The organism is Sphingomonas sp. PP-F2F-G114-C0414 (assembly GCF_003688595.1).
GTDB lineage: Bacteria > Pseudomonadota > Alphaproteobacteria > Sphingomonadales > Sphingomonadaceae > Sphingomonas.
The window spans coordinates 57476-100350 of record NZ_RCWT01000017.1 but is presented as its reverse complement, the minus strand read 5'-3'; the positions used below and the strand labels follow the sequence as shown (position 1 = coordinate 100350).

Annotated in this window: 44 protein-coding genes, 1 tRNA gene and 2 pseudogenes (1 of these 47 cut by a window edge); 34 read left to right on the top strand and 13 right to left on the bottom strand. The window is 64.4% G+C overall.

Features of this window, described 5'->3' with window-relative positions; translation table 11 throughout:
- The first annotated feature begins 321 nt into the window (after nucleotides 1–321).
- Both C8J47_RS18765 and C8J47_RS18760 read left to right on the top strand, forming a co-directional pair.
- A complete protein-coding gene (locus C8J47_RS18765; RefSeq protein WP_121886965.1) occupies nucleotides 322–1674 on the top strand; it encodes a chloride channel protein in 1353 nt (450 codons plus the stop codon).
- Nucleotides 1675–1790: 116 nt separating this feature from the next.
- Nucleotides 1791–3152, top strand: coding sequence for a S1 family peptidase (locus tag C8J47_RS18760; RefSeq protein WP_259467663.1), 1362 nt, complete (start codon nucleotides 1791–1793; stop codon nucleotides 3150–3152).
- On the opposite strand, the gene C8J47_RS18755 is transcribed toward C8J47_RS18760, so the two are convergent.
- Nucleotides 3116–3613: a hypothetical protein gene (locus C8J47_RS18755; RefSeq protein WP_121886963.1), complete on the bottom strand. Its 498-nt coding sequence runs from the start codon at nucleotides 3611–3613 to the stop codon at nucleotides 3116–3118. The two genes, C8J47_RS18760 and C8J47_RS18755, sit on opposite strands and share 37 nt — an antisense overlap.
- Before the next feature lie 152 nt (nucleotides 3614–3765).
- Between C8J47_RS18755 and C8J47_RS18750 the strand changes: the two genes are divergently transcribed.
- The 22 genes from C8J47_RS18750 to C8J47_RS19295 all read left to right on the top strand — a co-directional run bounded on the left by C8J47_RS18750 (nucleotide 3766) and on the right by C8J47_RS19295 (nucleotide 23508).
- Nucleotides 3766–4641 carry a 3-hydroxyacyl-CoA dehydrogenase NAD-binding domain-containing protein gene (locus C8J47_RS18750; RefSeq protein ID WP_121886962.1) on the top strand — a complete coding sequence of 292 codons (876 nt, stop codon included), beginning with the start codon at nucleotides 3766–3768 and terminating at the stop codon, nucleotides 4639–4641.
- 201 nt (nucleotides 4642–4842) lie between these two features.
- Entirely contained in the window at nucleotides 4843–5601 is a 759-nt protein-coding gene (locus tag C8J47_RS18745; protein WP_147454378.1) for a class I SAM-dependent methyltransferase, read from the top strand.
- Nucleotides 5594–6403, top strand: coding sequence for an alpha-ketoglutarate-dependent dioxygenase AlkB (locus C8J47_RS18740; protein WP_121886960.1), 810 nt, complete (start codon nucleotides 5594–5596; stop codon nucleotides 6401–6403). Before C8J47_RS18745 ends, C8J47_RS18740 begins: the two co-directional genes overlap by 8 nt.
- A gap of 222 nt (nucleotides 6404–6625) precedes the next feature.
- Nucleotides 6626–7300, top strand: a complete 675-nt coding sequence (locus C8J47_RS18735) for a hypothetical protein (protein WP_147454377.1) — start codon at nucleotides 6626–6628, stop codon at nucleotides 7298–7300.
- 191 nt (nucleotides 7301–7491) lie between these two features.
- Nucleotides 7492–8772 carry a DNA-packaging protein gene (locus C8J47_RS18730; protein WP_121886984.1) on the top strand — a complete coding sequence of 427 codons (1281 nt, stop codon included), beginning with the start codon at nucleotides 7492–7494 and terminating at the stop codon, nucleotides 8770–8772.
- A 168-nt stretch (nucleotides 8773–8940) separates the two neighbouring features.
- Complete coding sequence (locus tag C8J47_RS18725; protein ID WP_121886958.1) at nucleotides 8941–10074, top strand: phage portal protein; 1134 nt, start codon at nucleotides 8941–8943, stop codon at nucleotides 10072–10074.
- Entirely contained in the window at nucleotides 10074–10379 is a 306-nt protein-coding gene (locus C8J47_RS18720; RefSeq protein ID WP_183129183.1) for a DUF6127 family protein, read from the top strand. The genes C8J47_RS18725 and C8J47_RS18720 overlap by 1 nt, the downstream gene beginning before the upstream one ends.
- Nucleotides 10283–10744 carry an HK97 family phage prohead protease gene (locus tag C8J47_RS18715; protein ID WP_310886147.1) on the top strand — a complete coding sequence of 154 codons (462 nt, stop codon included), beginning with the start codon at nucleotides 10283–10285 and terminating at the stop codon, nucleotides 10742–10744. Before C8J47_RS18720 ends, C8J47_RS18715 begins: the two co-directional genes overlap by 97 nt.
- Before the next feature lie 215 nt (nucleotides 10745–10959).
- Entirely contained in the window at nucleotides 10960–11961 is a 1002-nt protein-coding gene (locus C8J47_RS18710; RefSeq protein WP_056485257.1) for a phage major capsid protein, read from the top strand.
- Between the two features lie 168 nt (nucleotides 11962–12129).
- Nucleotides 12130–12678: a hypothetical protein gene (locus tag C8J47_RS18705; RefSeq protein WP_121886956.1), complete on the top strand. Its 549-nt coding sequence runs from the start codon at nucleotides 12130–12132 to the stop codon at nucleotides 12676–12678.
- Nucleotides 12675–13058 carry a DUF3168 domain-containing protein gene (locus tag C8J47_RS18700; RefSeq protein ID WP_183129182.1) on the top strand — a complete coding sequence of 128 codons (384 nt, stop codon included), beginning with the start codon at nucleotides 12675–12677 and terminating at the stop codon, nucleotides 13056–13058. Before C8J47_RS18705 ends, C8J47_RS18700 begins: the two co-directional genes overlap by 4 nt.
- Before the next feature lie 26 nt (nucleotides 13059–13084).
- Nucleotides 13085–13492 carry a phage major tail protein, TP901-1 family gene (locus tag C8J47_RS18695; RefSeq protein ID WP_121886983.1) on the top strand — a complete coding sequence of 136 codons (408 nt, stop codon included), beginning with the start codon at nucleotides 13085–13087 and terminating at the stop codon, nucleotides 13490–13492.
- Nucleotides 13493–13663: 171 nt separating this feature from the next.
- Nucleotides 13664–13978, top strand: a complete 315-nt coding sequence (locus tag C8J47_RS18690) for a gene transfer agent family protein (protein ID WP_121886954.1) — start codon at nucleotides 13664–13666, stop codon at nucleotides 13976–13978.
- On the top strand, nucleotides 13975–14166 hold the full coding sequence (locus C8J47_RS18685) for a phage tail assembly chaperone (protein WP_121886953.1): 192 nt from the start codon (nucleotides 13975–13977) through the stop codon (nucleotides 14164–14166). Before C8J47_RS18690 ends, C8J47_RS18685 begins: the two co-directional genes overlap by 4 nt.
- Nucleotides 14156–14707, top strand: a complete 552-nt coding sequence (locus tag C8J47_RS18680) for a tail tape measure protein (RefSeq protein WP_183129184.1) — start codon at nucleotides 14156–14158, stop codon at nucleotides 14705–14707. Before C8J47_RS18685 ends, C8J47_RS18680 begins: the two co-directional genes overlap by 11 nt.
- A 163-nt stretch (nucleotides 14708–14870) precedes the next feature.
- The gene (locus C8J47_RS18675; protein ID WP_121886951.1) at nucleotides 14871–17147 is read left to right on the top strand and encodes a DUF2460 domain-containing protein; all 2277 of its coding nucleotides are present in this window, start codon (nucleotides 14871–14873) and stop codon (nucleotides 17145–17147) included.
- A gap of 173 nt (nucleotides 17148–17320) precedes the next feature.
- Nucleotides 17321–18118: a DUF2163 domain-containing protein gene (locus C8J47_RS18670; RefSeq protein ID WP_121886950.1), complete on the top strand. Its 798-nt coding sequence runs from the start codon at nucleotides 17321–17323 to the stop codon at nucleotides 18116–18118.
- Entirely contained in the window at nucleotides 18115–18489 is a 375-nt protein-coding gene (locus C8J47_RS18665; protein ID WP_121886949.1) for a peptidoglycan endopeptidase, read from the top strand. Before C8J47_RS18670 ends, C8J47_RS18665 begins: the two co-directional genes overlap by 4 nt.
- A 1-nt stretch (nucleotide 18490) precedes the next feature.
- Entirely contained in the window at nucleotides 18491–20638 is a 2148-nt protein-coding gene (locus tag C8J47_RS18660) for a phage tail protein (protein ID WP_121886948.1), read from the top strand.
- 25 nt (nucleotides 20639–20663) lie between these two features.
- On the top strand, nucleotides 20664–21176 hold the full coding sequence (locus tag C8J47_RS18655) for a DUF2793 domain-containing protein (RefSeq protein ID WP_121886947.1): 513 nt from the start codon (nucleotides 20664–20666) through the stop codon (nucleotides 21174–21176).
- 120 nt (nucleotides 21177–21296) lie between these two features.
- Nucleotides 21297–22418 carry an OmpA family protein gene (locus tag C8J47_RS18650; protein WP_121886946.1) on the top strand — a complete coding sequence of 374 codons (1122 nt, stop codon included), beginning with the start codon at nucleotides 21297–21299 and terminating at the stop codon, nucleotides 22416–22418.
- 943 nt (nucleotides 22419–23361) lie between these two features.
- The gene (locus C8J47_RS19295) at nucleotides 23362–23508 is read left to right on the top strand and encodes a hypothetical protein (protein ID WP_183129181.1); all 147 of its coding nucleotides are present in this window, start codon (nucleotides 23362–23364) and stop codon (nucleotides 23506–23508) included.
- Between the two features lie 21 nt (nucleotides 23509–23529).
- Here the strand turns inward: C8J47_RS19295 and C8J47_RS18645 are convergent, their stop codons facing one another.
- Entirely contained in the window at nucleotides 23530–24264 is a 735-nt protein-coding gene (locus C8J47_RS18645) for a folate-binding protein YgfZ (RefSeq protein WP_259467662.1), read from the bottom strand.
- A 105-nt stretch (nucleotides 24265–24369) separates the two neighbouring features.
- On the opposite strand from C8J47_RS18645, the gene pyrC reads away from it, so the two are divergent.
- Complete coding sequence (pyrC, locus tag C8J47_RS18640; protein WP_121886945.1) at nucleotides 24370–25407, top strand: dihydroorotase; 1038 nt, start codon at nucleotides 24370–24372, stop codon at nucleotides 25405–25407.
- A gap of 334 nt (nucleotides 25408–25741) precedes the next feature.
- Here the strand turns inward: pyrC and C8J47_RS18635 are convergent, their stop codons facing one another.
- A complete protein-coding gene (locus C8J47_RS18635; RefSeq protein WP_121886944.1) occupies nucleotides 25742–26092 on the bottom strand; it encodes a hypothetical protein in 351 nt (116 codons plus the stop codon).
- A 202-nt stretch (nucleotides 26093–26294) separates the two neighbouring features.
- Entirely contained in the window at nucleotides 26295–27089 is a 795-nt protein-coding gene (locus tag C8J47_RS18630) for a DUF1134 domain-containing protein (RefSeq protein ID WP_121886943.1), read from the bottom strand.
- Between the two features lie 65 nt (nucleotides 27090–27154).
- Here C8J47_RS18630 and C8J47_RS19700 point away from each other — a divergent pair, with 65 nt between their 5' ends.
- From C8J47_RS19700 to C8J47_RS18610, 5 genes and pseudogenes are all read left to right on the top strand, one after another.
- On the top strand, nucleotides 27155–27280 hold the full coding sequence (locus C8J47_RS19700) for a hypothetical protein (protein WP_259467661.1): 126 nt from the start codon (nucleotides 27155–27157) through the stop codon (nucleotides 27278–27280).
- A gap of 79 nt (nucleotides 27281–27359) precedes the next feature.
- A tRNA-Ser gene (locus C8J47_RS18625) sits at nucleotides 27360–27452 on the top strand.
- A gap of 158 nt (nucleotides 27453–27610) precedes the next feature.
- Complete coding sequence (locus C8J47_RS18620; protein ID WP_121886942.1) at nucleotides 27611–28867, top strand: phage integrase central domain-containing protein; 1257 nt, start codon at nucleotides 27611–27613, stop codon at nucleotides 28865–28867.
- A 25-nt stretch (nucleotides 28868–28892) separates the two neighbouring features.
- A complete protein-coding gene (locus C8J47_RS18615; protein ID WP_121886941.1) occupies nucleotides 28893–29576 on the top strand; it encodes a helix-turn-helix domain-containing protein in 684 nt (227 codons plus the stop codon).
- 925 nt (nucleotides 29577–30501) lie between these two features.
- Nucleotides 30502–30977: pseudogene (locus tag C8J47_RS18610) on the top strand (IS5 family transposase); the annotation flags it as partial.
- 332 nt (nucleotides 30978–31309) lie between these two features.
- Here the strand turns inward: C8J47_RS18610 and C8J47_RS18605 are convergent.
- A complete protein-coding gene (locus C8J47_RS18605; protein ID WP_121886981.1) occupies nucleotides 31310–31810 on the bottom strand; it encodes a MucR family transcriptional regulator in 501 nt (166 codons plus the stop codon).
- Between the two features lie 265 nt (nucleotides 31811–32075).
- On the opposite strand from C8J47_RS18605, the gene C8J47_RS19035 reads away from it, so the two are divergent.
- The gene (locus C8J47_RS19035) at nucleotides 32076–33503 is read left to right on the top strand and encodes a hypothetical protein (protein WP_147454376.1); all 1428 of its coding nucleotides are present in this window, start codon (nucleotides 32076–32078) and stop codon (nucleotides 33501–33503) included.
- 152 nt (nucleotides 33504–33655) lie between these two features.
- Here C8J47_RS19035 and C8J47_RS19695 read toward each other — a convergent pair.
- A pseudogene (locus C8J47_RS19695) lies at nucleotides 33656–33820 on the bottom strand (IS3 family transposase); the annotation flags it as partial.
- Between the two features lie 92 nt (nucleotides 33821–33912).
- Nucleotides 33913–34089, bottom strand: a complete 177-nt coding sequence (locus tag C8J47_RS18595) for a hypothetical protein (RefSeq protein ID WP_404969297.1) — start codon at nucleotides 34087–34089, stop codon at nucleotides 33913–33915.
- Between the two features lie 174 nt (nucleotides 34090–34263).
- Between C8J47_RS18595 and C8J47_RS19690 the strand changes: the two genes are divergently transcribed.
- On the top strand, nucleotides 34264–34386 hold the full coding sequence (locus C8J47_RS19690; protein ID WP_259467658.1) for a hypothetical protein: 123 nt from the start codon (nucleotides 34264–34266) through the stop codon (nucleotides 34384–34386).
- 77 nt (nucleotides 34387–34463) lie between these two features.
- The gene (locus tag C8J47_RS18590; RefSeq protein ID WP_121886939.1) at nucleotides 34464–34832 is read left to right on the top strand and encodes a hypothetical protein; all 369 of its coding nucleotides are present in this window, start codon (nucleotides 34464–34466) and stop codon (nucleotides 34830–34832) included.
- Nucleotides 34833–35951: 1119 nt separating this feature from the next.
- Here C8J47_RS18590 and C8J47_RS18585 read toward each other — a convergent pair.
- From C8J47_RS18585 to C8J47_RS18565, 5 genes are all read right to left on the bottom strand, one after another.
- Nucleotides 35952–36278 (bottom strand): helix-turn-helix domain-containing protein, encoded by a 327-nt coding sequence (locus C8J47_RS18585; protein ID WP_259467657.1) that lies wholly within the window; start codon nucleotides 36276–36278, stop codon nucleotides 35952–35954.
- Nucleotides 36275–36637, bottom strand: coding sequence for a type II toxin-antitoxin system RelE/ParE family toxin (locus tag C8J47_RS18580; RefSeq protein ID WP_121886938.1), 363 nt, complete (start codon nucleotides 36635–36637; stop codon nucleotides 36275–36277). Before C8J47_RS18580 ends, C8J47_RS18585 begins: the two co-directional genes overlap by 4 nt.
- A 50-nt stretch (nucleotides 36638–36687) precedes the next feature.
- Nucleotides 36688–37305: a tyrosine-type recombinase/integrase gene (locus tag C8J47_RS18575; RefSeq protein WP_147454375.1), complete on the bottom strand. Its 618-nt coding sequence runs from the start codon at nucleotides 37303–37305 to the stop codon at nucleotides 36688–36690.
- Between the two features lie 2 nt (nucleotides 37306–37307).
- On the bottom strand, nucleotides 37308–37652 hold the full coding sequence (locus C8J47_RS18570; RefSeq protein ID WP_121886936.1) for a hypothetical protein: 345 nt from the start codon (nucleotides 37650–37652) through the stop codon (nucleotides 37308–37310).
- Between the two features lie 62 nt (nucleotides 37653–37714).
- On the bottom strand, nucleotides 37715–38059 hold the full coding sequence (locus C8J47_RS18565) for a hypothetical protein (protein ID WP_121886935.1): 345 nt from the start codon (nucleotides 38057–38059) through the stop codon (nucleotides 37715–37717).
- A gap of 25 nt (nucleotides 38060–38084) precedes the next feature.
- On the opposite strand from C8J47_RS18565, the gene C8J47_RS18560 reads away from it, so the two are divergent.
- Complete coding sequence (locus C8J47_RS18560) at nucleotides 38085–39347, top strand: ATP-dependent RecD-like DNA helicase (RefSeq protein ID WP_183129180.1); 1263 nt, start codon at nucleotides 38085–38087, stop codon at nucleotides 39345–39347.
- Nucleotides 39348–39648: 301 nt separating this feature from the next.
- On the opposite strand, the gene C8J47_RS18555 is transcribed toward C8J47_RS18560, so the two are convergent.
- Nucleotides 39649–42875, bottom strand: partial view of an RHS repeat domain-containing protein gene (locus C8J47_RS18555; protein ID WP_183129179.1) — the 3' portion only. The gene runs 124 nt beyond the window's last position; only the last 3227 of its 3351 coding nucleotides appear in the window; its start codon lies off the right edge, out of view — the gene reads right to left on this strand; its stop codon occupies nucleotides 39649–39651.

Genomic DNA, 42875 nt, shown 5'->3' with positions numbered 1-42875 from the left:
ACACCCAGAAAAATCCTCCCTTTCGAGATCGCGCTTAACGAATGGCCGTTATTGGGCGCCCGGATCGCCAGCCTGAACGTCCGGATGTGGGCGAAAGCGACATGGATATCCTCATCGTGCGGTCGCTCCGAGCGTTGCTGCTTGCGGCAATCGGGTCGGCGTGTCGTTTCGGATCGTAAGGGTGACGTGCTGGATTATGCGGGGCATAAGCCGCCGCATGACCAGTATGATCGCCGTCGATAGCCCGGTTCCCGCGCCTGCTCCCGCGTCAGTCGCAACGTCGGTCACCGAGTTCGGCGCGGAATCGGTGAGGGCCCGGCCATGGCACGCATGACCAAAACGCGCGTGCGGATCCTGTTGCAGCGGCATGCGCCGAGTGCGCTCGTCTGGCGGCGGCGCGTTGCGATCCTCGGCGGGGCGATCATGATCGGTATCGTCGCGCTCGGGTTCGCGGCGGCAGCGGATCGTGCGGGCGAGGCGTTCACCGACATCGTCGCGCGCTGGTGGTGGGCGCCGCTGCTGATGACGCCCGTGGGCTATGCAGCGATCGCGTGGATCACGCTGCGGGTCGCCCCGGCGGCGCGCGGATCGGGCATCCCGCAGGTCATGGCGGCGACGCGCGATCCCGATCATGCGATGACCGGGCTGGTCTCCGCGAAGACGGTCATCGTCAAGCTGGTGCTGACGATCGGGACGCTGTTCGTCGGCGCCTCGACCGGGCGCGAGGGGCCGACGGTGCAGGTCGCCGCGTCGATCATGGGTTACGCACACCGCGTGATGGCGATCCCATTGCGTGCGTCGGTGTTCATCGCCGGTGGCGCGGCGGGCGTCGCCGCGGCGTTCAACACGCCACTCGCCGGGGTCGCCTTCGCGATCGAGGAACTGGCCGCCGCGTACGAACAGCGGATGACGCTGCTGGTGATGACCGCGGTGCTGATCGCGGGAATGGTCAGTCTCGGGCTGTCGGGGGACTATGTGTATTTCGGGGTGATGCGGCAGACGCTGAACGTCCGCGAGACGCTGCTCGCGGCGCCGGTCGCGGGTATATTGGGGGGCCTGGCGGGGGCGCTGTTCTCGCGGTCGGTGATCGCGACCGGGCGGACGCGGCTGGCGCCGGTGGCGTGGCTGCGCGCGCATCCGACGCTGTTCGCCGGCGGGCTCGGGCTGATCGTGGCGATTATCGGCGTCGCGAGCGGGCTGACCTGGGGCACCGGATACGGCGCGGCGCGCGGAATCATTACTGGTGGCGACGTGCCGCACTGGTTCGGCGCGGCGAAGTTCGTCACGACGCTGGCGACCGCGGTGTCGGGCATGCCGGGCGGGATCTTCGCGCCGTCGCTGTCGGTCGGGGCCGGGATCGGCGACATGCTCCGCAGCATCTTCCCCGATTATCCGCCCGGCGCGATCGTGCTGCTGGGGATGGTCGCGTATTTCACCGGCGTGGTCCGCGCACCGCTGACCGCGGTGATCATCATCTCCGAGACGACCGCGAGCCGCGGGCTGATGATGCCGCTGGTCGCTTCCGCGCTGATCGCCGATTTCGTCGCGCAGGCGGTGTCGAAGGAGCGGCTGTATCATGTACTGTCGGCAGGATTTTTGCGCAAGGACGGGGTTGCAGTGGCGGTTGCAGGGCATGAAGGTCCGACTGCCGACCCCGACGATCGCGGGCGCTGAGCGCCGCGCCGTCGGGGACCGACAGCGCCGGTTCAGACCGCACGGTCTAGGCGCGCATCCGAAGCTCGAAATCTGGAATCACGTCGCGCATGGTCAGGAGTTGGATAGGGCAGGTGGTGGCCTGCGCGGCGCTTTCGCTGATCGGGACGCCCGCGGCGGCTGAACAGGCCGCGGCGCCGTCTACGCAGGCCGCCGCGCCAGTTGTGCAAGGCGCACCGGTCACGCCAGCCGCGCCGGGCGTGCAATTGCCGGTCGACGCGGCGATGCAGGACGCGGCGGTCTATGCGCAGCGGTTCGGCGTGCCGCTCGATACCGCGATGCACCGGTTGCGCGCGCAGGCGGAGAGCGTGGCGACGACCGATGCGCTGCGGACGGCGTTCGCGGATCGCTGGGCGGGCGTCGCGATCGAGCACCAGCCGGACTATCGGATCGTCGTGCTGCTGACCGGCACCGATCCCGTGTCCGATCGCATGATCGCGGCGGGCGGGATCGTCGTGCCGATCGTCTTCCGTACCGGCGCGGGCGCGACGCGGGTGGCACTGCTCGCTGCGCTGTCCAAATATCAGGCGACGATCCGCCAGTCGCTGCCGCATCCGCCCGGCATGGGTGTCGACCAGCGGACGGGCGAGCTGGTCGTGGTGATCTCGTCGGGCGATGCCGATCTGGACCGCGGCGGCACGCTGCGCGCGCGGATCGCGGCGCTGACCGGGGTGCCCATCCGGATCGAGGTGCTCGACCAGCAGGCAACGACGATGGCCGAGCAGATCGGCGGTCCTGCGCCTTTGCCCGACTCGACCGTTGGCGCGATCGCGAGCGAACCGATCCGGGGTGGCGCGCGCGTCATCGGCAAGGTGGATGGCAAGCGTTACGCGTGCACGACCGGGTTCACCGTGACCGATGGCACGCGCTACGGCGTGGTGACCGCGGCGCATTGTCCGGACACGCTCGCCTATGTCGATGCGGAACGGCACGAATGGCCGCTCGACTATGTCGGGCAATGGGGGTGGGGCTATCAGGACGTGCAGGTGAACGTCGCGCGCGGTCCGCTCGGGCCGTTATTCTATGCCGATACCGCCAAGACGCTGGCGCGCCCGGTCGTCACTTGGCGCTATCGTACTAGCACGCGCGCGGGCGACTTCGTCTGTCATCGCGGCGAGCGAACCGGCTATAGTTGCGCGCTGATCGCGATGGTCGATTTCGCCCCCGCGGGCGACCTGTGCGGCGGCGCGTGCCTGCCGACCTGGGTGGCGGTGGAGGGGCCGACTTGCCGGGGGGGAGACAGCGGCGCGCCGGTGTTCGAGGGGACGACCGCGCTCGGGATCGTCAAGGGCGGGACGTATGCCAAGAACGGGACGTGCCTGTTCTATTATTACATGTCGATCGACTACCTGCCGCCGGGGTGGACGCTGGTCCATCAGCCCGCGGCGGCGCCTCTCATGGTTCAGCCTTTGCCCACGGTCGCCGACACCGCGCGCTGATCGGCGGGGAGCAGCGCGCGCGCGGTCTTGTAGCAATCCTCGACATGCGCATTGCCGATCAGCTTCATCGCGCCGAAGCTGATCGTCGCGGCGACCGCCGAGCCCGCGAACGGCACGAACTTGGCGATCGAGCCGGCGGCGACACGCGTCGCGATCCGGCGCAGCAAGGAGGCGACGATCCGTTTCGTCACCATCCGGCCGATCATCGTGTTGCCGAGACTCGACGCCATCACCAGCGCCTGCTGCGCGAGATGCGGCTCGAGTTTCTGCACCTGATCGTGATCGAGCCCGAAGCGGTTGCTGATCTGCGGCAGCAGCTTGGTCAGCAGGCCGATATCCGCGACCAGATCGGCGCCGGGGATCGGCACCACCGCGGCGCCCGCCGAGAGCATCGAGCGCGTCGTGACGAGGCGTTTGCAGTCGTCGCGGACGCGGTCGAGTTCGGCGATGGTAGCGATCATGATGGTATGTTCCTGACAATAGTGGCCCGACAACGCACCGCACCCGTGCTGGTGCCATCGGGGGGCATCAGAGGGCGATCGGGACTGGTGGTGCGCGCAAAAGCCGGTAGGACCGGCGCAAACAACGGCACAAACGAACGGTGGAGACGGATATGGCTGGGCAGACAATAGGCGTGATCGGCGCGGGGCAGATGGGTGCGGGGATCGCGCAGGTGTCGGCACAGGCGGGATACCGCGTGCTGCTGGCCGACGTGTCGCTGGACGCGGCCGGGAAGGGCAAGGCGGGGATTGCCAAGGCGCTCGGCCGGCTGGTCGAGAAGGAGAAGATCGCGGACGAGGCGCGCGATGCGACGCTCGCGCTGATCGAACCGGTCGCGAGCGTGGCGGACATGGGCGACTGTGCGATCGTGGTCGAGGCGGCGACCGAGCGCGAGGGCGTCAAGCGCGCGATCTTCGCCGAGGTCGGCAAGGTGCTCGGCCCGGACGCGATCCTGGCATCGAACACGTCGTCGATCCCGATCACACGCCTCGCACAGGCAGCGCCCAATCCGGCGCGGTTCATGGGGGTGCATTTCTTCAATCCCGTGCCGGTGATGCGGCCAATCGAGCTGATCCGCGGCCTCGCGACGTCGGACGCGACGGTGGCGGCGGTCGAGTCATTTGCGGAAAAGCTCGGCAAGCAGGTGGTGCATGCCAACGACGCGCCGGGCTTCATCGTCAACCGCGTGCTGATGCCGATGATCAACGAGGCGTGCTTCGCGCTCGGCGAAGGCGTGGCGAGCGTGCGCGATATCGATCTGGCGTGCCAGCTCGGGCTGAACCATCCGATGGGGCCGCTGACGCTGGCCGATTTCATCGGGCTGGATACGTGCCTGGAAATCACGCGCGTGCTGTTCGAGGGGACGGGCGATCCGAAGTTCCGACCGGCGCCGGTGCTGGTGAAATATGTCGAGGCCGGGTGGTTCGGGCGGAAGACGAAGCGCGGGTTTTATGATTATTCGGGCGCGGAGCCCGTGCCTACGCGGTGAGGGGGGAGCGCTGCGCTAGCTGGTGTCTGGGCCGTGAAGTTTCCAGACAGGTCTCCGTCGATCGGAAATGGACCCAGTAGGCGTTCACATTCTGCATTTCTTCCCTGAGACCGGTGCTTGCCCGACCAGTGTCTTTGCCAACCACGATGTGTTGGCGAAGATTGTGCGGGGGTGAGTAATGGTCAAAATTCAGGGGCGGATATGTCAGATAGAGCGATTGGCGTAATTAGCGGTGCGGCGGACAGCGACATTAATTTTTCGTGGTTTAGACACGAATTCATGGTCGACAATGGCTTGAAGGACACCCTTAAGTCCGGTCATGTCGTAATCGATACCGCCGATAAGCTTGATCAGTATCTGTATACTTACGGACTCATGATCGAAAGCCAATGGAAAAAGGTGGGCCCCCTCCTGGGTGACGTCAAGCAACCAACTGTATTAATCGATTACGGGTGCGGGCAAGGACTGGCCGGACTTCTACTGAAAGACCTTACCCAAGGTCGCTTGTTCGGCGCGGTGCGGGATATCCTCCTGATCGAGCCGTCCGCCGTGGCATTGGCTCGGGCGGAAGCGCTGTATCGGCGCATTGCCCCGAATGCGACGGTGACTATTGTCTGCAAGCGCTTCGATGCGCTGAGTGAGAGTGACGTTCCCGATAGTCATGCGGGTGAGACCCTGCACGTCTTCTCCAACTCTCTGGACGTGCTCGGCTTCGATCCGCTGAAATTGCTGGCGAAGACGATGCGGCCGGGGGCGCACACGATCATTTCGACAAGCCATGATCGCACGTTTAATGGCGGAACGCCGCAGATCGAACGCGTCAGGGCGGCATTTGACAATCAGTCCATGCCCTTTGACCTAACTATTCAACAGTCGACACTGAAAAACTTCACGTGCGACAATCCCAGTCAGTCCAAGGGCGTGGTATGGCTGTGCCAGTTGGAGATTGAAGATGGCTGATCTGTTTGCGCCAGCGACCCAGGCGGTTCCATTCGTCCTCCCTACGGAGGATGGCTTCGATGCATCGTGGAACGAACGGTGGAGCGGCTTCGACGTCACGGTGCCAGGAGGCGAATTCTTCTACGCGGAGCATTTCTTCAGCAAAGCATGGAGCGACCGCACATTTGCCTATCTACAGGAGAATGCACGCGGAGACTGGCGCTCGATCGACTGGCGTACCGTACCGGGCGATGCGCTAGATCAAATCGGTTTCACGAACATCCGCTGGAAGCAGGACAGCCTGAAGCTCTACGGCAAATCGATCGCCCTACCGCGGCTGACGGCCTGGTACGGCGATCCGGGGGCTGCCTATACCTATTCCGGTATCAAATCGGAACCAAACCCCTGGAATGACGGCCTGCTCCATCTCAAGGGGCGCATCGAGGAATTGGTCGGCACCGCGTTCAACAGCGTCCTTCTGAACTGGTATCGCGACGGTAAAGACAGCCTGAGTTGGCACGCTGACGACGAGAAGGAATTAGGCGTGGACCCAATTATTGCGTCGGCAAACTTCGGCGCGACCCGGGACTTCCAACTCCGCCACAATGGTGATCATAAACAAAAAATCACGATCCCGCTCAAGCATGGAACGCTGCTGGTCATGCGTGGTGCGCTTCAGCGAAACTGGAAGCATGCGGTGCCAAAGCGCGCAAACGTTAATGGCTCGCGGTTCAATCTGACTTTTCGCAGCATCATGGATGACCGCAGTGAGCCACCGAGACATCCTATAAAAGGTGCAAGCGCACGGCTGAGTTGTTCTTGAGCCAATTAGGCTAATTTTCTTGACAGCGTCGCGCTCGTTTGGTACATAACGGGAACGTTGAAGAATTACGAGTCGGGCCGGTTGGTCCGAATGACGAGAGCCGGGACGATCGGGGTGAGAGCCTTGGCGTTGCCGGCTTTTCGTGTTCGGCCAGTTGCGCGTGGGTTGGCAACGACGGCGACGGGTTGGGGGAGGGCAGGCGGTATGGCGAAGCGGGTGGGGGTGGCAGTCAAGCAGACCTATACGGTGGTGACGGGCGGGAGCCACCGGGTCGTGCAGGTCCGGAGGGTTCGGCCCAACGGGTGGACGCCGGCCAAGCGGAAGAGGTTTCTCATCGCGCTGTCGATGACGTGCAACGTGACCTCGTCGTCAGCCGCGGTGGGCATGAACCGACATAGCGCCAGCGAGCTCAAGCGGCGTGATCCGCTGTTCGCGGCGCAGTGGGCGGAGGCGCTGACGAGCGGGTACGAGCGGCTCGAGGAGGGGCTGCTGGCCGCCGCAATCGCGGGGCTGCACGAGGCGACGGCCCTGCGCGAGGGAACGGGCGCTGCGCTACACGACGAAGAGGGCGTCGACATCCAGGATGATATCGATGCCGGCGTCGGCACCGATGTAGGCGGTGGGTTCGGGGGCGGGTTCGGCCCCAGGTCCGACATCGTTGCAAGCATCGAGTCGGCGACGCGGCTGGTTCCGCTTGCGGGCATGCAGGCGGTGCAGGTGGCGCTGGCCTTGCTGGCGCGTCGCGCGGCTGGCGGCCTCGGCAGCGGTGGTCAGCGCGGGCGCGGGCGCAAGCCGCACCGGCGCGCGACACAGGCGGAAACCGATGCCTCGATCGCGAAGAAACTCGATTCGCTGGCACGCCGACTGCGCGCATCGGCGCAGGGCGGTGAGGCGTGACCGACGATCGATGCGGCGATCCGGTCGGCCCCGACGAGACGGAGGCGCCGCCGCATTCGCCGGACGCAGCCCCCTCGGACACATCAGACGCGGAACCCCGCGCGACATCATGCGGGGAGCCATGTGGGGAGTCGGATGGCGCGCGCGACGTGATCGCCGAACTGGCGGTGCTGCCGGCGGCGCAACGGGCGATGCTGATCGGGTCGCTGAGCGCCGCCGAGCGCTATGAGCTGCACGATCGCTGGGAACGCTGGGCGCATCCCGGGCAGCATCTGGCCGACCGGGGGGCGGAGAATACAGCCGATGACTGGCGGATCTGGGTGATCCTGGCGGGACGCGGGTTCGGCAAGACGCGCGCCGGGGCGGAGTGGGTGAGCCAGGTGGCGCGCGACAATCCGGGGGCGCGGATCGCGCTGGTCGGGGCGACCGTCGACGATGTGCGGCGGGTGATGATCGAGGGGGAGAGCGGGTTGCTCGCCGTCGCGCGCGATGACGAGGATCCGGTTTGGCGGGCTGGCTTGGGGGAGTTGCGGTTTGCCAATGGGGCTTTGGCTTCGGCGTATTCGGCGGAGGCGCCGGAGGGGTTGCGCGGGCCGGAGCATCATGTGGCGTGGTGCGATGAGGTCGCCAAGTGGCGCAACGGGAATGCGACGTGGGATAATCTGATGATGGGGCTGAGGCTGGGGACGCTGCCGCGGATCGTGGTGACGACGACGCCTAAGCCGGTGGCGTTGCTGCGGCGGATATTGGCGCTGCCGGGGGTGGTGCGGTCTCAGGGGCGGACGCGGGATAATGTGCATCTGCCGGTGAGCTTCGTGGAGTCGATGACCGCGTCCTATGCGGGGACGCGGTTGGGGCGGCAGGAGCTGGACGGCGAGCTGATCGAGGATGTCGTGGGGGCGCTTTGGACTCGGGAGCTGGTGGAGTCCCGGCGGGTGGCTTTTGCGCCTGCCGTCGTGCGGGTTGTCGTTGGGGTGGATCCTCCGGCCGGGAGTGTGTCGGGGGGGCCTGGGGATGCTTGTGGGATCGTGGTGGTGGCGCTGGGGGATAACGGGTTTGCGTATGTGCTGGAGGATGCGAGCGTTTCCGGGGCGTCTCCCGAGGGGTGGGCTCGGGCGGTGGCCGAGTGCGCGGCGCGGCATGGGGCGGATCGGGTGATTGCGGAGGCCAACCAGGGGGGGACTATGGTGGGGAGCGTTCTCTCCGGCGCGGACCGGGCGATGCCGGTGAAGCTGGTGCATGCGTCGCTTGGGAAGGTGGCGCGGGCGGAGCCGGTGGCGGCTTTGTATGAGTCCGGGCGGGCTTGGCATGTGGGGGCTTTTCCGGCGCTGGAGGACGAGCTTTGCGGGCTGATCGCTGGCGGGGGGTATGAGGGGCCGGGGCGGTCGCCGGATCGGGCCGATGCGCTGGTTTGGGCGATGACGGAGGTGATGCTGGGGCCGCGGGCGCGGGTTTCGGTGCGGGTGCTTTAGGTTTGGCCCTCTCCCTGTCGGGGAGAGGGAAGGAGGAGCGCTTGCGACGGGAGGGTGAGGGGCTTTGGGGCGGGTGTTCCTAGCCTCATTCCCCTCTCCCTCCCACGCGCAAGGGCGCGCGGGCCCCTCCCTCTCCCCGGAGGGGCGAGGGAAATTCAGGAGAACATCATGAAATTGTTCGGGTGGAAATCCGGGCGCGATGAGTCGCGGCCGGTGTTGTCTCGGTCTTCGGCGGCCGGATTCGGGGGCGCGATCGGGGGCTCGGCGTTTGGCGAGTGGCCGCGGAGTTACGAGGCGCAGGTGCGCGAGGCGTATCTGGATAATCCGATAGCGCAGCGGGCGGTCAAGCTGGTGGTGGAGGGGCTGGGGAGCGCGCCGATCGTCGCGTCGGATCCGGCGTTGCTGGCGTTGGCGACGGTGCGGTCGGGCGTGCAGACGCTGATCGAGACGGTGGCGGCGCACCTGATGCTGCACGGCAATGCGTATGTGCAGGTAATGCGCGACGTCGAGGGCGGGGCGGCGGAGCTCTATGCGCTGCGGCCCGAGCGGGTGACGGTCGAGCCGGATGCCAGTGGGTGGCCGGCGGCTTATCGGTACCGGGTCGGGGAGCGGGTGGCGCGGCTGCATGCGGATCCGGTTCGGCCCGAGGTGATCCACCTGAAGAGCTTCAATCCGGTCGATGATCATTATGGGCTGGGGTGCCTGGGGGCGGCTTCGGGGGCGGTGGCCATCCACAATGCGGCGGCGCGGTGGAACAAGGCTTTGCTCGATAACGCGGCGCGGCCTTCGGGGGCGCTGATGTACGATCCCAAGGACGGCGCGACGCTGTCGACCGAGCAGTTCGAGCGGTTGCGGGGCGAGCTGGAGGCGTCGTTCTCGGGGGCGGGGAATGCGGGGCGGCCGATGCTGCTGGAGGGGGGGCTGAGGTGGCAGGCGTTGAGCTTGTCGCCCGCCGACATGGATTTCGTCGGGACCAAGGCGGCGGCGGCGCGGGAGATCGCGCTGGCGTTCGGGGTGCCGCCGATGCTGCTCGGGCTGCCGGGGGACAATTCGTACGCGAATTACCGGGAGGCGAACCGGGCGCTTTGGCGGCTGGCGATCTTGCCGCTGGCGACCGCGGTGCTGGGCGGGATCGCGCAGGGGCTGGCCGGGTGGTTCGAGGGGGCGGCGATCTCGGTCGATCTCGACCGGGTGCCGGCGCTGGCGGAGGATCGCGAGCGGCTTTGGGGGATGGTGAGCGGGGCTGGCTTTCTTAGCGATGCTGAGAAGCGGGCGCTCTTGGAAATTCAGGAGGTGGTGTGATGGATGGGGCGGTTTTGGCGCAGTTGATGCGGCAGGGGGCTGAGCGCGGTGTCGACCTGGTGACGCTGCGGGCGATCGTGGAGGAGGCGGGGGAGCTGGGGGCGGCTCGGGCCTTGGCGCGGGTGGCGTTGAGCGACGAGCGGGCTCGGGAGGATGTGGCGGAGTTGCGCGAGCTGCTGGCGGCTTGGCGGGATGCGAAGCGGTCGGTGTGGAAAGCGGTGGTTGGGTGGATCGCTCGGTTGGCGATGGCGCTGATGCTGGCGGGGCTGGCGGTCAAGCTGGGGTTTGCCGCGTGGTTGAAGTGAGTGTGGCGTTTGCCGGGTATGCGGCGGTGTTCGATGTTGTCGATCGGGCGGGGGATGTGATGCGGCGGGGGGCTTTTGCCGGGGCTGGGGTGGTGCCTTTGTTGTGGCAGCATCGTGGGGGGGCGGTTGGGTCTCTGTCCGTCGTTTCGGAGGATGCGCGGGGGTTGCGGGTCGAGGGGGTGGTTGCGGACCCGGAGCTGGCTCGGCTGGTGCGGGCTGGGGCGGTGGCTGGGTTGTCTGTCGGGTATCGGGCGACGTCTGTGCGGCAGGGGGTGCGGCGGGAGTTGCTTTCGGTGGACCTGGTCGAGGTTAGTCTGGTGGCGGTGCCTATGCAGGTTTTGGCTCGGGTCGAGGTGGTGCCGTAGCGGCGTTTCCCTCTCCCTGTCGGGAGAGCGAGGGAGGAGCCCTTGCGACGGAAGGGTGAGGGGGAGTTGGGGCGGGTGTTCCGTGCCTCACTCCCCTCACCCTCCCACACGCAAGCGCGTGCGGGCCCCTCCCTCTCCCCGGAGGGGCGAGGGAATTTTAGTTTCATGAGGCGTCCTGCGGGGCGCCTTTTTTCGTTTCACGCGAGGAGATGGACATGAGTGTTGTTGACCGGCCGGTTTTGGCGGGGGCTTCCCCCTTGGCGCAGAATGCGGCGTTTGCGGGGTTCGTTCGGACTGGCGCTACGCTGGAGATGAAGGCGTTTACCGGGGTGACGGGGGATGCCGGCGGGTTTGCGGTGCCGCGGGAGATCGATGCTCAGATCGATACGTTGCTGAAGGCGGTGTCGCCGATCCGGTCGATCGCCAATGTGGTGAAGGTGGGTTCGGCTGGGTATCGCAAGCTCGTCACCACGGGCGGTACGCCTTCCGGTTGGGCGGCGGAGAATGCGGCTCGGCCGGAGACCGCTTCGCCGGTGTTCGTCGAGATCGCGCCGCCTACGGGGGAGCTGTATGCCAATCCTTCGGCTAGCCAGGCGATGCTGGATGACGCCGCTTTCGATGTCGAGGAGTGGCTGGCGGGCGAGATCGCGATGGAGTTCGCGAAGGCCGAGGGGGCGGCGTTCGTGTCCGGGTCGGGTGTGTCGCGGCCGAAGGGGTTTCTGACGTCGGCTACTGCGGCGACCGCGGATGGGGTTCGGGCTTTCGGGACCTTGCAGTATCTGGCTAGCGGGACGGCTGGGGACTTCTCGGCGAACCCGCAGGAGCGGTTGATCGATCTGGTTCAGTCTTTGCGCGGGCCTTATCGGCAGGGGGCTAGCTTTGTCATGAACGCGGCGACTCTGGCGCGGATACGGAAGTTCAAGACGACGGATGGGGCGTTCGTCTGGGCGCCTTCGCTGGCGGCTGGGGTGCCGGCTACGCTGCTCGGGTATCCGGTGGTGGAGGCCGAGGACATGCCGGATATCGCGGCGAATGCGCTGGCGATCGCGTTCGGGAATTTCCGCGCAGGCTACATCATCGCCGAGCGGACCGAGACGGGGATCCTGCGCGATCCGTATTCGAACAAGCCTTTCGTGAACTTCTACGCGACCAAGCGGGTTGGTGGATGCGTGACGAACTCCGAGGCGATCAAGCTGATGAAGTTCTCGGTGGCTTGAGATCGTCCCTCTCCCCGTCGGGGAGAGGGAAGGAGGAGCACTTGCGACGGGAGGGTGAGGGGTGGTTGGGATTCACGTCCTTAGCCTCACTCCCCTCTCCCTCCCACGCGCAAGGGCGCGCGGGCCCCTCCCTCTCCCCGGAGGGGCGAAGGAAACAGGAGAAGTTCCATGGGTGGGTCGGCGATTTCTGCCGGGGTGATCGCTGAGGTGGTCGTCGCGGCTAGGGCTTTGTTGCGGGTGGAGAGCGGGGAGGATGTCGTGCTGGCGCGGTTGGCGTCGACGGCTTTGCTGCTGGGGGAGGCTTTTCTGGGGGCGGCGGTGATCGTGCGGCCGTTCGAGGATGTGGTGACCAGTGCGGCGGGGTGGCGGCGGTTGCTGGTCGCGCCCGTTACCGTGATTTCCGGGCTGACCGGGTTGCCTGGCGAGGGGGCGCCGTTCGTGTTGGCGGTCGGGGCGTATGCGGTCGATATCGATGCGGATGGGGTCGGGTGGGTTCGGGTTCTTGCCGCGGGATCGGCCGGGCGGGTGGCGGTGGCGTATTCGGCTGGGCTGGCCTTGAGTTTCGAGGCGGTGCCGGCGCCGATCGCGCAGGGGGTGGCTATGCTGGTCGCGCATCTGTTCGATCACCGGGAGAGCGATGTCGCGCCGCCGGCGGCGGTGGCGGCTTTGTGGCGGCCTTATCGGCGGATGCGGTTGGGCCTCGAGGTGCATTCGTGAGTGCGCGGGTGGTCTTGCAGGCGGCGGTCGTGGCTCGGCTGAACGCTGTGCTGGATGTGAGCGTGTTCGATGCGCCGCCGGTGCGCGGGGGGCTGCCTTATGCGGTGGTCGACGAGCCCGTTCTGTCGGACTGGAGCACGAAGACCTGGGTCGGACGCGAGGGGCGCGTTCTGCTGACGCTGTTCGATGGGGGGGAGCGGCCGGTTCGGGCGCGGGCTCTGCTGGCGGTGGCGGAGGAGGGGTTGGAGGCGCTGCCGCCCGATCTTGGTGAGGGGTGGCGGGTGGTGCGGCTGGCGCTGGTGCGGTCTCGGGTGCTGCGGGTCGGGGATCGGTGGCGGGGGACGTCGGAGTTTGTGGTGCGGATGTACCGCGAGAGCTGAGTGGAACGGTTTTGGGGGAGACGGACATGGCGGTGGAGAAGGGGAGTGCGTTCCTGCTGAAGGTGGGGAACGGGGCGGTGCCGGTGGTCTATGCGACCGTGGCGGGGCTGCGGACGACGCAGATGTCGGTGAATGGGGAGGCTATCGTCGTCACGACGAAGGACTCTGGCGGGTGGCGGCAGTTGCTGTCGGGGGCTGGGGTTCGGAGTGTGTCCGTGTCGGGGGCGGGGGTGTTTACCGGGTCTGTCGCCGAGTTGCGGGTGAAAGGTAGCGCGCTGACCGGTGTGCTCGATGATTATCGGCTGGCGTTCGAGGGGGGCGATACGATGACGGGGAAGTTCCTGGTGTCGCGGCTGGACTATGCCGGGGATTTCAATGGGGAGCGGTCTTACACGCTGAGCCTGGAGAGTTCCGGGGCTGTTGTTGTGGGTTAGCGGCTTTCCCTCGCCCCGCTGGGGAGAGGGAAGGAGGAGCCGCTTGGCGACGGGAGGGTGAGGGGTTTTGGGGCGGGGGTTCCGTGCCTCACTCCCCTCTCCCTCCCACGCGCAAGGGCGCGCGGGCCCCTCCCTCTCCCCGGAGGGGCGAGGGAATCTTGGAGAATTCTCATGGGTGATTTGGCGAATTCGGTTCGGGGGGAGGGGTCTCTTCGGGTTGGGGGGGAGATGCTTGTTCTTCGGCCTAGCTTTGCGGCTTTGGTCGCGGCCGAAAGCGAGTTGGGGCCTTTGTTTGCGCTGGTGGAGCGCGCGGCCGACGGGAAGCTCGGGATCGGGGAGATGGTGGGGCTGTTCTGGCATTGCCTGCGCGAGTGTCCCGAGGGGGTTACGCGGGAGCGGCTGGGGGAGGCTGTGGTCGAGGCGGGGCTGGCGGCGGTGACGCCGGTCTTGCGGGGGCTGTTGCGGCAGATCCTGGCGGGGAAGTGACGTTTTCCGAGAGCGCGGCGCGGCTCGCGGGGTTCGCGGGGGCGGTGCTGGGGTGGGCGCCGGAGGTGTTCTGGCGGGCTACGCCGGCGGAATTGGCGGGGGTTGTCGGGGCTTTGGTGGGGGACGTGCAAACGCCGCCCGATGCTTCGACGATCGCGCGGTTGAGGGGGGCTTTTCCTGATGGATGATCTTGATGCGGCGCTGGTGAGCGTGCGGGCGGATACGACCGGGTTCTCGCGTGACGTCGAGGCGATGCGGGGGGAGTTGGAGGGAGTGCTCGGCGCTGGGGCGGAGCGGGCTGCGCTGCGGGTCGAGGCGGGGCTGTTGCGCGCGGTGCGGTCGGGGAAATTGGGGTTCGAGGAGTTGAAGGGGGTCGCTCTGTCGGCGCTGGATGCGATTGCTTCGGCGGCTTTGAAGGCTGGGGTGCAGTCGGTGTTGAGTGGTGGGGGTTTGAGTGGGGCGCTGGCCGGGCTGGTTGGCGGGTTGCCTGGGCGGGCGACCGGCGGGCCGGTGTCTCCGGGGCGGGCGTATGTCGTGGGGGAGCGGGGGGCGGAGGTGTTCGTGCCTACCTCCAGCGGACGGGTCGAGGCTGGCGTGCCGGGGGGCGGGGTTCGGGAGGTGAGGGTCGCGATAACCGTCAATGCGGCTGGTGGCAGCGCGCCTGGGGTGTTGGCGCAGTCGAGCCGGCAGGTGGCTCGGGCGGTCAAGGCGGCTTTGGCTAGCGAATAGTCCCTCTCCCCAATGGGGAGAGGGAAGGAGGAGCCGTAGGCGACGGGAGGGTGAGGGGCTTTGGGGCGGGGGTTCCTAGCCTCACGCCCCTCACCCTCCCACGCGCAAGGGCGCGCGGGCCCCTCCCTCTCCCCGGAGGGGCGAGGGAAAGTTGGAGGATCTTATGGCGCATTGGCTTTGCTCGGGGCGGACTGTGCAGGTCGAGGGGCTTGTGTCTCGGTTCGATCCTCGGTTCTGGACGGTGGATTTTCCTCGGCCGATGATGGCGTCCGTCGTGACTACCGGCCCCGCTTCGCTGCGGGTGGATGCGGTTTTCTACAAGGCGGATGACCTGGCCGGGGTGATCTGGGCGGCGGAGGATCGGTTCGATCATCCCTTGCTGAAGTACGAGACTTCGCGGGATTTTCGGGACTGTCGGCTGCGCTTTCGATGGCGTTCGAGCGGGGTGATGGCGTTGGACGCCATCAATGGGCCGACTTTGACGATCGAGGGGCGGGACGCGGCGGGGGTGGCGCGCGCGTGGTATGTGCGGTTGTGGAATTATGCGGTGGGGACGCCGGAGGATGCGGTCGTCTCGCTCGATTTCGGGGCGATGGTGGGCGGGTATGAGCTGCCCGAGGATGCGGCCCCCGTTTGGGCGGGGGATATCGACCGGATGTTCGTGTCGCTGGTGCCGCCGGACTATACGAAAGTCGACGTGCCGCTGGCCGCGCCGCGCGAGGGGTGGGTCGAGTGGACCGATCTCGTCTGCGCGGGGCCGGGGTCGGTGCTGGCGATCGGCGATGCGGTGGTGCCGGAGCACGGGTTCCGGATCGCTGGCGGGTATGACGACAGCTATAATCTGACGCCGGCACGGTTGCTGCGCAATGCGCTGCATCTCGGGTATCGCGGGAGCATCACGCATTATGTCGGGATGAGCCATTATTTCCGGCTCGAGGGGCTTGGCGGCGGGTTCTACGTTTCGGCCGCCGGGGGCGTGCTGAACGTCGCGTGCGCGGCGTGGCACCGGGACTTCGCCGCACGCGCGCGGGCGCTCGGCTTCGACGTGATCTGGTCGCTGAGTTACGAACTGTTCGACGCGCATTGCTGGAACGACTGGAAGCAGCGGGCGGCCGATGGCTCGCCGGCGCTGACCGGGTGGGAGCCGCCTTCGACGTTGCTGTCGCCGGCGCATGCTGGGGCGATGGGGTATCTGCAGGCGGTCGCGCGGGCGTTCATGGGAATTGCGGTGGCGGCGGGGTTGGCGGCGAAGTTCCAGGTCGGCGAGCCGTGGTGGTGGATCATGCCCGACGGGCGGCCGTGTCTCTATGATGCGAGTGCGGTGGCGGCGTTTGCGCCGGTGGCGATCGGCAGCATCCTGGGGGTCAAGAACGCCGCGCGGATCGCGACTTTGGATGCGGCGGGGGTGTGCCTGGCGGCGTCGACGGCTGCGCTGGTGGCGGCGGTGCGGGCGGGGGCGCCGGGGTGCGTGACGCATCTGCTGACGTATCTGCCGACCGTGCTGGATGCGGCGGCGCCCGAGGCGAAGCGCGCGAACATGCCGGTTGGGTGGGCGAGTCCGGCGTTCGATGTGCTGCAGCTGGAGGATTACGACTGGGTGACGGCGGGGGATTCCGCGTCGTCCGCCGAGGGCGTGGCGGTGGCGTTCGCGCGGCTGGGGTATCCGGTGGACAGGCAACATTATCTTTCGGGGTTCGTGTTGCGACCGGATCAGGCGGTGCAGTGGGGGCTGATCGAGGCGGCCGCCGGGGTCGCGCGGGCTCGTGGGGTCGCGGAAACGTTCTTGTGGGCGCTGCCGCAGGTGATGCGGGACGGGTTCGTGCATTTCGATACTGCTGGGGAGGACGAGCCTGTGGATGCGTTCGATGACGTGCTGTTCCCGTTGGAGCTGGGGCGTGAGGCGGAGGTCGAGCCGGGATTCTCGACCGCGATCCTGACGAGTGCGGGCGGGCGGGAGGCGCGCAATGCGGGCTGGGCGGAGGCGCGGACCGCGTACGATGTCGGGCCGGGATTGCGGAGCGAGGCGGATATCGGTGTGCTGCTCGCGTTCTTTCGTGCGCGGATGGGCGCGGCGCGCGCGTTCCGGTTGCGCGATCCGTTCGACTTCGTGGCGGGGGGCCAGGCGATCGGGACCGGGGACGGCGTCGCGCGGCGGTTCGCGCTGGTGAAATGGTACGAGCGCGCGGCCCGGCGGATCACGCGGCCGGTGGCGGGCAGCGTTTCGGTGAGCGTCGACGGGGTCGGGACGAACGCGTTCGCGGTCGAGGCTGGGGGGTGGGTGGTGCTGGATGTGGCGCCTGCCCTCGGCGCGGCGGTGACCGCCGGGTTCGTGTTCGATGTGCCGGTGCGGTTTGCCGAGGATCGGTTGAGCGTGGCGCGGGCGACGTTCCTGGCGGGAGTCGCGGCGAGCGTGCCGTTGGTCGAGGTGCGCGAGGCTTAGTTTCCCTCTCCCCTGCGGGGAGAGGGAGGGAGGGGCCGCTTGGCGACGGAAGGGTGAGGGGTGGTTGGGATTTGTGTCCCGTGCCTCACGCCCCTCACCCTCCCACGCGCAAGGGCGCGCGGGCCCCTCCCTCTCCCCGGAGGGGAGAGGGTATCCTTTCGGAGGAGACTTTCATGTTTCTGGATGCGGAGCTGGCGACGATCGCGGTGTGCTGGCGGATCGAGCGGCGGGATGGGGTGGCGATCGGGTTGACCGCGCATGACCGCGATCTGGTGGTCGACGGGCTGGTACACCGCGCGACGCCGGGGATGACGCCGTCGGCGATCGAGCGCTCCGCGGGGCTGGAGGCGGACACGATGGATGTCGCGGGGGCGCTGACGAGTGCGGCGATCGACGAGCGCGATCTGCTGGCCGGGCGCTGGGATGGCGCGCGCGTCGCGCTGTTCGCGGTCGACTGGACCGATCCGGTCGCGCGCGTCGATCTGGGGAGCGGGTTGATCGGGGCGGTCGAACTGGGCGAAACCGGATTTACCGCGGAATTGCGGGGGAGCAGCGCGGCGCTGGATCGACCGGTGGTCGAGGAGACGTCGCCCGAATGTCGCGCCGAGCTGGGCGATCGGCGCTGTCGGGTGGCGATGGCGGGGCGGCGAAGGTTCGCGCGGGTGCTGGCGTGCGTCGGGCCGGTGGTGACGCTCGATCTTGCGACGGCCGGGCTCGGCGGCGGGCTGGTGCGCTGGTTCGGGGGCGCGAACGGCGGGCTGGAGAGCGCGATCGCGGCGGCTGACGGCGCGGCGGTGACGCTCCGAGCCGTACCGACCTTCGTGGTCGAGGCGGGCGCGTTGGTCGAAATGGTCGAGGGGTGCGACAAGAGCCTCGCCACCTGTGCCGCGCGGTTCGGCAACGCGGCGAACTTTCGCGGCGAACCGCATCTGCCGGGGATCGACCTGCTCACGCGGTATCCGGGCGCGTGAGCGTCGTTGCGGCGGCGGCGCTGCGCGCGGTGGGGACGCGGTTCCGGTTGCACGGGCGGGGCGCGGACGGGCTTGATTGCGTGGGGCTGGTGGCGGCGGCGTTGCAGGCGGGGGGGCACCGGGGGGCGGTGCCGACTGGGTATGCGCTGCGCGGCGGCGACGTGGCGATGCTCGACCGGATGCTGGTGCAGGTCGTGGGCGGGGCGGAAGCCGGCGACGTGCTGCTGATGGCGGTCGGGCCGGGGCAGTTTCATCTCGGGATCAGGACGGCGGGCGGGTTCGTGCATGCGGATGCGGGGTTGCGGCGCGTGGTGGAGCGGCCGGGGATGCCGCCCTGGCCCCTGATCGGTGTCTGGCGGATGGAGACGTGACATGGCGACCTTGATCCTGACGGCGGTGGGCACCGCGGTGGGCGGACCGATCGGCGGCGCGATCGGCGCGTTGATCGGGCAATCGGTCGATCATGCGCTGTTCGCGCCCAAGCGGCGCGAGGGGCCGCGGCTGGTCGAGCTGGCGGTGCAGACGTCGTCGTACCGCAGCCAGATCCCGAAACTGTTCGGGACGCTGCGCGTGGCGGGGACGGTGATCTGGGCGACCGACCTGATCGAGAGCCGGTCGACGTCGCGGGGCGGCAAGGGGCAGCCGAGCACCTCGACCTATTCCTATGCGGCGTCGTTCGCGGTGCTGCTGTCGGCGCGTGCGATCCTGGGGGTGGGGCGGATCTGGGCGGAGGGGAAATTGCTGCGCGGGGCGGGCGGCGATTTCAAGACCGCGACGGGGTTCCGGTTGCATCTCGGCGGCGAGGATCAGGCGGTCGATCCGCTGATCGCGTCGGCGGAAGGGGGCGCGACGCCGGCCTATCGCGGCGCGGCGTATGCGGTGTTCGAGATGCTGCAGCTGGCGGATTTCGGGAATCGGATCCCGTCGCTGACGTTCGAGGTGATCGCCGATCAGGGCGCGGTACTGGTGTCGACGATCGCAGCCGAGCTGGCGGAGGAGGTCTCCGGGGCTGCCGCGTTGTCGGTCGGCGGGTTCGCGGCGTCGGGCGGGAGCGTCCGCGCCGTGCTGGACCTGCTCGGACAGGCGAGCGGGGCGTGGTTCGCGCCGGTCGGCGACGGACTGGCGATGCGCGATGCGGCGGCGGCGATCGTGCAGGTCGCGGACGAGGGTTTTGCGGTCGGCGACAAGGGGGCGCGGCGGACGCGCGCGGTTGCCGCGATCGAGACGGTGCCGCGAACCGTGACGCTCGGCTATTACGATGCGGCGCGCGATTACCAGACGGGTGTGCAGCGCGCGCGGCGACCGGGTGCGGGCGTGCGCGACGAGCGGGTCGAGGTGCCGGCGGTGCTCGACGCGGGTGCGGCCAAGACGGTGGCGGAGGCGATGCTGGCGCGTGCCGAGGCGGGGCGCGTGCGGCGGACGGTAACGGCGAGGTTCGCAGCGATGGCGATCGCGCCGGGCGCTTGCGTGACGATCGCGGGCGAGGCGGGCGTCTGGCGGGTGACCGACACCGCGATCGAAGGAATGGTGACGACGCTCGGCCTCGTGCCGGTGACGATCGCGTCGATCCCGGCGACCGCGACCAGCGGCCGGGTGGTCGGCGCGGTCGATGCGGTGGTCGACGCGACGATCCTCCAGGCGTTCGAGATACCGGGGCTCGACGATGCGCCGTTGTCGATGCCGCGGATGACGGTGGTCGCGGCGGGTGCAGGCGCGGGATGGCGGCAGGCGGCGTTGCTCTACAGCGTCGACGACGGGATCAGTTGGACGGCGGCGGGCGCAAGCGCGGCGCCGGGCGTGATCGGTGTGGTCGAGGCGGTGGTGGCGGGCGGGCCGGCGACGATGATCGACCGGCGTGGTGCGTTCGACGTGCGGCTCGCGCATCCCGCCATGATGCTGGCGGATGCCGATGCGGATGCGCTCGATCGAGGGAGCAATCTCGCGCTGCTAGGCGACGAACTGGTGCAGTTCGGGCGGGCCGAGCCGCTTGGCGGCGGGCGCTGGCGGCTGCAGACGCTGTTGCGGGGGCGGCGGGGCACCGAGGCGGCGAGCCGCCAAGTCGCGGGCGATCGGTTCGTGCTGTTGGAGGCGGATGCCGCGCGGACGATCGACCTGCCGCTGTCGGTGCTGGGCCGCGAGGTGCGGGTGATGGCGTCGGGCGTCGGCGACGTGAGCCCGATCGAGATGCGCTGCGTGATCCGTGGCGCCTCGGTCGTGCCGCCGTCGCCGGTCCACGTCACCTTCACGCGTGACGGTGACGGCGGCGCGACGGTGCGCTGGGTTCGTCGGAGCCGCGCCGGGTGGCGCTGGATCGACGGGGTGGATGCGCCGCTTGCAGAAGAAAGCGAAGCGTACCGGGTGACGATCGCCGCGGGCGGCGTGGCGCGCACCGTCGACACGACCGCGCCGCTCGTCACGCTGACCGACACCGAGTTGGCCGGTGGCGCGGTCTCGCTGGCGATATCCCAGCGCGGAATCTTCGGCGAATCGCTGGCGGCGCATCTGACGATACCGGCCTGAATTCGAACGATAGGGGGAGTGGACCATGAGCGACACGACATCGCGGCTTTCGCTGCCGCTGGTGCAACCGGGGCAGGCGCAGAAAGAATCGACGCACAACGAGGCGTTGGCGATCCTCGATATCGCGGTTCAGGCGAGTGTCCTTGCGGTCGGTACGACGGTGCCGCCGGCCGACCCGGATTTGGGGGCGGCATGGATCCTCGGCGCGGCGCCGACCGGCGACTGGGCCGGACACGCGTTCGCGCTCGCAGCCTGGACGGCAGGCGGCTGGCGATTCGTCGTGCCACGCGAGGGAATGATGGTGTGGCATGGCGGCGACCGACACATCGTGCGGTTCAGCGCGGGAACCTGGGCGAGCGGCGTCATGTCGGGTACCAACGTGACGATCGGCGGGCAGATCGTGGTCGGTGCAAGGCGTCCGGCGATCGCGAATCCGCCTGCGCTGCTCGCTGGCGCCACGCCCGCCGATAGCGACGCGAGAAGCGCAATCGTGGCCATCCTGGACGCATTGCGCGGCCACGGGATGATATCTGCCTGAAACACGGCGAAAACTGTGTCGTTCCTGCCACAGTGGGAACTTTTGTTCGCTTGCGTGGAAACAAGGCCGAGGATAGGGAGTTTGCGATGTCCGTGTGACACTCATGAAAGGGGATTTAGTATGCGGAAGCTTGCCGTCGTTCTGGCACTCGCCTCCACCGCACTCGCCACTCCCGCCCTCGCCCGCGACAAGTCGTGGTACGTTGGCGTCGATGGCGGTGCGATGATCGTTGAAGATATCAACTATGACATCGGTAACCTGAACAGCGCAGGTTCGGTCGATCATAACTACGGTTATGACGTCGATGGCGTGATGGGTTACGACTTTGGTGGTTTCCGTCTGGAAACCGAAGTCGGCTATCGTCGTGCAACCGTTGACGGCTACACGTCGTCCACGACCACGCCGACCTTCACGCAGGCTGGCGTTCGCGGCAATGCCGCAGCTGGCAGCTATGACGGTGCCGGTGGTTCGTCGTCGGCGCTCAGCTTCATGCTGAACGGCCTTCTGGACTTCGGTCCGGACGACGGCATCCAGGGCTTCGTCGGCGGCGGTGTCGGTGTTGCTCGCGTCAAGGCGAAGTACGGCATCACCAGCGGTGGCGACTTCCTGAACGACTCGGACACCGTGTTCGCGTATCAGGGTCTTGCCGGTATCCGTGCACCGCTCAGCAACCACGTCGACGCAACGTTGAAGTATCGCTTCTTCAATGCTGAGAACGTCAAGCTGGTCGACGTGTCGAACCGCGTGTTCGACGGTCGTTACCGCTCGCACAGCATCCTCGGTGGCCTGACGTACAACTTCGGTTCGCCTGCCGAGCCGGTTGCTCCGCCGCCGCCGCCGCCGCCGGAGCCAGTTGCTCCGCCGCCGCCGCCGCCGCCAGCAGAAGTCGTCTGCTCGCCTGGTCCGTTCATCGTGTTCTTCGAATGGGACAAGTCGGACATCACGCCAGAGGCAGCATCGATCCTCGACAACGCCGTCACGCAGTACCAGTCGTGCGGCAATGCCCAGGTCATGATCGCGGGCTTCACCGACAAGTCGGGTGCAGCATCGTACAACGTCGGTCTCTCGCAGCGTCGTGCAGACGCCGCCAAGGCGTACCTGTCGTCGCATGCCATCCCAGAGGGTGTCATCTCGACGGAAGCGTTCGGCGAGACCCGTCCGCGCGTCGAGACCGCCGATGGCGTTCGCGAAGTGCAGAACCGTCGCGTGGAAGTCACCTACGGTCCGGGTTCGGGCCAGTAAGACTTTCGCCAGTCGACCCTCGGGTCGGCTACGGAACGAAGTTTGGGGAGGTCTGCGCAAGCTGGCCTCCCTTTTCTTTTGCGCGCGATGGCGAGCGGTAGTTCGAGGATTAGACCAGGGCTTGATCGAGATTGGCGTGGCCTTGCCTGTCGCCATTGCAGCGTCCAGCATAGTGCTTCGCCTTGGGGGACATGACTTTGGGCATCGCGCATATCCTTACGATCGGTGCCGCCGTTCTCCAGGGGACGACCGGTCCTCGCGAACCCGCCGTGCCCCAGCAAAATGAGGTGTCATCGGCCGGTTCGGTAGCATTGCCGCCCACGCCGAGCAGGCCAACGCCGAGCAGCCCCATTCCGGGCGGGCCGTCCGACGCTCAGCGTATCGCGCAGGCGGCTAGGCTTGGATCGCTGCTCTATACGTTCGATCGGGCGGCGTGGGTCAGCTCGGATGCGTTGACCGCCGCGATCCCGAAAAGCGAACTGCGCGGTGCCGGCGGGTATGTCGTCGAGCAGCCCGATCCGCGGACGCTGCACGTGACCTATTACCGCGGGGCGGGGGCTGCGGCGCAGGCGTTCTTCGTGGCGGACGTGCGCGGCGGGAAGGTCGTGTCGCAGGAGGTCCTCGTGCGACCGGCCGCGCTGACACCCGCGCAGGCTCTACTGGTGCGCGCCCGCGAGGTGGCGACACAGGCGGCCGTCGCGCGCGGGTACAAGCCCTGCACGCCGCTGCCGTTCAACAGCGTCGTGCTCCCGCCGCAAAACGACGGGTTGATCGCGGTCTACCTGCTGTCGGCGCAGAAGGAGGCGGCGACGTTTCCGATGGGCGGCCACTACCGCGTGCTCGTCGATCGCGACGGCAGAGTGGTGGCATCACGCCCCTACACGCTCGGCTGCCTCGCCATGACCGCGCCGACGCTGCCGCCGGGCGCGACGCCGGTCGGTTCGTGGTCAACCATCTACTCGATCCCGTCCCGACCGAGATCCACGTGTTCGCCTCGTACAGCCTGCATATGCCGGTGTTCGTCGCGACGCCGGACAAGCGTGTGTGGCGGGTCAAGGGCAGCGAGATCACGCCGTCGAAGGCGAAGTGACCGCGCGCCGTCGGTCGGTCGTCAGTCCGAGGCGGTGTCCGCCAGCGCCGCGGCCAGCCAATCCGGGACGATCGCGTCGCCGAGCGCGCCGATGCGGCGGTGCTCGACCATCAGGCCGAGTTCGGGATACGCGGCGCGTGTGCGCGGTCCGGTTTCAGTGAGGGGCGCGATGACGAGGCGGCGGTTGACCTTGGCGCGGTGATGCATTCGCGCGGTGTTCTCCTGCCCGACGTAACATCCCTTGGTGAAGCTGACGCCGTTCAGTTCGCGTGCGTTGCATTCGAGCCACAAAGTTTCGCCTGCGCCTAGCTCGCCGACACCTTCGGCGACGCCCAACGTCAAGCGATGTGCGTGCCAGTCCCGCGCGGGTTCGGACGCCGGGGCGAGCCAGCGCCGGCCGAGCGCGGCGAGACGCGGGTCGGGGATGCCCTCTCCCCCTGACGACCAATGCACCTTGCGCTCATCGGGCTGGATCGTGATCGCGCGGCGCAGCCGGTACATCGACAGGCGTTTCGCGAGTGCTTCGGCTTGCGTCGCCTCGGCATCGATCAGCACCGCATCGCCGTCTGCCCAGAGGATGAAGTCGAACAGCGCCTTGCCCTGCGGCGAGAGCAGCGCGGCCCAGGCGGGGGCGTCGGGCGTGAGCGCCGCGGTATCGGCGGTGACGAGGCCCTGCAGGAAGCCGCGCACGTCGTCGCCGGCGACGCGGATCACGCTGCGATCGGCGAGCATCGTTGCGGAAGGTTGCTGGTCCATAGCCACCACCTAGTGCGCGGGCGGCGATTTCCAAGCTGGATCGCACCACGGGGATATCGCCACAGGGATATGGCGCCGACGCGCCCGCGCCGATAGGAGAAGTGCATGACCGAGCGCCTCACGATCCGCCGCCCCGACGACTGGCACGTCCACCTGCGCGATGGCGCGATGCTGGACGCGGTCGCGCACCACACCGCGCGGCAGTTCGCGCGCGCGATCATCATGCCGAACCTCACTCCGCCGGTGACGACGATCGAGGCCGCCAAGGCGTATCGCGACCGGATCATGGCGGCGCTCGGCGGAGACGTCGGTTTCACCCCGCTGATGACGTGTTACCTAACCGACGGTACCGACCCGGCGGAGATCGAGCGCGGCTATGCGGAGGGCGTGTTCGCCGCGTGCAAGCTGTACCCCGCGCATGCGACGACCAACTCGGCGCACGGCGTCACCGATATTCGCGCGCTGACCGGGGTGCTGGAGACGTTGCAGCGAATCGGCATGCCGCTGCTGATCCACGGCGAGGTGACCGACAAGTCGATCGACATCTTCGACCGCGAGGCGGTGTTCGTCGAGCGTGTCCTGACGCCGCTGACGCGCGACTATCCAGCGCTCAAGATCGTGCTGGAGCACATCACCACCGCCGAAGCCGCTGCGTTCGTCACCGAAGCCTCGTACCCGATCGCCGCGACGATCACGCCGCAGCATCTGCTGATCAACCGCAACGCGCTGTTCGACGGTGGGCTCAGGCCGCACGCCTATTGCCTGCCGGTGCTGAAGCGCGAGACGCACCGCCTCGCGGTCCGCAAGGCAGCGGTATCAGGATCGCCGCGGTTCTTCCTCGGCACCGACAGCGCGCCGCATGTCGTCGGCGCGAAGGAGTCGGGCTGCGGGTGTGCGGGGATCTTCAACGCACCGTTCGCGCTCGAGGCGTATCTGCGCGTGTTCGAGGAAGAGGGCGCGATCGACAAGTTCGAAGCGTTCGCGTCCGAGCATGGCGCGCGGTTCTACGGGCTGCCGTTGAACGACGGTACGGTGACGCTGGTGCGCGATCCGGTCGAGGTGCCGGCGTCGATCGGCGAGGGCGCGACCGCGGTGGTGCCGTTCCTGGCGGGGACGACGGTCGGGTGGCGATTCGAGGGGTGAGTCTTGGGGGGCTTTAGGGCCGCTGGAGTCTTGCGCCGGCCGTTGCGGGCGTAGGACCGTTCGCCATCCTGCTGGTCTGGGTCTTCGTGTACCCGGTCCTGCCGGTTTGGATCGTCGACGGTCTATTTCGCTGGTCGATCCCGGGCTTGGCGCTGGCAGCGCTGTTTGGCGGGATTCACATGATGCCCGTGGCGTCCCGGGTGCGTATCGGCGTTGCGATATCGTATGTGCCAGCGTGGCCTGGTTCTTCGGCATGTCGGCGATCGTTTGCGCGGTGAATGGCGATCGCCTTTGAGATCGAACGCCGGGGTTTATCCCGCGAAGACGTACCGTCTCAGCGTGTAGGATCCGCTGCGTTCAGCCGGTCCAGCCATAACCGCGCTTCCTTCTGTTCGCCGACTGCGCTGGCGCTGACCGGGCCGCGCGCCGCGAAGAAGTCGTGGTGGAGCGCGAACGGTTCGAGCAGCAGGCGGTCGCGCATCGCGTCGATGTCCGCGCCCATCTCGTTGAGCGCGTCGATCGTCGGGGCGATCGCGGCGCGGACGCGGCGGTCCGGGCTCCGGTCGAACAGCCCAAGCGATCCCGACGCGGTCTTTGCCAGCGCGGCGTTCAGGGTGTCGCGGTACTCGGTTTCGAGATCCTCGCGCTGGGCGTCGAGGCGGGCGAGGCGGTCGGGTTTTGCCATTCGCCTGGGGTAGCGCGTGGGGAGGGGGCGTCAACTCGTCGCCTGGATTTGGCGGGCGTCGGGATGAGGGTGGGCGGTGTGAGCCGGTCAGGCGTGTCGCGTGTGGCGCGCGTCATGGGCAAAGCCCATGCCGTCGGACAGGCTTTGCCCGCCGGCCGGGCTTGGCGGAGTCGGCCGGGCGTGGCCGGCTGCCCGCCTGCGCTTAAAATGGCAGCCACCGGCTCTTGTGTGTGATGTTCATATAGCCGACGTTGACGCCCGCGCGCCAGCCGACGCCGAGGCGGATCGGGATCAGGACGACGTTGCCGCGCCGCAGATAGGTCGCGGCGAACCCGCCGACCAGGTACAGACGCCCCTCGACCGCGGGGAAGCGCTTGTAGAGCTCTTCGGTGTCGTAGAGGTTGTAGACCAGCACGAAGACCTTGTTCGCATCGCCGCCGACGTCGAAGCCGACCGACGGCCCGGTCCAGTAGACCGGCTGCTGGCCCTCGACCTTGTGGCTCATGATTCCCGAACCGTAGCGCACGCCGAGGATGAACGCGCCCGACGCCTCGCGCCCGGCGATGTACGCATTGGGCTGGCCCTGGTCCTTGAGGATCTTTTCGAGGATGCCGCCGAGCCCCGCTGCGCCCTTGCCGAATACGCCTTCGCCCGCCGCCAGCAGGTCGTCGCGCTGATAGGTGTCGGCCGCCTGCGTCGTCGCTTCCGCGCGGGCGGTCGGCGAGGCCGGGTCCGCCGCTGGAGCTGACGCCGAATTCTGGGGCGGAGCCGGGGCGGGCGTCGGGTCGGACTGGACCTGCGTATCGATATCGGCGGGCCGCGACGGCTGCGTGGTCGTCTGCGCGCGCGACGGCGCGGTATAGGCGCGCGGCGCGAGGTCTCCATCGATCGCCTGGTTGGGATCGATCGTGCGCACCTGCGCGGCGGCACCGCCAGTGCCTCCACACATCGCGGCGGCGAAGGCACCCAAGCCGAGCCAGAAGTCACGCATGATCATTGTCCCCAAACCGGCGTCCGCAAACGGGGCACCAAACGATCGACCTTGAAACCATCGACCCCGACATGGCCGATCCGATCGGACCGGTCGACCCGGTCCTCTCGCTCGGCCAGCGTAACCAACCTCGGCCTTGCCGCGCAATGAACGAACCGGCCGCGCGTGTCGAATTTGGGCGAATTCGCGATGAATGACACGAAGAGAGCGAATGACGCGAAGACAGCCGTTGCCCCCCGCGACGACCCTCGCTATAGCCCCGCATCTGCTGCAGCCGGAGACGTGGGTGAGTGGCTGAAACCAGCGGTTTGCTAAACCGCCGTACCGGGTTTACTGGTACCGAGGGTTCGAATCCCTCCGTCTCCGCCATTTTAGTGTTTCACAGCATCCCAAACCATCTCAGAAGCCTTGGATTTGCCTCGCTTTTAATAGCGCGGTAGTCTCACACGATCCCATAGTTTCCCACTCAAGCGCACGCTTGTTGGGGGTATTTTGGGGGTACGCTGAAGACGTTCTGGGGGTATCGAGTGCTGACCGAATTACGCTGCCGACAGGCCAAGGCAGCGGACAAGAGCTACAAGCTGTCCGACGCCCGGGGGCTTCACATGTTCGTGACGACCACCGGCTTCCGCTCCTGGCGCTGGAAATACCGAATCGCTGGCAAGGAAAAGCTGCTCGTGCTGGGCAGCTATCCCGACGTAAGCCTCGCGCTGGCACGCGAGCACCGGGACGCGGCGTCACGCCTTTTGAAGGCAGGGACCGATCCGGGCGTCGACCGGAAGCAAACCGCGGCGGTTCGGCATATCGAGCATGCAACGACGTTCGAGGCAGTAGCGCGGGAATGGCACGCCCAGCAGGTGTCGAGCTGGGTCGCTGTGCATGCGGCCGACGTCTTGAACAGCCTCGAGAAGGATGTCTTTCCGTACATCGGCTCGACGCCCGTTGCTGCGGTGACCTCGCCCATGGTGCTTCAACTCGTGCGGCGGATCGAGGATCGCCCGTCGGTCGAGACGGCACGTCGCGTTCGGCAGCGCATCTCGGCCGTGTACGGCTTTGCGATAGCGTCGGGATACGCGACGAGCGATCCGGCTGTATCGATTCGAGGAGCGATGAAGCCGCTCATCAAGAAGCGGCAGCCAGCGTTGGCGTCGCTGGAGGATGCGCGAGCGCTACTGACGGCGGCCGAGGCATCGGCAGCGCATCCCATGACCAAGCTCGCTTCGCGACTGCTCGCCCTGACGGCGCTGCGGCCGGGTACGCTTCGGACGACCGGTTGGGCCGAGCTGGAGGCCTTGAGCGAGGATGCGCCTGTCTGGCGCATTCCGGCGGACCGCATGAAATTGAAGGTCGCGCGCAAGCAGGACGAGCGTTTCGACTTTCTGGTGCCACTGTCCAGACAGGCGATGGAGGTTCTTCAGGCGGCGCGTGCCTTCGCGCCGCGCGGCCCGCTGGTCTTTCCGAGCCAGCGGCACGCGCACAAGCCGATCAGCGAGAATGCGATCGGGTATTTCTACAATCGTCTGGCGGTCCGGGCGCGGCATGTGCCGCACGGCTGGCGATCGACATTCTCGACGGTGATGAACGAACGCGCGCAGACGTTAAACCGACCGGGCGATCGCGCGATCATCGATCTGATGCTGGCGCACATTCCCGAAGGGGTGGAGGCGACCTACAACCGAGCCGCGTACCTGCAGCGACGCACCGAGATCGCGCAGGAGTGGGCGGACCTCCTGCTCGATGGGTTTGCGCCGGCAGCGGAGCTACTCGAAGGACCGCGGCGCTAGGCGTTGCCGCTCAGGGAGCGGTGGTATGACCGCGCGCTCGCTCCACGAGATCATCGGCGGCAAGGCCAGCCAGCACGGCTTGTCCCGTAATCGTGTTCGGCGCGACAGTCGTCCCAAGGGCTCGTGCGAGGCCCGGTTGTGGCGACCGGTCAGCAAGCGTCAGATGGGGCCCGCCATGATCGCGGCAGAAGGGTATGACCGGCAGCACAAGCAGCATGGCAAGCGTAACGGACCGCTAGGTCATGTCGGTCTGGAAGTCCTGCGCGCGCTGTATCGCATCGTGTGTCACCGGTCAGGCCGGCTCGAGCCGTCGATCGACTATCTCATGGGAAAGCTGCGGCGTTCGCGTGACGCTATCGTGCGCGCGTTAAAAGCGCTCAAGGATCACGGCTTTCTTGATTGGATCCGCAGGACAGAACCGATTCCCAAGGCGGAAGGTGCCGGGCCCAGAATCCGCCAAATCAGCAACGCGTACCGATTATGCATCCCGGAGTTTGCCCGCGTGATCGTGGAGCGCATCATCGGTCCCGCACCGGTGCCCGCCGACGTGGTCCAGGCCCTTGAGCAACACCACATCGAGCTGGCGGAAATGGTGGCTCAGCTACCGTTGCGCGAAGCGGTGGGCGTTAGTGTCCATAACGAGGCGCTGGCGGCCGCCCTGGCCAGACTGGCGGACGCCCTGGAAGAGAATGAGCGCGAGTCCGCCTAGCGGTCTGAAACCAGCAGCATTCATTTACAGAAAGGGAAGATCGCCGATCGACAACCGCGACAGGCTCCTCAAACGATCCGATGTTCGGGCATGGTCGACGGGGTGTGTCGGACGCTCATCGGTCGTCCCCTGTGACAGTGCTCCCGCGCCGACCCGCGGTGGCAGGATCGCGCGGTTTGGCGTGTTTGAACGTTAGACATGGACTTGGTGTATGCGGTTTCGCCCAATCGCCTATTAGTGCACCCAAACGCACCGTCGATGCTGCCGTGATATCGGGCCAAGAACGGCGGAATACCGCGGGGCTGAGCGTTGCCCGGTAATGCACCGGAACCGACACGAAAAGCTCGCGGGCGAGGCGGGGGGAATAGCGTGTAATTTGGGGGCACAGGATCGGGGGCGGGGAGTTGGGCCCCCCGGATCCAGCGGGGTCAGAAGCGATCGGGGCGGCGGCATGGCTGTCGCGTTGATCGTTGGCTTGCCACCACAGGAGGCTGCCATCCGCATAGAGGTGCAGCAATCTGCATCCAGCTGGAGTGCTTAACGCCGCCATTTAAGGCTAGATTTTGGCGGGTCTGCAGCAGCCCAGCCACTGCATCCAAACCCACCTGAAAAGCTCGCGGGCGAGGCGGGGGTTCTTGCACCGTATTTGGGTGCGCAACATGGACCCGACGAACTGGTGGAAAGGCGCCCGTCCGCTTTCGGGAAGCGAACGGTCGTTCAGAAAGCCGGGCGGGGGGCGGCATCGCCGTTTTGTGGTGGATAGCGGCCAGTCTTGTGTGGATGGCTCCCGCGTTACAAGTGTTGATGATCTGGCGGTTTGGTCGGGTGCAGTCTTGTGTCGGGCCTGTTGATGCAGCCGTTTCCTGACTGCTGGCACTGATGGTATCCGCAAGCTGGGTACCACTCTGCTTTGCAGGCTTTGACGCCTTACCTGAAAGCACACTGCACGGCATCGAGCCTGCGGGTTAAAAGGGGGCCTTTGGGCGCCTCATCGGTCGCACCAAAGGCAGTATGAATACGAAGATGCACGCCGTCACCGATGCAGAAGGTAGACCGCTCAGCTTCTTCATGACCGCGGGCCAAGTCAGCGACTACACCGGCGCTGCCGCGCTGCTCGACGGTCTACCCAAAGCGCAGTGGATGCTGGGCGACCGCGGCTACGACGCAGAATGGTACAGGGACGCCCTTCAGGCAAAGGGCATAACGCAATGCATTCCGGGCCGAAAATCCCGGAACGTCCCTATCAAATACGATAAGCGCCGCTACCGAAGCCGCAGTCGCATTGAGATCATGTTCGGCCGCCTGAAAGACTGGCGCCGCGTCGCTAGCTGTTACGATCGATGCACGACCGTCTTCTTTTCCGCTATCGCGCTCGCCGGCACCGTCAACTTCTGGCTCTGATCAATGAGTCGTGACCCTAAGAACGGTCGATAGTCGAAGGGTCCGGCAGAATGTCGGGACTTGATCTGACGATCTGGGATAACCGCGAAATCATAGAGGGTTTCAGCCTGACAAGGGACAACGCTCAAGGCCATCATATCGCAATATAAATGGGTTTTGTGTCGCTATCCCTGCTGCTCATCCTTTAGGCGTGTGACGATCACAAGCGACCCAATAGCCTCGACGCAAACCGAGCGAGAAGAAAGCAGCGCGCTACAGCGGCGTGCCGGAGGACGAGCAGAAGAGATAGCAAGCCAGGGAGCTGGCCTTCATCGCTGAAGGCCAGCTCGAGGCTACTCTACCGCGTCTTCAGCCTTGCGCTTGCGCGGTGCGGGCTTGGCTGCCCCTGCCTTCGCTGCGCTCGTCTGAGCAGGCTTGCGACCCAGGCCGATCTTTTTCGCCATAGCGCGACGGCTTTCCGAGTATGTCGCAGCGACCATTGGGTAATCGGCTTTGAGATTGTAGCGCTCGCGATATTCGGCGGGCGTCATGCCATTGGTCGAGAGATGGCCCCGTAAGGTCTTGTACGGCTTGCCATCGATCATGCTGATAATGTGATCCGGGTTGGCAAGCGATTTGCGAGCCGTGACGGCGCCGACATACTCCTGGACCTCTTCGGCTGCAGTTTCTGGAGTTTGCGAACCATCCACAAGCGACTGAACGCTGCTATGCATTTGCATCAGGAACGCTGGAACGTCCTCGGCGGAGGTACGGGTACTAGGATTGCGGAGCCACGCAATCGTCAACTCGGTTGCCAGTTCCAAGGAGTCGGTCTGGTAGCTTTCGTCAGGCATAAAGTACTCCATTTGACCGCCTCGCCCTATTATATCGCTTTTTATCATAATCTTCCTGTTGCGAACATAGGCAAACGCTCAGCGAATTACGCCGACGTTACGCGATCGAAATCGGATACTATTAGCAAATTCAGCATCGAGAGGCAGAATTCTTTCTATCACGATTGTTTTATCGCGAGCACGAGTCGTGCACGACACACCGCCTGCCATATGCAACCCTCGATGATCGACCCAGCAGGAGGGGCTTGCATGTCAAAAAACGGCCATGGTGTGGCTTGACGATGCCTTAAAAGTCTCAGCTGGCAAACCGAGTGGCGGATTTGCTGAAGCGCATAGCCCGTCTGGCTCCTACCGTAGCGAAAGCGTCCACAGCGTGGCACGCAGCAAGGTAACCAAAACGCGAGCTGCTGGCAGCCTTGTCCGGCGTTATCCACTTGACTTGGCATGTGGGCAGCTCAGATCGTATCTTAAATCGCATATTAATAAGGCAGGACATAATATGACGAGATTTTTTATTATTCTCTTTTTAATATTACTCTATATGCCGTCTTCTGCTCAGGCAGTAACTGCCTGCCAAAATATCACCGCCTATGGTGCTGACCCATCTGGATCCTCGCCAAGCAACACCGCCTTCACGGACGCGGTCGCGGCAACCGACGGAACACATATATGTGTTTATTTTCCATCCGGCCGGTATTCCTTCACAACACGACTATTTGTAAGTCTTCCAAATTCCAGCCCAAACTCGAGTGTGACCATTAAAGGAGACGGATCCGATACGACCGAACTTCGTTTTCCATCAGGGTCAGATGGATTGGTTATAAATATAAATTCTCCGGATCAGAGTTTCCACATAGACCGCCTTAGTGTAGTGACCACTGCAAAAAGTAATTCGACGAATGGGATAGCCGTCAATAATTTTTCCAACAGTATAAATAGTGCGCAGAGTCATATAGACCAAGTTACTGTCCGTGGAGCTGACGGCTATACAGATAAAACATCACGTTGGGGCATCGGAATAAACCTATATCAGATATCCAATACAAATCTGACAAATGATACAATAATTGGTAGTACTAACGGAGCCAGTTTTGCAACTGAGGGGACTTGTTTTATTGACCGCGGAACGGTCGCTGTATTCCCAATTCAGATAAATATTATAGGAAGCCAGTTTAATTTTTGTCACTATGGTATAGTATATGGGGACTATCTCCAGGGACTTCAGATAACATCAAGCAATTTCGTTGGGAACGGTTTCGGCGTGTTTCTATCAGATAAAAACGTCGGCAATGATCAGCTTGCGATTAGTTCGAGTCAATTTAATAGCTCGATCTCCGATATATATATAGGAGGATTAATTGACGGCGTTTCAATCACCGGAAACAGCTTTTACGGAGCAAGGTTGTCTGGAAAGATTGCGATTGATATAATTAAGCCATATCAATTTTCCATTATCGGAAATGCTTTTCCAACCGATACTGGAGCGACGAATCAAGACGGAATTCACATTGGTCCTTATCAGGGAGCCTCGGGTGTAATCACCGGCAACGTGTTCAGTGGGCCTTTGGTGACAGCGATATATTTACGTCCGAACTCTCAGCGAGTTAATATTCAATCAAACTCTTATAGTGGTGTAGCTAATAATATCGTCAACTCGGGAGCGAATAACATGATAGGAGGTGGTTCTTCATAGTATACTGAATAAATATTTGCATACATGTTATTTTTACTTAACCACCTCGGGTTCGTCGGAGGCTCCAACTCCTGAGAGATGTGGCCACGACGAACATGGTTCCGCTAGAGGTCCGCGAGGAAGCGGTGCGGATGGTTTTCGATAACGAGAGGAATTACCCGTCTACGGAACCGCAGGCTGCAGGCCAACGAGTCCGATACGAAGTCGAGCGACTGGCGCTTATTTGGTTCCTGCGGGATCGCCATCGGCGCCCGCGTGCCCGGTCCGCGCTTGCGGACGCCACGATTGCGCACGGTCCGCCGCTCCCTGCGATGCACCGGCGCACGTTCTTGGGGACCGGTAAGAGGATGCTTGGAAAGTTACGCTAAGTTCCCGCCCCTACCGCGGTGGCAACGGTGTACCGATCGCATTATTGATGGTCGGCTCGCCACTTGACCGGGACACGCAGGTAGGTGACGCCGTTGGCCTCTGCTTTACGGAGATGGCCGGCAGGGATGTTGACTTGGATCGAAGGCAACAGCAGCTCGGGAACGGACAGGCCAGCATCGCGCTGTCCGCGCATCGCAACGAAGTTGGCCTCGCTCACGTCGTCGTGGATATTGACACTGGTCCGACGCTGCCCGGCAACCGTCGTTCCCAGTGATACTGATCGCAGCCTGGTGCCATCGTCACGTTCCGCAAGGGCGGCAAGGGGCGCCCACGTGCCGGCGTCGGGCACCGCGTCGAGGCCGTCGACCCCGCGACCGGCACCGTGCGGCTCATGCCCAAGAAATCAGCCAAGGCGCGCGCTGCCCCCAAGCCCATCGGCTGGCAGCGAGCGCGCTGGGGCGCGGATGTCGCCGAGGCCTTCACCGAGGTCGCGCAGGCGACCGCATCCAGTTAACCTGCAACAACTACCGCGCCGATCGGCTCAACGGACACACCGCCGAGGTCGTCGCGATCGACCCCGCCGGCTCCGACATGGTGGTCGAGCGCGAGGACGGGCGGCGCGACATGCTCGACTTGGCGCACCTTGCCGACCGCCACGTCCGGCCCGGTTGGGTGCGGACCATCACCAGCGCCCAAGCGGCGACGTGCGATCTGGGCTTGGCGCATCTGGAATGCTTCCGCGCCAACACCGTCGATGCATCCTCCGTCTATGTCGCGATCAGTCGCGCCCGGACCGGTGCGGCCGTCTACACCGACAGCCGCGCCGGCCTCACCGAGGCCCTTGGCTTGCGCAATGGCATGCAGGTCGGGGCCATCGATCAGGACATAACGACCACACCGGAATCAATTAGACCGAAGCCATGCCGGCCTAATTTTAGCAACATTATCGATCTTCTTTAACACCATCATCGGTCTTCCTTGCGCGGTGCCTTTTACAACACCATAGACATTCGCTTGGAAAAACGTGGTTTCTATCGAGTCCTTTGAGCTTCCTGAATGGATACTCAACGTCCCATCAGTATTTCAGCAATAAAGCCTATACCCTCGCAATTAACAGGAAGCATTAACAGCCTAGCGAATGAACTGGCTCCAATTATAGCGTCGCCAGATATTCTGAATCCATCCTTAAGTTCTTTAATATTCCAGCAGCGATTCAGGTCGAAACTTTGGGACCCACAACCGGTGGTAACGAACGCCAACAGCAATCCTATCGATATTCCCCTGGATAAAGGCGCCGTGACGAATCCTGGCATGCGCTGAATAGACCAGTCGCTTGGGCACATGATGCGACCGCTCCGTTCTGTATCTGCCGCCCATTGATGCCGGGCATTCCAAAGTCCTGATCAACTGACGAGCTGACACCATACCCATTCGCTTCAGTCTTCATCCGTTTGTCATAATCGCCACTAGGTATAGACCCGTCCTGCAGATGTCTTACCTCATGCCCGACCGTGCTAACGCCAGCAACAAAAGCGCTCTTCCATCCCTCAGACCCAGCGACCTGCGATATGGCATTGGTATTCAAAGTTAAAGTGTTTGAGCTAGCGTCATCCTGGCCCATAATTAATTTGCCATCCGCAGTTTTACCAAGATCTTGGACATTAACAGTAACTCCATTATGATCGCCAGCCTTACCAAGAGCGTCCGATGCGCTTCTTAGCGTCGCCCGCTGGTCGCTACTGATCTTACGAGAATTAGCTGCTCCATCCAGCCCTTTGGCTAGCGCCGCGACCGCACGGCACTCCCCCTTACTTCCTGCACAATCATACATTCCCGTGGGATCACGCCCATTGACCGTATTGTTTGCGACAACAGGCCCGCTTGATGCGGTTCGGTCCTACCGATGCGGTTTTCCCGAGGCGGTGCAGCGGCTTACGCGCACACGCGGGGGACGCGATCGGGCAGCATGCCAGATTCGCCTTGAGGCGGTTTTCAGTGCCGCGATGCGGCTGTCAAAGAACGTGACCAGCATCATGCGCGCGGACGCGCGCGGGGGCAGGCGGCTGAGAAGGATGGCGATCAGCCGTGGAGGTCGCCGACCCCGGTCAGGTGCATGACCCCCTTGCCGGGCAGCTCGACGCGCAGTTCAAGCGTCCCGCCAGCAGCTTCCACATAGCGGCGCAGCGTGGAGAGATAGAGATCGGTCTGGCGCTCGATCTTGTGAACGGAGGGCTGCTTGATCTTGAGCGTGGTCGCCATCTCGACCTGGCTGCGCTCGGCAAGCTGTCGCAGGGCTTTCAACCCTTCGACCTCGCCGACCAGTTCGGCCGTGCGGGCCTCGATACGACGACGGCGCTCCTCGGGCATGGCTGCCATGATCTCGCTATGCGTGCGTCCCATCATCATTTCTCCTTCGCGACCAGCGCCGCCAGATGCTTGTCGAACCGCTTGTCGGCCTTGGCGATCAGGCTCTTGTAGAACCGCTTATGCGCCACACCTGCCTTGTCGCCCGCAACCAACACGATCGCCTGCCGCTCGGGATCGAACGCGAACGCCACGCGCCACACACCACCATCGGCATCGAACCGCAGCTCCTTCATGTTCTTGTGCTTCGAGCCGGAGAGTGTGTCAGCGTGCGGGCGACCGAGCTGGGGACCATAGACCTCCAACAGGCCGGTCAGCGCCAGCAGCTCGTCCTGAACCGCTTCGGGCAGCAGATCGTATTCGGGGTCGAACGCATCATGATTGCTGACCATCCACGGCATGGGCGCTATATACCTCCCAGGCTATAATTTGTCCATAGCCTCTGGGCTATTCAGTCCTTGCCGTCGTCGGCGAGCGCGGCGTCCAGGAGGGCACGGTCGCGGACCAGGCGCGCGCCGGGGTGCGTGGCGGCGTGGATCTCGGCCAGCTTGGCGATCGACACGCGGGTGTAGATCTGCCTCGTCTCCAGGCTTTCATGGCCGAGCAGGGCCTGGATGAACCGGATATCGGCCCCGCCCTCCAGCATCAGCGTCGCGGCCGTGTGGCGCAGCAGATGGCACGAGCCGGGCTTGCCGATGCCGGCCGTGGCGACGTGGCCGCGCACCTTCTCCGACAGGCGCTTGGCTTCCAGCGCATGCCCGTCGCGGCTGAGGAACAGCGTGCCGGGGTCGCGGCCGACCACCAGGCCGGGACGCACGCGGTCGCGGTAGGCGACCGGCCAGGCCTTGGCGCGCTCGCCGAGCGGCACCACCCGGTCCTTGTTGCCCTTGCCCTGCCGGACGATGAGCGTCGAACGGGCATAGTCCACGTCATACAGTTTGAGCGCGATCAGCTCGCCGCGCCGGATCGCAGTCGCGTAGAGCAGCTCCAGCATGGCGCGGTCGCGAAGGCCGAGCGGCACCGCGATGTCCGGCACCGCCATTACCGCCTCGGCTTCCTCGGCCGTCAACACTACGGCCGGCAGACGCCGCTCAGGACGCGGCAACTCCAGCTCGGAGGCCGGGTTGGACAGGATACGATTCTCGATATGATTCTCGCGCGCGAGCCATTTGACCAGGCGCGCAGGGGGACCATCCGGGCTGCCTGCGTGCGGAACGTCAGCGGCTCGCCGTTGCTCTTGCGGTGATAATAGAGGTGGCGCTGGAACCGCTCCAGGATCGGCTTGGTCACTTCATAGGGCCGCTCGATGCCGCGTTCGCCGCACCACAGGATGAACGTCGCCACGCTGTGGCGTCGGTCCAAGATGGTGGCCGGTGAGTAGTTGCGCACCGCGAGCGCCGACAGGAACCGCTCCATGTGCGAAGCAAGGCTGTCCGGATCGTGCCGACCCGGCAGCGGGGGAAGCGCGCGGCGCGGCATCAGCGGGCAGCGTGGGCGTATGACCGGCGTTCGCCGCCAGCGACCGACGGCGTGGTTTCCGGGGACGGCGCGGGACACGGCGCTGGAGGCCGCACGATACCTGCGGTTTTGGTGGATTCGAGGGGGCCACCGTTCACCGACCGAGGCCCGACTGCACCCCGACCAGGGGCCGACCGATCGCCATCCGACCCCGACCGTTCGTCGTCATACCTGTCCTGAGCGGGGCGTTGCCCCCGCAACGCATCGACGTCGATCAGCCCCATGACGAACGGCGCGCCGGCTTCGCCTTCGCCGGCCCAGGCCAGTTCGTAGACGAACCGGGTGGGAAAGCGCGACGCCACCATGGGGCTGCTGCTATCGCCCCACGCGGTGACCGGCATCCAGGGCAGCGCCGGCACCGCCAAGACCACGACCGTTCTCGCCACCTACGCCCGAGCTGCCCGCGATCGGGGGTTCGAGGTCCGCGCGCTCGCACCGACCGCAACTGCCGCGTCCGTGCTGGGCAACGCGATCGGCACCGAGCACATGACCGTCGCCAGGATGCTCGGCACCACCAGCACCATCGACTGCGGCGAGCACCCGCCCAAGGTGTGGGTGGTCGACGAGGCCTCCATGCTCGGCGCCCGCGACGCCGAGGCGCTGCTCGCCCAGGCCCGAGCCGAGGGTGCCCGGCTCGTCCTCGTCGGCGACGTCGATCAGCTCGGCTCCGTCGAAGCCGGCAGAGCCTTCGGCCAGCTCCAGGACCACGGCATGGCGACGTTCAGGCTGGAGGAAATCGTCCGGCAATCGAACCCGGAGACCCGCAAGGCCGTCGAAGCCATGCTCGACGGCAACGCCCAGGCAGCATTCGCGGCGCTCGACGCCGGAGGCGGGCGCGTCGTCGAACAGCCCGACACCCAGACCCGCCAAGCCGTCCTCGCCCGCGACTTCGCCGCGCTGTACCGCGAAGACCGCGCCCGGACGCTGGTGCTCGACCCGACCCGTCAGGGCCGGCAGGAGCTGATCGACGCCATCCGCGCCGCGCTCGTCCGCGATGGCACGCTCGGCGAGGATGCCATGGTTGCGACCGTACTCGAATCGCGCGGACTCACCCGCGCCGAGGCCAAGCGTGCGGCCAGCTACCAGCCCGGCGACATCGTCGCGTTCCGCAAGTCGGAGAAGGGCCGGCCGCGTGCCGGGATCGGCTACCGCGTGGAGGCGGTCGAGGCCGAGCGCGGCACCGTCCGGCTCGTCCCCGACAAGGGCAAGGCCCACGACTGGCAACCCGCCCGCTGGGGCAGCGCACAGGCCGAGGCGTTCGTCGAGGTCGAGCAGGAGTTCAGGGCCGGCGACAAGGTGCAGTTCACCCGCAACAACTACCGCGCTGAGCGGCACAACGGGGACACGGCCGAGGTGGTCGCGATCGACCCCGTGGGGTCCAGCATGGTCGTCGAGCGCGAGGACGGGCGGCGCGACGTGCGATCGGGTCTTGGCGCATCTGGAGTCGTTCAGGGCCAACACCGTCGATGCGGCTTCGGTGTATGTCGCGATCAGAAGGGCCAAAACCAGCGCGGCCGTCTATACCGACAGCCGCACCGGCCTCACCAACGCTCTCGGCCTGCGCGACGGGGCGCAGGTCGGCGCCGTCGATGAAGCGCTGGCTTTGTAACCTCTAGAGGCGATACTCCACTTGCATACGCGTCAGATAGAGAAATATCTTCTGAATCGATCCACCGCGTTAGAGAAGCTACTCTCATATACTCTCTCTATCTCATCATAGCTGACACCATCACGATGGTCGTCAAGAATAATGTTGAAGGTAGAGAAAAAGTCCTCGTCATACTCGTCGTCTGAATATTCTTGTAGAAGTATCAGCTTACTAGTTTGAACAATTTGCTCGCCAGACGAGTGATGATTATGGACGACTTCCCTGAGTGATGCAGGAAATCTATTTCTATCTTCCATAAATCACCTTCTTTTCGAAGACCTCGCTCGTAGCCTCATTGCGCACCGCGTGAATAGACACTCTGTCGCTTGACTTTGTGACTTCGCTAACGGAGATCTTTGTGTAATCGGCAGCATTTCCTCCGTATTTCTGCGCAGCCGCTTCCGCACCCCTGAATGCATCTTTAACTCCCGGACCGGCAATGAGGCGACCTTCACCCGCGGCAAGACGACCAAGACCAGATTGAACCGCTGCTGCGCGCTGGGCGAGCGCATTCATTCCAGCAGCAACTGGCTTGAAGTGCTCGGCAGTGCGCATCAATCTGACTACCGGCATTGCCACCTGAGCTGTCCATCCCGCCCCTCTGATGATGGCAGCGCCAGACAGTTCGGTGGCAGCGGCAATCGCAACGTTTTCTGCAACGCCCTGTTGAATCTGATTCCAAGCCTTCAAACCACACTGAGCGCCACCACCACATGCAGCGGTTGCGCGGTCCAGCCCGTCATACACCGGCCCCATGACGGTCTGCTTGCCATCTGGATCGCGCCCGTTCACCGGATCGTTTGCGACATAAGCATAAAGGTTGATTTGGTCTTTGTATCCGATTGGATCTGTTTGAAGAAAACGGCCGAGGGTAGGCGAATAGAATCTCGCTTTATAATAATACATGCCGAGGTCGGGCTGCCAAGCCTGCCCGGTATACTGGAACCGCCCCGAATTATTTTTCCCGGGAATACCATATTCATCGTAGGTGTTAACGCCATAAACATACGACCCAGTGTTGTCGCCGATGAGCGCAACGCTTCCCTGCCAATCTTGACGAAGAATGCGCTCGTTACTGCCGTCAAAAGAGGAACCTTCGTACCAAGCGATCGGGTCGTCCGCCCCAGAATCCGCACCGTGAACGTAGCGTCGCAAAAGATTGCTGCCGGCGTCGTATTCGCCGATCAACGCATCTCCATCATAGAGAAAGCGCGTGGTACCGCTAGTTCCAATGGTTTCGTAAAGACGCCCTAGCGGGTCGTAGCGTAAGGCAACCGTGTGGCCGCCGCTAGCCGCACGCAATCGGTTTTCGATATCATACTTAAATATCGTGGAACCATCTGTGGTCAGATTACCATTCGCATCATAGCTGAACGATGTCGAGCCAGCAGCCGTATACTGGTTTTGCCCATTTACTGTATAACCTCGATTAACATTATACGTATCGGCAAACACCAAATCATTGCTATTTTTTGTTAACGTAGCGATCTGACCAGCTGGGTTGTGGGTAAAGCTATAGTTAAGACCAGCACCTTTCTTAATCAGATCGTTCGAAATCGACAATAAGCGCCCAATGCCATCGTATGAGTAGCTTGTATTAATCCCGCCATTCATACTTAATCGTCGACCAGCTTCATTGTACGTGTAAGTCGCAATCGGAGTTCCCATCCGCTGAATCTGCAGTGGGCGATTCAGTCCGTCATAGGTGTAATTAATATAGAATCCATCGGGAAATGTGACTCGACTTTTGTTGCCGGCATTATCGTACAAATAAGACACGGTTCTTGCGGCGCCATCCATATTTACAATGGAGCTTGTCTGCTCGCCAATACCATTCCAGAGGTTCGTAACGCCGTCACCCGTTGCGCTGTTGAAATGCGCATATGTCTGATGCCCCTGCAGATCATAGCCGTAATACACTGATCCGGCTGCGAAGGTCGAGTATGCCGGCGTAGATTTAAATATGGCACGGCTCAGCTGATCATACGCAGAGCGAATTATACTTCCATCGCGCTTCATGAGCTTAACACGGTTGCCACTTCGGTCGTAGGCGTACTTTTCGCAATCATCTCCCGCTGCAGTGGCTTCTGAAGGGCCTGTTACGCTCTGTCCAAACTCATCTGTTGATTCCGAGATTGTACCGATAGTGCAAGTAGAAACCGCGCCTACTGAGGTTTTAGATGGAAACTTCCAAGCTATTAATCGGTCGAAGCCGTCGTAAACTAACTGCGCGACATTATTATTTCCGTCCGTAATAGATTCCTGTTTGCCATTCAGCGTGTACGTATAGGATACTTCAATCTGTTCAAGCGCAGTACCAACTGCTTTTCGCACTTCTTTCAGTTGCCCGGCTGCATCGTATACATTTTTGGTTATTCGGTCAGGCGGAAGGCTGGCGCTGCCCAACTGGGGAACACACGCGTTGACTTGCGCAGCCCAAGATGAGGGATCCATGCGGATAGCCGTGCACATCAATCTGCCGTCGGAATCGTAGTTATACTGAGTTAAGCCCATTGGAGACAGATTCGAATTTAAATCTAATCCGATAAGTGTTTCCCCAGTTCTTCTACCGACAGTGTCGTAACTAGTTTCAGTCCTACTGAAAACGCTCATTTTAGAGAGGCCGGCATCGGTGGCATATTGCGCACTTCCGCGCTCAACTAATGTTATTTGGCCATCGAGATTATACGTGTACCGAATGGAGGGTCGCGGTAGCGCACCATCCCCGTCAGGATCGGGGGAAATTTCACCGCGAAGTTGGCGGGCAACATCGTAAAAATAGTAGGTCGTATCCTCAGCGCCTGGACGAGGTCCATCAAAGCTAATCACATTTCCAACGGCGTCGTATGCTTTTGCCGTTGTAACTTCCGGAATGCTACCATCTCCAACACTTATTGTACTTGTAGTGGGAAGTAGATTATTATCATATCCAAATCTCTCTATCAGTTCGTCAGAGCTTCCGGGGCACGACGATTGAGTTCTACAGGTTTTTGTGTAATCGAGGACTCTTAAAGTCTGGCCAGATCCGACTAACTGCCCGGTTGAGTTTTTGTAATACGACATTGCATCCTTATAAAAGTAGCTTTTTAATCGCCTAGCTCCATTTGAGTCTGGAGGTAGCATCTCATCTTTTATCTGGCCGCTTTCATAATAAGTATAATTTGTTTGACTACCCCGGACATCTTTTACAATTGACGGATCCGAGCACTTGACAACGTCATTACACCCACTGTAATCAGCTGCATTGGTTAAGGTAGGCCCGCTAAAACCTGGCTTTGGTGATAGCGTGGATAAGATTGGACGTGACCGAGCGTCATATTCCACCTCGTTGATTGTGGATTCAGGGGTCGTAACCTTACGAATATTATCATTCGCTAGCCACAGCGCGGCGGCATCTGAGACAACCTGATAGAACTCGTAGGCAGTTCTGTAAGAAAGCTCGTTAATATAATACGACTTATAGGGCTTTCTGG

Coding starts and splice junctions, on each gene's coding strand:
- C8J47_RS18765 (WP_121886965.1), top strand. CDS start 322: ATGGCACGCATGACCAAAACGCGCGTGCGGATCCTGTTGCAGCGGCAT.
- C8J47_RS18755 (WP_121886963.1), bottom strand. CDS start 3,613: ATGATCGCTACCATCGCCGAACTCGACCGCGTCCGCGACGACTGCAAA.
- C8J47_RS18750 (WP_121886962.1), top strand. CDS start 3,766: ATGGCTGGGCAGACAATAGGCGTGATCGGCGCGGGGCAGATGGGTGCG.
- C8J47_RS18745 (WP_147454378.1), top strand. CDS start 4,843: ATGTCAGATAGAGCGATTGGCGTAATTAGCGGTGCGGCGGACAGCGAC.
- C8J47_RS18740 (WP_121886960.1), top strand. CDS start 5,594: ATGGCTGATCTGTTTGCGCCAGCGACCCAGGCGGTTCCATTCGTCCTC.
- C8J47_RS18730 (WP_121886984.1), top strand. CDS start 7,492: ATGCTGATCGGGTCGCTGAGCGCCGCCGAGCGCTATGAGCTGCACGAT.
- C8J47_RS18725 (WP_121886958.1), top strand. CDS start 8,941: ATGAAATTGTTCGGGTGGAAATCCGGGCGCGATGAGTCGCGGCCGGTG.
- C8J47_RS18720 (WP_183129183.1), top strand. CDS start 10,074: ATGGATGGGGCGGTTTTGGCGCAGTTGATGCGGCAGGGGGCTGAGCGC.
- C8J47_RS18710 (WP_056485257.1), top strand. CDS start 10,960: ATGAGTGTTGTTGACCGGCCGGTTTTGGCGGGGGCTTCCCCCTTGGCG.
- C8J47_RS18705 (WP_121886956.1), top strand. CDS start 12,130: ATGGGTGGGTCGGCGATTTCTGCCGGGGTGATCGCTGAGGTGGTCGTC.
- C8J47_RS18695 (WP_121886983.1), top strand. CDS start 13,085: ATGGCGGTGGAGAAGGGGAGTGCGTTCCTGCTGAAGGTGGGGAACGGG.
- C8J47_RS18690 (WP_121886954.1), top strand. CDS start 13,664: ATGGGTGATTTGGCGAATTCGGTTCGGGGGGAGGGGTCTCTTCGGGTT.
- C8J47_RS18675 (WP_121886951.1), top strand. CDS start 14,871: ATGGCGCATTGGCTTTGCTCGGGGCGGACTGTGCAGGTCGAGGGGCTT.
- C8J47_RS18670 (WP_121886950.1), top strand. CDS start 17,321: ATGTTTCTGGATGCGGAGCTGGCGACGATCGCGGTGTGCTGGCGGATC.
- C8J47_RS18660 (WP_121886948.1), top strand. CDS start 18,491: ATGGCGACCTTGATCCTGACGGCGGTGGGCACCGCGGTGGGCGGACCG.
- C8J47_RS18655 (WP_121886947.1), top strand. CDS start 20,664: ATGAGCGACACGACATCGCGGCTTTCGCTGCCGCTGGTGCAACCGGGG.
- C8J47_RS18650 (WP_121886946.1), top strand. CDS start 21,297: ATGCGGAAGCTTGCCGTCGTTCTGGCACTCGCCTCCACCGCACTCGCC.
- C8J47_RS18645 (WP_259467662.1), bottom strand. CDS start 24,264: ATGGACCAGCAACCTTCCGCAACGATGCTCGCCGATCGCAGCGTGATC.
- pyrC (WP_121886945.1), top strand. CDS start 24,370: ATGACCGAGCGCCTCACGATCCGCCGCCCCGACGACTGGCACGTCCAC.
- C8J47_RS18635 (WP_121886944.1), bottom strand. CDS start 26,092: ATGGCAAAACCCGACCGCCTCGCCCGCCTCGACGCCCAGCGCGAGGAT.
- C8J47_RS18630 (WP_121886943.1), bottom strand. CDS start 27,089: ATGATCATGCGTGACTTCTGGCTCGGCTTGGGTGCCTTCGCCGCCGCG.
- C8J47_RS19700 (WP_259467661.1), top strand. CDS start 27,155: ATGGCCGATCCGATCGGACCGGTCGACCCGGTCCTCTCGCTCGGCCAG.
- C8J47_RS18615 (WP_121886941.1), top strand. CDS start 28,893: ATGACCGCGCGCTCGCTCCACGAGATCATCGGCGGCAAGGCCAGCCAG.
- C8J47_RS18605 (WP_121886981.1), bottom strand. CDS start 31,810: ATGCCTGACGAAAGCTACCAGACCGACTCCTTGGAACTGGCAACCGAG.
- C8J47_RS19035 (WP_147454376.1), top strand. CDS start 32,076: ATGGTGTGGCTTGACGATGCCTTAAAAGTCTCAGCTGGCAAACCGAGT.
- C8J47_RS19690 (WP_259467658.1), top strand. CDS start 34,264: ATGCCCAAGAAATCAGCCAAGGCGCGCGCTGCCCCCAAGCCCATCGGC.
- C8J47_RS18590 (WP_121886939.1), top strand. CDS start 34,464: ATGGTGGTCGAGCGCGAGGACGGGCGGCGCGACATGCTCGACTTGGCG.
- C8J47_RS18585 (WP_259467657.1), bottom strand. CDS start 36,278: ATGATGATGGGACGCACGCATAGCGAGATCATGGCAGCCATGCCCGAG.
- C8J47_RS18580 (WP_121886938.1), bottom strand. CDS start 36,637: ATGCCGTGGATGGTCAGCAATCATGATGCGTTCGACCCCGAATACGAT.
- C8J47_RS18570 (WP_121886936.1), bottom strand. CDS start 37,652: ATGGAGCGGTTCCTGTCGGCGCTCGCGGTGCGCAACTACTCACCGGCC.
- C8J47_RS18565 (WP_121886935.1), bottom strand. CDS start 38,059: ATGGTGGCGTCGCGCTTTCCCACCCGGTTCGTCTACGAACTGGCCTGG.